Origin of the sequence: Gaoshiqia sediminis, from assembly GCF_025907915.1 — a bacterium.
In the GTDB taxonomy this organism is placed as follows: domain Bacteria; phylum Bacteroidota; class Bacteroidia; order Bacteroidales; family Prolixibacteraceae; genus Gaoshiqia; species Gaoshiqia sediminis.
The window spans coordinates 1-57,671 of sequence record NZ_JAPAAF010000023.1 but is presented as its reverse complement, the minus strand read 5'-3'; the positions used below and the strand labels follow the sequence as shown (position 1 = coordinate 57,671).

Genomic DNA, 57,671 nt, shown 5'->3' with positions numbered 1-57,671 from the left:
TGAAGAGGTCCCATCGGCAATCGTCTCGATGAAGGCAACCTTCGGCAACAGCAAACTGTCGGGCGATAAACCTTTCAGCTGTCGGGCCAGTTCTCCGGCTCGGGAGTAACTTCCCTGTTGGTATTGATAAAATGCTTGCTGGTATAGGTTGTTCAGGCTATCGCTGCGCGCTTCAAGCTCAATAAAGTAATTGGGATTGATCAGGTATTGGGCGTACTTGCTATCGGGATAATTTCCGATAATCAGGTTCCGGTAATAATTTGATTTGGTCATATCGCCGGTTTGTTTATACAAATCCCACAGCTCAAACCAGGTGGTTAGCTGATAAACGTTGTTGTCGTAACGTGTCAGCAGTTCTTCGTAGTGCTGAATGGCCAGCGGGTAATTGTCGTAGTCGGTTTTAAAAATACGGCCGGCATTAAACAGGGCATCCCTTATTTTCAGGTGCGAGGAGGCCAGCGCTTCTTCGGTGAGGGGAACATCCTGCAAATAATATTCGCGACTCAGGCGGTCATTAATCCTCGGCACCTCGGGCTTTTCAGGTTTTTCCGTTCCTTCTTCGGCTTCCTCTTCCTCCTCCATGGCGAGTTGTGCAGCCGAGCTTTTGTTTTTCCGACGCCAGTTATCTTCCAGCTTGCGGTTGCCCCAGGTTTGTGCAAATTCGACCTTTCCGTAGGCCATAGTGGATGGGTTATAAAAATACCAGCCCGAGCCGCGCTGCTGCTGGCCAGATCCCGTCCGCGCCTGGTTCATCCGGAAAAAGCTGCGGTCCATTTGTTCGTCCAGCTCAGCCTGCTTTTTCCGCAGTTCTTCATCGCGCGCCTGCTGAATCCACCCAGCAATCAAGTTGTTGCGCTCCCCATCCGACAAAGCGGCTATCCGTTGCAAGCTGTCTTCCCGCTCAATGGTGTAAAGGTTATCCGTCAAGCGGGTCAGGCTTTTGTATCTGTCAGCTATGAAGTTGTAGTTGGGATAATTATTGTCGATCACCACCATCGCGCTATCGTAATAACTTTGGGAGAGCCGGTAGTTTTGTTCCTGAAAATAGATATCCGCCAAGGTAAGGCACGATAAGGCCCGCTGAAACAGGTTTATGCTGCTGGCTGCCGCCGACTTTACGTACTGGTCAACCGCCGACTGCTGCTGTCCTTCCTTGGCGTAAATATTTCCCAAAGCAAAATAAATCTGGTCGCGGAACTCGGTATTTTTCTCGTCGCGCAGCATTTTTCGAAGTTCCTTTTTCAGCTTTTCAACATCGCTCTCGCCTGTAAACACCCCGGCAGCATTGATGCGGGCGTTGAAGGCCATGATGTAGGAAGGGTTCATGCGGGACACCTCGCGGAAGGTTTCCGAAGCCAGCGCGTGTTGTTCGGTTTCCTTGTAAAGTTGGGCCAAAATGTATTTGTACCGCGCCCGCTCGTGCTTGCGCCTGGTATTGTTGACGGCAGTCTTTAGCTGCGGAATGGCTTCATTGTATTCGTGACGGCGCATGTGGAAATCGGCCACAGCCAGCGAAAACGCGCCAGTAAGTCGCTTGGGAAAAGCCACCGAGGCATCCATATTCTGAATGTATTCGAGGGCTTCATTGTAGCGTTCCAGCTCCGTCAGGCAACGCACCATCCATACATAGGCATCATATTTGGTTTCCTCGTTGCTGAATTTGCGGATGACGTACGAAAAGTTCTCCATGGCAGGAATAAACTTCTTCTGGTAGAAAAAAGCCTGCCCCATCAACAGGTAGCTGTCGTCCACCCAATTGTTGTACTCTTCTTTCGAAGCCAGTTTTTTGTACGACAACGAACGGATCCTACGCCGTTTTGGCTTTTTGGTGATCGAATGCATGTTGATCAGTTTGGAGGCTTTCAAGATGGCATTTTCCATCTCCGACTGGGCAACACGGTCGGTACCGCCCTGGCTCGATTTATAAATGGGAAGTATCCTCGAGTAGTCGTCCTCCACCGATGTATTGATCCGTTCCACACCGGCATTCAGGCTTTCTTTGCCGTTGAAATAAACATTGTAATGCGACGACAGGTTGTGGTAAGCCCGTGTAACGAAGGTATTCTTCTCGGTAGAACATCCCCCAAAGAACCCAATCACCAGAAAAAGTAAAAAAATATAGCCTGATTTCTTTTTCAACCTTGCATTTTTTCTCGTTAGGATAACTAAAGAATCCCTTTATTATTGCTTTGTACAGACAAAATCCCGGAAGTAATTAACCGCGGGAAGTTTCCCGGTTTTGCCAGGTTACTGCCAACAGGTTTCCGAGCTTGCCAACAGGTTTACAATATTACAAAAATCAGTGTAAACTACGCGTCTGTGACGATAAGTTGTCCGATCAAGACATAGGATAAAACGAAAAGCCAATTCAAACACCTGGCATATTCTGTTTTGTAAGAATAGAAAATCAAGTGAATCGCTATTGCTTAGGAAGATGTACCCGAAAGATGGATCCTTTTCCGGGCTCGGAGTCTATCGTTAATTTACCCCTGTGTATGGCGATAAACTCGCGGCAAATTTTTAGTCCGATGCCTGTTCCGCTTTCGCGCATGGTGCCGGGTTTCGATATTTGAAACTCCTCCGAAAACAGTGTATCCAAAACCTCCCGGCTCATACCGGTTCCCGAGTCTGCCACTTCAATGGTCACTTCGGCTGAACACTCGGCCGAGCGTACCATTACCACATCACCCGGGTTACTATATTTCACGGCATTCGAAATCAGGTTGCGCAACACAATTTCAATCAGTTTCACATCGCCAAAAGCCTTCATGGCCTTCAACTCTGTTTCCAGTCCCACATTTTTAATGGCTAGCTGGGCATCCAGGTTCGACCTGATTTGACCCAGTAAACCGGGCAACTCAAATACAGCCGGCTTAAAGCGGACTTCCGAGCGGCGAAAATCGGAAAAATTCAACAGATTTTCGAGCAGCGCATATGTGTTGCTGGTCAGCGCCTCCAGCTGGTCGATGAATGCCTTGCGCTCCTGCTCCGGCAACATGTCGGCGCGAAGCAGTTCGAGGTATTGGATGATAGCCACAAACGGATTACGCAGGTCGTGCGAAATAATCGACAACAACCGGTCTTTGCCGGCGCTGGCAACTTCCAGCTTACGGGTGAGCCGGGCATGGCTCCGAAATTTCAGGAACAATAACACCAACACCCCGAGAAACAGCAGCGACAGGATCAAGGCGTAAACCGATTGTCTCTTTTTGAGGATGTACTTATCACTAATGTCAACCAAGCTGGCTGCAAGCTCCTGCCTCTTGTTGATTTCGCTGAGGGTCTGGTATTGATTGACCAGAAACACGGAATCATAAGCAGCCACAAATGATTCAATCAGGCTGTCAGGCAGAGGCTCATTGGCCAACGCAGCGTAAAACTGCAACCTCGTCTTCTGCACTTCCAGTATTTGAGACGAAAGCTCCAGTTTACCGGCCAGTTTAAGGGCAGCATCCAGCTCAGCCTCTCCCGCCTTTTTCTGATTCATATGGGCATAGGTAATGGCCCGGCCCAGGTGTACCCCGATTTTTCCGTAGTCATAGTTACGCTCATTGAACAAAACCATAGCCTGATTGTAATGATCCAGTGCCTCCATACATTTTCGTTGTCTGCAAAGAATATTTCCAATTTCAGTGAGCGTAGTGGCCTCGAACGACTTGTTACCGACCCGTTTGTTTAGCGCCAGATCTTGCCGATAATAGTCAAGCGCCTTTTCGTAGTTGCCTGTCAACTTGTACACACGGGCCATTCCCATATTACAGGTTGAAACAATATTTTGTGAGCGATGATGTACATAAAGGTCAAGCGCCTGCTGGTAATAGTTCAGAGCCGCCGAAAAGTCTTTTTGTTGCAGATGTACCTGCCCCAGGTTAATGTAAGCATAAGCCATTCCCTCGGGTTGTTTCAGCTGAGTGAAGTAGTGCAGCGAGCTATCGGCAAAGGTATGTGCCAACGGGACGTTTCCGCTTTGGCTATATACATCGCCCAGATTGTTATAAGCATAACCCATTTGCACCGAGTCGCGGATTTCCATGGCAATCTTCAGTGAACGGTTAAAATAAGCAAGTGCCTGATGTATGTCCGAATGATAAAACAATAACGATGCCCCCAGCATGTTGGCTGCCTTGGCCTCCTCGCCGCGAAACTTGAGGCTGTCGGCCACCCGGATAGCCAGTTCGCCGCAAGCCACAGACAAATGGCGGTCCGACTCGCGCAATTGCCAGCTGATATCAATCAGATAATTGACTTTTTCCCGATTCCCCATATGCTGCAAACGGGCAGGAATGCTGTCGGGAAGCTGAACGCCCCCCATTCCGGCAAGCGGCAACAGGAACAGGCTAAGCCGAAAAGCCAGCCGAATAATGGTAGTTTCAATCTGATGCACGTGTAAATCCCTTAAACTCGTGCTAAAAGTTACGAATTATTTCTTCGCTGCCGGCTGCGGCAAGCATTTTACGGCAATATTTTTCAAAAATGTTGAACGAATGACCGCAATGACGATCATGAAGATGCCTTACCGGGATAAACGCAGCGTCCGCATTCTGCCGCTCGATTCTCTTTCACGTAACAGCCATTCAACGGAATCGGCTTACTAGTCAAAAGTTCTTCTTCAAGAAATCAAAGGCATTTCCCTTCATAAAACGTTCAACTATTTCATCGGCCTTGAGCCGGTTATATTCGTATAATTTGTTCGCTTGTTCGGACACTAAAAAATTGTAGGCATGTTTTTCGAGATAACTGTCAAACAACGGCATATCCTCAGCTGTCCAGTAACCATTCAGCGGGTTGATCATTCCGTCGTAGTCGGACCCGATACACTGAATTCCCCAGGCGAACTGATTGTTCCTGTTTAGCACGTCTGCAATATGCGCAATCTGGTTCCAGATGAGTTTCGATTTGTAGAACAGCATTTTACGCCGGTTCAAAAATGGCCCGCTTTTTTTAAGCTCCAGTTCACTGGCCATGCGACGTTCGTCAAACTGAATGCCAAACAAGCCACCCGACCGAGCCACCCTGACAATCTCATCATCAAAAAAGTTGATGTCATTTGGCTGAAACTTACCGTAATTGAACAAGTCATCCTCCACTTTCTCCTTGTGCGATCTTAGTCCGTTTACAGCGCCATGGCTCACCAGCAAGGGGATAACCTCGCCGGGATATTCCTCTTCCAGAAACTGGTAATACTCTTCGCGCGCCTTCACACTCATGTGCTTCAGGTCAATCAGAATCCGCCGGCCATCGGAATTGTCGAGTAATTTGCGAACAACCTTCCAACCCAGCTCCCGAAACCCCTCGTTCATTCCATCGGACTGATCGCATAGCTTACGCACGATTCCATGCAGGCTTTGTGCATGGCCTAACAGTTCGTTGTTGAAATGATGAGTCAGACCGATGAAAAACAAGCGCTTATCCCAGTGTTTCACTTTATCAACATTGGCCAGCACTTCATCTGGATCAGCTGTCTTTCCCATCATCTGCAAACCACAATTAAAAACATGTGCCCCTTCAATGGATAAAACCACATGAATGGTAGTAGTTTCAACATCCGGATTCTCCTCTATTTCCTGAAAACCGGAAATTAAACGATATTGGTACCACCTGCCGTCAATCCTGACCCGATGCCCGTCCAATTGATTGTAGAAATTATATTCCAATTCCAGGTCGCTGAAGTAGTTGTCCATCTTCTGAACATGGTCGATGCGTTTTTTGCCCATGCCAATTACTAAATTGTTAACCAAATCGCCCGGTAGCCCGGTACCTATTTTGGTCATTACAAATCCCTTTTCGAGACCACATAGCGACACAAAAACCACTTGAGCCCCACCTTTGGCCAACGAAGTAAAATCGGCCTGCCTGAATTTGGTGAGGGTGGTAGTAATGTTGGCCAATTTATCCAGAACCGAAGGCGAGTCGGCGTACCACAGGCTGTTCTGGTGCTTTCTGTTTGGATCGTTCACTCCCGGCTTCCGGTTGAAGCTTTTCCCCAACGGCTTAATAGCCGGATGAATGTGTAAATCGATAAATCGCGAATCCATGTTGCATCAAATTTTAAAAGTTAATCAAAATTGAACACTTTTTGGCGTCAACCGATTCCGGTATTCCGGTTGACAATCCACGAAAAATGATTGGCTGATTCTTGGTTCGGAGAATTTGTGGCGCTGGATGTTTTAAGGCAATACAATTTAAGAATAAAATATCCGAATAGCAAAAAATGTTTTCAGTGCGTGGAACTTGTTTCATTAAGCAACTACTCATATTTATGCCTTATTTCGTGAAAACGATGCAGCCCGGGCCGATGTCGGTATAATTTCCGAGTAAACAAAGGATGAGTGGCTTTCGCACGAGGGGTTTCTAGTTTCCAGCCGATTTAATACCTTTATCGGGTTCATCAACAAAAACAGAAAATGGTCCGTACGCTAGCTAAAATCAGCCTGGTACTCCTGCTAATTGTCGCTCTGCCCATGAGCTTCTACCTGATGCGCGAATATTCGGCGCTTACCAAGAACGAGCAGATGGTAGAACGGGTGTTTTCCACGCAGCTGGAGTCGATCCTGTTTTCGGTGAACCAGTACTCGGAAAACGTGTTGGGACAATGGAGCCAAACCCTGGACCATCCCCTGCCGCCTGATGATGAAATGATGCACTCATTGGTAGAAAATCTTCTCCAAAACAACCCGGCTATCCTGGGCATTCGCTTTTTTGAACCCGACAGTCAACTGGTGCTGGCTGAATTTCATCGCGAAAACCACGGCGGCAGTTTTGGGGATTTCCCCGAAGCCAAACAAATTGCTGCCATGCGCGATTTCCTGGCAAACAACTACCAACGGTTGAATGCCTCACACTCCGGAGAACTGGTGCAATATTGCTTTCTGCCCAAAAACAAAAGCGGACGGGAAGCTTGCCAGTTACTGGTTGAGCCGGGCACATTTATCGCCCAAAACCTAAGGGCACAAGTGCAACAAATCTCACAGGAGATCTTTTACATCCAGATCAGGAACAAACAAACCGGACAGCTGATGATGCACACCGGCGAAGCAGGCGAACCGACCGACTCACTGCAAACTGCCGGCATGTGGTATCTGCCAGACTACGAGTTGGGCATCCGGTTGAAAACAAAAACAATTTACGAACTCGCCACTGAGCGGACCCGCCGCGATAACTACCTGATACTGGGAATGAGCCTGCTGGTGGTACTGGGTTTTTTGTTTGTGCTGGTGAACATCCGCAAAGAAATCAAATTGGCCGCACTCAAGTCGGAGTTTGTTTCCAATGTGTCGCACGAGATCCGCACGCCACTGGCACTTATCAGCATGTATGCCGAAACCTTGCTGCTCAAACGGGTGAAAACCGAACAGAAAAAGGAAGAGTACCTGCTCACCATTCAGCAGGAGAGTATCCGGCTCACCGACATTGTTAACCGCATCCTAAACTTTTCGCGCCTGGAGAAAAACCGCCTTGCTTACACGTTTGAAACTGTTGACCTGAATAAACTAGTACCTCATATCCTGACATCGTTACAGGCCCACCTGCATAGCGGACAGGTGGATTGCCGTTTCAGCAGCCATACGGAACCAGCCACCGTACTCGCCGATACCGAGGCCGTGAAAGACATGTTGGTAAACCTGATTGACAACGCCATCAAATACGGGGCCGACCATGATAAGAAAATAGAGGTGAGGCTGCTTCGGAAAAGCAAACAAATTTGGGTGGAAGTAGAAGACAACGGGATTGGCATTTCGGCCAAAAACCAGAGATATGTTTTCGATCAGTTTTACCGGGTAACCGAAGGCGATTTGGCACACAAGGCCAAAGGCTCGGGGTTGGGACTCAATCTGGTGAAACGAATGATGAAAGCGCACGGTGGCAGCGTGGCAGTGCGCAGTAAACCGGGTGAAGGAAGTACGTTTATTCTGAAATTTCCTATGAAAAAATAACAATCATGTCAAGAATTCTAATCGTCGAAGATGAACAGGCCATGCTGACCGGACTGCGCGATAACCTCGAATTTGAAGGTTACGAAGTAGATACAGCCGACCGGGGCGATGATGGCTTGAAAAAGCTGCAAACCGGCACCTACGATTTGGTGTTGCTGGACGTTATGCTTCCAGGCCTATCAGGCTTTGATGTGTGCCGAAAAAGCCGGGCACTGGGCATCGACACGCCCATCATCCTGCTGACCGCCCGCGGCGAAGAACTGGACAAAGTGCTGGGACTGGAATTGGGCGCCGATGATTACATCACCAAACCGTTCAGCCTTCGAGAATTGCTGGCCCGCATCAAAGTGATTTTGCGCCGAACCGGAAGTGCCGGGAATAATCTGCACCAGAACAGCCTGGTCACGATTGGTAATTTACGGGTATCGTTTGATGCTTACGAAGCGTACCTGGATGATACTCCGGTGAAAATGTCACACAAAGAATTTGAAATACTGCATTACCTGCACCGCCATGCCGGCAAAATTGTCACCCGCGACGATTTGCTCGACCATGTCTGGGGCATGGATTATCAACCCACTGCCCGCACGGTGGATAATTTCATCGTCCGCCTTCGAAACAAGGTGGACACACCCGACAGCCAGCATATTATCACCGTTCACGGCATGGGGTACAAACTGGTATTGTGATTGAAAAAAATCCGTTTATGATATCCGTACGTACTTTTATTGCAGGACAAAACTGATAGGCACGCTAAACGAAACCCGCACGTTTTCGCCGCCCTGCCGACCGGGTTTCCAGCGCGGCAGACTATTGACCACCCGCAAGGCTTCCTTATCCAGGGCAGGGTCAACACTGCGGATAACACGGGCATCGGTTACCTGCCCATCCTTTCCCACCACGAAGCTGACATACACCTTTCCCTGCACGCCGTTTTCCTGGGCAATGACCGGATATTTGATGGCATTGGCGATAAATCTCCGAAGAGCCAATTCCCCTCCCGGAAATTCGGGCATTTCTTCCACAATGAAAAAGACAGGCGATTCATCCTTTTCCGCTTCTTTCTCCCGCTGCACCGCAACCATCATCGGGGCAATGTCGATAGAAGTTTGCTGATCGGCCTCGGTCGCTTCAATCACCAGCTCTTCTTCAATTTCAACTTCATTGGAAACAATATTCAGCACCTCCACCACTTTGGGCGGCGGTGGCGGTTCAGGCGGACGTACTTGTTCCTGCCGGGTTATCGGGATAATTTCGGTTTCTATTTCCTGGGTGACCACCTGACCTAAGTGGCTGGTTTCTTTTACGGATGATTTCCACTCGAAGGCAATAAAACATATCCCCAATGCCACAATCAATCCCACCTCAACAAAAATATTGTGATAATTGTCCAGATCGACATTCGGATATTTCTTGGTTTCCATATTTCTTTTTTTACAATGCTTATTTGCTGGTACTTCTGGTACATATCATTGTTTGTTTGAAGGAGCAAAAGCCGGGCCTTTGCAACAAGTCTATGATCCTATTCCCCTTTGATGGGGTGATGAACACGGTTCATGAGCTGGGTTTGGGGCCTGTTCAATTTCAGGCTGTTTGTTTTACATGTATTTATACGGTTTCGGGAAGGAGCTGGTTTCCGAATTACGTAACATGCAGTATGTTAATGATCGTGTTTTTGGGCAGATGCAGGTCCGGCTTGTGCCCGATAGCAAGAGAAATTATTTTCGGTCGCGGATTAATGATCAACGATCGATGATCGAGTACCTCCAACTGGTTTGGAAATATCTTTACTATTTTCAATAAATGCGCAATTTACAGCAACCGATCGGTGAGGGTACAGCTCCTGCGGAAACGTTTCACCAGACCCTGCGGACTGGTTAGTTCGATGTAAATCACATAAATTCCGGGGCGGGCAACCGTGTTGTCATCCTGCTTTCCTGTCCAGGTCCACTCCCCGCTCTGCCCGGCAGTTTCCTGGTGGATCAGCTTTCGGACAAACCGGCCCCGTGAGTCGAAAACGGTAACATTGGCCACATAATCCGCCCGCGAAAACGAATACCCAATGCTCAGAAAATCATTATAGCCATCGTAGTTTGGAGAAAAAACATCAGTATGGACCGTCAGCTCTTCCTGCGAAGGCAATTCGGAATGGGTTATCGAATTGGGGCAGCCCGGAGTGGCAAATCCGGCAGACGCGGCACATGAGGCCCAGTTGTCGGCTTCGGTACCATCCCTGTCAAATGAGGTGCATTCCAGAGACACGCCTTCTTCATCCGCTAAAAAAGGATGGTGCATGGAAGTGAAATAGTACATCTCATCAATGATCTCCAGCGAATCATCCAACAAAAGCAGTGTGCCTTCGCTGTCGGGAAGAGCCGGCAGCTGATCCACGAGCCAGAAATTTTCGGTACACGACGCCGGGTAAGCGGCCCGTATGTTGGCCGTATCTTCGCTGAGCAACAAGTAAGCCCCCGGCTGGAGATAGCTCTCGGATGACGAAACAGGCGACACAGATATCAAATTGCCCTCCGGGTCACGGCCAGCCATGTAAAGATGATCCAAGCGAATCGTTTTTGTGGATGAATTGTACAGCTCAACAAAATCACTGCCATAAGGTTTTGGATTGAACAGAACTTCGCTGATGAGGACTTCGCCGTGCAACGCCAGGGTTTCCGGATCCAGGGGCGGCTCTTCGGCCTGCACCAATACATTATCGAAGATGACTTTATCGGAGGCATAACTGCTGTTCATCCGCACAACGATACGCAACGAATCGCCGGCCAAACCGGTCTGGCTGACAGTAGCTTCTCCCCAGTTGCCGGCATTCAGCCCGTTGGTCTCAAAAAGTTGCTCCGGACGGTTATCCAGTTGGTAATACACACTCAAAAATTTATTGGCGGCGTTATTACCGCTTCCGGTTTCCCAGGCCGTCAGTTCGCAGCTCACATTCAGCAGGGTTTTTATTTTTATCCATCGTGACATCCAGACGGCCTCGCCATCACAATCCAAGACCTCAAAGCGTCCGCCTGAAGTGGTAACTGTTTTTACGTAATCATTTGCGGCTGTGAACTGGCACTGGTCGGTATTTAATGTCCATTGATCGATGCCATCGAGGTCTGAATGCACCGTCACACCATCGGCGTCTCCCCATACACCTTTATCGGGAACTACAAATCTTTCTTCCCAAACAGAACCAGCATAACTTTCAATTGTTAAGAAATTTACAAGCAGAAAGACAAATAACCAATTATTCGTGTTCATTCGGTGAAAAATTAAAAGTAAACAACTAATTTTGGGGCTATTAGGCTACGTGCTGAAGAACGTGATCATTAAAAAGTAAATTAACAAAATTTTTTTAAATTATGAAAGTTGCAGTTGTTGGTGCAAGTGGTGCTGTAGGCCAGGAATTTTTAAACGTGTTGGCTGAACGGAATTTCCCGCTGGATGAGTTAGTTTTGTTTGGATCGGCCAGAAGTGCCGGAACCGAGTATGAATTTAAAGGGAAGAAGCTAACTGTAAAGGAGTTGAAACACAACGATGACTTTAAAGATATCGACATTGCTTTGACCTCCGCCGGGGCTTCCATTTCCAAGGAATTTGCATCAACCATCACCAAATACGGTGCGATCATGATCGACAATTCAAGCGCTTTCCGTTATGATGATGATGTGCCATTGGTGGTGCCCGAAGTCAACCCGGAAGATTCGAAAATACGTCCCCGCAACATTATTGCCAACCCAAACTGTTCTACCATCCAAATGGTTGTGGCCCTGAAACCGATCAACGATCTTTCAACAATCAAAAAAATTCAGGTTGCTACCTATCAGGCAGCCAGTGGCGCCGGTGCACAGGGAATTGCCGAACTGGAAGAACAAACCAAGCAATTGGCCGGAGGCGAAGAACCAACTGTAAGCAAATTCCAATACCAGTTGGCGATGAACATCATCCCGCACATCGATGTGTTCCTGGAAAACGGGTACACCAAGGAAGAAATGAAAATGAACTGGGAGACCAAAAAAATTATGCATACCGACGCCGAGGTGAGCGCTACCTGCGTTCGTGTGCCGGTGGCCCGCTCCCACTCCGAAGCCATTTGGATTGAAACCGAGGATGAACTGAGTCTGGACCAGGTGCGCAATGCTTTCGAAAATTTTGAAGGCTTGACTGTGATCGACAATCCGCAGAACAAGGAATACCCCATGCCTTTGTTCGTTGCCGGACAGGACGACGTGTACGTGGGCCGTTTGCGTAAAGACCTGACCAACCCGAAAGGCCTTACTTTCTGGTGTGTCGGCGACCAAATCAAAAAAGGCGCTGCCCTGAACGCTGTTCAAATTGCCGAGTGGTTGATTAAAAACGGTGAAGTGAAATAAATGCACGGACTTGTTCCGATGGAAGATAAATAAAGAAAGCCGGGCAGTTGTCCGGCTTCTTTTATTTAGAAATGGGTTATCGGGAAGAAACTAACCATAGTGTTTATTCACCGGAAAAGACAATCGTAACCCTCATTTTTCAATTATTGTATGAATGAGGGCTTTTTTAGGGTGAATACCGCTTCCCAGCTCACGAACGATATGTTTTTGGCCGATCGACCGTTTTTTTGTAAAAGTAGCTCAAGCCCACTTGTCGAGGGCCGAGTTTAAAAACCGGTTAGCCTTGTGCAGTTGAGTAAACGCGCTGGTAGCAAAGTCGATAAAACCTTCACCTACTACTTGCTGATCGGTAACAGGCACTCCAAAAGCGTACGATTTATAGCGCAGCAGGTCAATCGCCTCAAAATCCTTGTCAAAGCCTTTCGGCTCCGTTTTCAACTTTTCGCCTTCAATCGACTTGAAATAACGGTTGAATTCCGGATCATCCAGAATCTCCTGAAAATCCCCGGGATGATCGTGGATTTCCCAACGAACGGCTTTTAGCTGATCAGCAGGCGGGCACCAAATGCCACCGCCCAAAAACGAATTTCCCGGCTCGATATGAATGTAGTACCCTGCCCGTGAGCTTTTCCGGCCACCCGCGGCGATAAAGCTGCCCATGTGTGTTTTGTAGGGCGTTTTATCAGGTGAAAAACGTATGTCCCGGTAAATGCGGAACAAGCAATCATTGGGACTGAGAGGCGGAACTTCAGGATCGAACTTTCGGATTGCCTGAATCATGATTTCGGTGAAAAACAACACCTTGGTTTTGCTGTCTTCATAGCGACTCCGGTTGGCATCGAACCATTCCTTCTGGTTGTTCCGCCCCAGATCGCTTAAAAAGTCAAGTACTGATTTCATGAATTGCGATTTTATGGATTTTGTCGTATTAATGCAACTGGCATTGAACGCCAGCCCAAGTTACTGAAAAGAACAGGTCGTTGGGCCGGAATCAAAATGGAATGTTATTTTTGTTGGTAACATTTTTAGCATGGAAAAGTTTGCATTAATCGTAGCCGGGGGTAGTGGTTCGCGCATGGGGGCCGAAATCCCGAAACAGTTTCTGGAACTCGCGGGGAAACCGGTCCTGATGCGGACGATGGAACGTTTCGCGGCATACGATCCGTCCATACGGTTGGCGCTGGTATTGCCGGCAGACCAGACGACACGGTGGAACGAACTGTGCCATACCCATCAGTTTACCTTAAAACACAAGGTGGCCATAGGCGGAGAAAGTCGATTCCAGTCGGTGAAAAACGGTCTGGCCCTGCTGCCCGCCGATGGACTGGTTTTTATACACGATGGCGTGAGGCCGCTTGTGACGGTCCAAACGTTGCGTAACTGCGAAGAAACTGCTATAAAATCCGGAAATGCGCTTCCGGTAATACCGGTAGTGGAATCGCTCCGCCAATTGGCGGGAGACAGCAGCCATCATGTGGACCGAAGTCAATTCCGGCTGGTGCAAACCCCGCAAACATTCCGGCTCGACCTCATCAAGAAAGCCTATCTTCAACCCGAAAGCCCGCGTTTTACCGACGATGCATCGGTTTGCGAAGCGTTGGGCGAAAAAATAAACCTGGTGCCCGGAAACCCGGAAAACATTAAAATTACCCACCCCGCCGACCTCAAACTGGCCAAATACCTTTGGCCCGGCCTCGATTAAAAAACCCTGGCCGGTAAGCCTGCCAAACTTGCCGTCTGTAAAAGCTTCATTCCACGATTTATTTCGTCATTCGCCGATTCCGGTGCTGTGGAAACATCTTCCCTGGATTAGTTTTGTCCCGCCCAAAACAAAGTAGCAGTTCGATATGTTAATTCCTTATAAACTCAGGAAACTTTAAGAATATTTAAAGTTTCCACATCAAATTAAGCGCTATATTTGAGGGCATCATGGAGAACAAGAAGAAACAGATTGTTGAAGAAGCGGGCCAATTGTTTATGCGTCACGGGATCCGGAGTGTGACCATGGACGATGTAGCACAGGAGTTGGGGATATCAAAAAAGACGCTCTATCAACACTTTAAAGACAAGGAAGAACTTGTTGAACAGGTGGTAGATGTTTTTTTTCTGCGAAACCCAAACTATCGGATTTCAAAAGAACCGGGAATGAATGCCATTGACCGGGTGCTCCGGATCCGGGAGTATATGGCCAAGATGTTTAAACTGCTTCAGAACAACATGGAGTTCGATTTACGAAAATTTTACCCGCGCGTGTACCGGAAGGTGCTTGATTTTAAACGGATAAAAATTTACGACGACAACTTTTCGGTACTGGAGCAGGGAAAAGAAGAAGGCCTCTTTCGCGAAGATTTGGACAGCGATATGCTTTCGCGCCTGGCGGTTGGCCGGTTCTTACTTATCCTGAACCCCGATAACGGGTTGTTTACCGAAGCGGAAACCCGCGACATCCGGGTGTTTGACCAACTTGTAGATTATCATTTTCACGGCATATGCACCGAAAAAGGATTACAGTACTATAAACAGCAATTAAACAATGTTCAGCATGAAGACTAAGTTCAAACAGCTATTTACCTTACTCTTGTTCCTGGTGATAGCCGGGACGGCTGGGGCCCAGGGGGTGCTGTCGTTTTCGTTGGCCGAGGCGCAAAGCTTCGCGCTGAAGAATTCGTATGTCATCCGCAACAGCGGCCTCGATGTGGAAGCTGCCCGAAAGAAAGTATGGGAAACTATCGCGACTGGCTTGCCGCAAGTTTCGGGGACAGCTAACTATTCCAATTTTTTGAACCTGCCTGTTTCGCTCATTCCCGGAGAATTTTTCGGAGGCGAGGCGGGAACTTACCTCCCGGTAAAATTCGGACAGGATTTCAATTCGGATTTCGGGTTCACCGTGAACCAGCAAATTTTTGACGGATCGTACCTGGTGGGCGTCAGTTCAGCAAAAATCTACCTGCAACTTTCCACCCAAGCGAAAGAGAAAACGGAAATTGAAATCCGCCATGCGGTTGCCCAGGCATATTACATGGCACTTGTTGCCGAAGAAAACCTGGCCGTGATGAAGGAAAACCTGAGCAACACACAAAAACTGGAAAGCGACACCAAAGCCATGTACGCAAACGGTTTTGTGGAAGAGCAGGATGTGGACCAGATGCGCCTGTTGGTGCAGCGGGCCGAAAACGAAATCCTAAAGGCCGAGCGCGAATTACGCGTGGCCAGCATGGTGCTGAAATACACGCTTGGCGTGGAAATGGAAGCTCCCATTAAACTGACGGATACACTGGATGGCTTTGTCAGCCCGCTGCTGGCCGATGAAAGCAACGGGCCGGGATTCGATCATGCCTCGCATATTGATTTTCGACTGCTCGACACGCAGAGGCAAGCCAACCAAAAGTTGCTCCTGCTCGAAAAATCGGCCTATTTGCCGCGAATCGATGCGTTTTATAATTGGAGCAAAACTGCTTATGGCAACAATGCTAACCTGTTCAATAGCAGTGTACCCTGGTTTAAGTCGTCCATGTGGGGGGTGAATGTGACCATGCCCATCTTCTCGTCGGGCGAAAAAATGGCCAAAGTTCGACAGGCCGAGTTGGAATACGACAAGGTTCTGAACGACCAAAAGCAAGCTGTTCTGCTATTGCAAAAAGATTACCTCACCGCTGTGGCCGATGTAGAAAGTTCGATGGACCAGTTGAAAAACGATGTGGACAACAAGATGCTGGCCCGGCGAATTTACGAGCGCACCCGGGTGAAGTACAACAACGGGATGGTGAGCAGCACGGAACTATCGCAAACCGAAAGCCAGTACATTCAAGCCCAGGGCGCCTGGGTGGCATCGGTAATGCAACTGTTGACCTCAAAAATTAATTTGGATAAAGCAATCGGAAAATAAGAAAACACATGAAAACAATGATGATACCTATGAAAAGAGCCCGCCAACTGGTTGTATTGGTAATGGCTTTTGTGCTGGCCTCCTGCGCCGGAACACCCGACAACAGCGTGGAAGCCAAACGCAAACAACTCACTGACTACAAAAAACAGCGTCTGGATCTGGAAACTAAAATCGCCGAATTGGAGAAGGAACTGGACGCCAACAGCGAGGTAAAATATGTGAATGTGAAAGCCCTCGCCCTGGAACCACGCTTGTTTGAACATTTTGTTGAGGTGACCGGAAAGGTTGAGGCTGACCAGGAAGTGAACGTCAGTCCCGAAGGATCGGGAAAAATCATCGACATCCTGGTGCGCGAAGGACAACACGTTCAAAAAGGAACGGTACTGGCCAACCTGAATACGGATATGCTGGACCAAAGTATCGCCGAGGCAAAAATCGGTCTGGAACTGGCGCAAACCACCTTCGACCGCCAGAAGAATCTCTGGGATCAAAAAATTGGTTCTGAGCTTCAATTCCTACAAGCAAAATCAAATAAAGAATCGATGGAACGCCGTTTGGAAAGCCTGCAGGCCCAAAAGGAAATGGCCGTGATCAAATCGCCGGTCGATGGGGTTGTGGATGTCATCTTTCAGAAAAAAGGAGAAATTGCCAGCCCGCAATTTCCTTTTGCGAAAGTGGTCAACATCAGCCGGATAAAAATTTATGGTGATGTGGCCGAATCGTACCTGACCAAGGTAAAAACAGACAACCCGGTGAGCATCAGCTTTCCGGCGATTTCGAGAAATACGGAAGCACGGATTACCCAGATTGGAAACTATATCGATCCCAACAACCGCACGTTCCGCATCCGGCTCGATCTGAGCAACCCCGACGGCATGATCAAACCCAATATGATTGCCATCCTGAAAATACGCGATTATGTGTCCGAATCTGCCTTCGTGGTTCCCTCGCTGCTGATCAAGAGCGATTTCCGCGGGAAATATACCTATGTGGTTGACGAGTCCGACCCGATCAAGCGGGCACGCAAAGTGTATGTAACCACCGGCGTTTCGGCCAACAACCTCACTGAGGTAACCGAAGGGCTGGGAGCGAATATGAAAGTTATTTCCGAAGGTTTTGATCAGGTGATCGACGGATCGGCCGTGCATATTTGATCAGCCTATTTTTAATCTTTTCAGCCAGAAAACAAGACCATCATGGACAAACTAAAATTACACGATAACGCCGACCACATTCACCGGAAATTCAAGCCAACTTACATGGCCATCAAGAATAAAACCACGGTTTACATCTTGTCGGTCCTGCTGGTTTTTTTCGGGATGTTTTCGTATAAAAGCATGCCCCGTGAGTTGTTCCCCGAAATTGTGGTGCCATACATTTTCATTCAAACGATTTACCCGGGCAACTCGCCCGTGGACATCGAGAACTTCATTACCCGCCCCATTGAAAAGGAACTGAAAGGCATGCAGGGGGTGAAGAAAGTATCCTCGGCATCGTACCAGGACGTGAGCATCATCATTGTTGAATTCAATACCGATGTAGAAATCAAAACGGCTTTGCAGGACACCAAAGACCGGGTGGACAAGGCCAAAACCGAACTGCCCGATGATTTGGATTCGGACCCCTTGGTACAGGACCTTGATTTCGCCGAATTTCCCATCATGAACGTCAACCTGTCGGGTGATTTCAGTATGCGCGAGCTGAAAAAGTTTGCCGAGAACCTTCAGGATGAATTTGAAGGACTGAACGAGGTATCGGAAGCAAAGATACGCGGGATTGATGAACGGGAAATCCAGATCAATGTTGATCCGTACAAGCTCGACGCCAGCGAATTGGCCTTTGAGGATATTGTACTGGCCATTCAACTGGAAAACCTGACCATGGGCGCCGGAGAATTCACCTCCGACGAAATCCGGCGGGTAATCCGCACCGAAGCGGATTACACCAACATGGACCAAATCCGCAACACCATTATCAAGGTGAACAACAGTAAACCGGTTTACATTCGCGACATTGCCGAAGTGGTTGACGATTACAAGGAAAAATCGACCATCTCTCGCCTGGACGAGAAGCCGGTCGTTACCTTGTCGGTTACCAAAAAGAGCGGCCAGAACATTTTGGCGGCCACCGATAAAATACGCGACGTAATTGCCTCGCAGCAGGAAAGCGGGTATTTGCCCAAAAACCTGGACGTGCGCATCACCGACGACAACTCGTTTTACATCCGCAACCAAATTGCCAACCTCGAAAACAGCATCATCCTGGGAATGATCCTGGTGATTTTCGTCCTCTTTCTGTTCCTCGGGTTCCGCAATGCGCTGTTCTCCGGGCTGTCCATCCCCATGTCCATGTTCCTGTCGTTCGTGATCCTGCAGCAAATGGGCATCTCGATGAACAACATGGTGCTGTTCAGTCTGATCCTGGCCCTGGGGATGCTGGTGGACAACTCTATCGTGGTGGTCGAAAATGTCTATCGGCTCCATTCCAAAGGTTATTCCCTGCTTCATGCCACCCAGCGCGGCGTGAGCGAGATTGCCTTCCCGATTATTTCGTCCACCCTCACCACGCTGGCGGCCTTCTTTCCGCTTATCCTGTGGGAAGGCATCATGGGCGAGTTCATGAAAATATTGCCCGAAACACTGATCATTGTGCTCGCTTCTTCGTTGTTTGTGGCACTGGTGCTGACCCCACCATTCATTGCCACCTTCATGAAGATTGAAGATATTGCCCGAAAGGCAAACAAAAAGAAGGTACTGAGAAACGCCGGTATCCTAGCCGCGGTTTCGCTGCCGTTTTACGTGCTGGGTGTTTACTGGCTGGCCAATATCCTGATGGCAATCGCCTTGCTCATATTGCTCAATCTGGTTGCTTTGCGGCAACTGGCCCGCTGGTTTCAGAATAAATTCCTGGTTTGGGTAGAAGGCCTCTACGAAAAGCAATTACGGCAGGCGCTAACCGGAAAAATGCCCTTGGTATATTTCTTCGGAACCATCCTTTTGCTCATTGGTTCGTTAACTTACTTTGGACTGAGCCAGCCCAAAGTGATCTTCTTCCCCCAAACCGACCCGCAAACAGTTTATGTAACGATGGAGTTGCCCCTGGGTACGTCCATTGAGCGCACCGATCAGGTTTCGCTGGAAGTGGAGACCATCGTTAAAAAGACACTGGAGCCTTACGACCACATTGTCAAATCTGTAACCACCAACGTGGGCAACGGGAAAGGTGGCCTGTTTGAAAATTCGGCCAGTCCAAACAAGTCGCTCACGTCCATCTCGTTCGAGGAATATAAACTGCGCGGCGGCATCAGCACGTCCGACATCATGAAAGAACTGGCCGATAACCTGAACGGGTTTGTTGGCGCCAAAATCTATGTCGAGAAAGAAGACGATGGTCCACCGGTTGGGGCGCCCATCAATATTGAGGTGGCTGGCGATGAGTTTGACCAGTTGCTGAAAATTACCGATGATGTGATCAAACGGATTGACGACGACCGGATTGCCGGAATTGAAGGGCTGAAAATGGACATTGACATCAACCAGCCCGAAATGCTGGTGAAGATCGACCGCGAGAAAGCCCGCTTATACCAGCTTTCGACAACCGCGATAGCCCTGGGCCTGCGCAATGCGCTGTACGGTGCCGATGCCGGAGATTATAAAGAAGGCGAAGACGAATACGATATTTATGTACGGCTGGATGAAAAATACCGGAACGATGTGTCAACACTCATGAACCAGCGCCTGTTGGTGGAAGGCAACAAGATACCGATTTCGGCAGTGGCCAGCTTCGAGTATTCAACTACCTACGACAAAATCAACCGGATCGACAATAAGCGGGTGATCACTATTTCGTCGAACGTGATCGAGGGCTTCAATGCCAACGAAATCAATGCACGTGTCCGCCAGGTGCTGGCCGATTATGAGATACCGCTTGGCTATACGATTTCCTTTACCGGCGAACAGCAGGAACAGGCCGAAAGCAGCAGCTTCCTGATGTTTGCCCTGCTGGTGGCCCTGGCCTTGATTACCCTGATCCTGGTTACCCAGTTCAACTCGTTCATCCGCCCGCTCATCATCATGACGACGGTCTTGTTCAGCACGATTGGCGTGTTCCTTGGGCTGGCCATCTTCAACATGGAATTTGTGGTCATCATGACCGGGATCGGCATCATTTCGCTGGCCGGTATTGTGGTCAACAACGGCATTGTACTGGTTGACTACATCGACCTGCTGCGCGACCGCAAACGTGAGGAAATGGGCTTATCGGAAAAAGCGTTTCTGCATGTGGATGACGAAATCGCCTGCTTGGTAAATGCCGGAAAAACCCGTTTGCGCCCGGTATTGCTGACGGCAATTACCACGGTATTGGGGCTCATTCCGCTGGCCATCGGGCTAAACTTCGATTTCTTCGCCTTGTTTACCCGCTTCAACCCGGAGATTTCGATGGGCGGTGAAACGGTTGCTTTCTGGGGCCCCATGTCGTGGACGGTAATTTTCGGGTTAACCTTTGCCACCTTCCTCACCCTGGTAATTTCGCCGGTGATGTACATGCTGACCATCCGGATCAACTACCGCACCAAGAAAGTGTTGGGCGTTTTGCCCGAAGACAGTTTGCGCGAAGCTCCCGTAACCGTAACCACCGAACAGTTTTAATTCAGATACAGAAACAATTATTAGTAAGAGGCTTGTCCCGCGGGACAGGCCTTTTTTCGTGCGCTAAAATTCGTCTTCCAGCAGCTTGCAGGCCGTTTCGATAAAACGCGGACAAAGCCGGTTAAACACATCGCGCGCTCGGGCCAGTTGCTGCCCTTCCGGGGTCGAGATGTTAACCCCCAACAGTTCGCGGCACAGCAAACTTCCGTGTATTTCAGCAAAGCGGCTGTTGAACCCCCGGATGTGGGCTTTGGTAGCAGCTTTGGCTTCGGGATCGGGAACGGCATGGCCATGTTTCATCCCGATAACGAGATAAGCGCCTGTAACGGCCCCGCAGGTTTCGGCACAGGCCATGCCGCCGCCAAAACCGCTGGCCAGCTTGAGAGCGGTAGTGCGATCGATATGAAAATCTTCAGCAAAAGTGGAGAAAACCGACTGGCTGCAATTAAAATTTTTGAAGCAGGCTAAAGCTCTTTCTGATTTATCCATGATTTTTTTTGATTTAAGTTAGTGCATTCCGAGGCAATTTAAACATGACTTCATCCAACTTATTCGGTGTGGAATAAGAAATATTCGGCGTTGCCGAAAGATTATTCCCAATTGCACCATAGATATTCACCATTGCCCCGAGATAATTCCATCGAGAATATCGATGATTCACTGGCGCAGAACAAATATGCTACGTTGCCGCTGCTTCATACTATCACGCAGATGAATGATGTCTTCGTGCCGGGAAATAATTCCGTAACGAATCAAACAAATTCGGTGGTGAATAAAAGCAATTCGCAAGGCAAAAATCCTGTTTGGAACCTTTTTCTGCCTATTTTAGTGAATCACTAATTTACCACGAAACAAAAATCAAAAACGATGAAAAACTTACTGCTTATTGCCATCATCCTGTTTACCTTCAGCGCCTGTCAGTACGACAAACCAATCCCGTCCCAACTCAAAGAAACGACTCCAAAAGAAGCCGGGTTCTCAGCGTCGCGCCTGGCGCTGGCCGACAGCCTGATCAACGAGTACATGCAAAAAGATTGGCTGCCGGGCGGAGTTTTCCTGGTAGCCCGGCATGGTGAGATTGTGTATTATAAAAACTTCGGCCACCGCTCAACCGCCAAAGATGCACCCTACCAAAAAGACGATATTTTCCGGATCGCCTCCATGACCAAGGCCATCACCACGGTTGCCATCATGCAAATGTACGAACAAGGGAAACTGCGCTTGGATGATCCGGTTTACCAATATATTCCGGCATTTAAAAACCAGGTGGTACTGGATACCTTCAACCCGGAAGATTCAACTTATACCACTGTCCCGGTCGAGCGCCCCATCAGCATCCGTCATTTGCTGACACACACATCGGGAATTACCTACGGCGATTTCAACCCCGGGAAACTGCAAGCGGTCTTTTCAAAATTCAACATGCTGGGCGTCGGCTTGTCGCACCAATCGTGGACAACCGAAGAATTCATCAATCGGCTGGCCGAAGTGCCCTTAGCTTTTCAACCCGGCGAACGATACAGCTATGGCTTAAATATGGATGTGCTGGGCCGCGTAATTGAAGTGGTTTCGGGCAAAACACTGGCCGGGTATTTCAAGGAAAGAATTTTTGACCCGCTTGGCATGACCGACACCTATTTCTACCTCCCCGAAGACAAACAGGACCGTCTGGTGCCGGTTTACGCGCAAAATGAAAACGAGCTATCGATGGCCTCCGGCGCCGGATTGGTAGCGATGATTGACTACCCGAAAAACAACGATATCGGGCACTATGCCGGTGGCGGCGGCCTGTCGTCAACCGCAATGGATTATGCCCGCTTTATCCAGGCTTTGGTAAATAAAGGAAGCTACAACAACTACCAGCTGTTAGGCAGGAAAACCATCGAGGTGATGACGGCCGATCAACTAATCAGCCTCAACCAAAAAGGCACCGGCTTCAGCAACATTCCGGGCAACACCTTTTGCCTGGGCTTCGGCTTGCTGACCGATGATGCTGCCGGGTTGAACTCCAAATCACCCGGAACGTACGAATGGGGCGGTTACTTCAGCACCAAATTTTTCATCGACCCGAAAGAAGAATTGATTTTTGTGGGGATGACTCAAATCCTGCCTTTCCAGCACGGCGAGTTTTACGATAAGCTGACGGCAATCATTTACGGGGCCATTGAAAATTAATCCCTGTTTGCTTTACTGACCAGGTGATTTGGATTCACCCGGTCAGTTTCCAGAAAATTTTAAACAAAAAAAGTCCGGGCCTTCACCCGGACTTTCTATTTTGGTCGTTACTTGTTTCGTCGAATTATCCGCGAACTGCCGCGATACCCGGAAGGATTTTGCCTTCCAACGTTTCCAGCATGGCGCCGCCAGCGGTAGAAATGTAAGAAACCTGATCGGCAATGCCGAATTTGTTAACAGCGGCAACCGAGTCACCACCACCAACCAGGGTGAAAGCACCATTTTTAGTTGCTTCAACAACCGCGTCGCCAATCGCTTTGGTTCCGGCAGCAAAGGCATCCATTTCGAAAACACCGGCAGGACCGTTCCAAAGAACTGTTTTTGAAGTGCTGATCACTTCTTTGAATTTGGCGATCGTTTTAGGACCAACATCCAAGCCTAACCAGCCATCTTTGATGTTTTTTGTCAGGCAAACTTCCGTGTTGGCGTCGTTGGCAAATTTATCAGCAGCAACGCAGTCTTCAGCAATCACCAGGTTCACACCTTTAGCTTTGGCCTGTTCAATGATGCTTTTAGCCATCTCCAGGTAATCGTCTTCGCAAAGTGATGCGCCAATGTTGCCGCCCATCGCTTTCACGAAGGTGAAGATCATACCGCCACCGATAATCAAGTTGTCCACTTTGTTCAACATGTTTTCGATGATGGTGATTTTAGTCGAAACTTTTGCGCCGCCCATGATGGCCGTCATCGGACGTTCCGGGTTGGCAACCACTTTGTCCAGGCTGGCTACTTCGCTGTCAACCAGGTAACCGAACAATTTGTCGTTCGGGAAAAATTTAGCGATCACTGCAGTTGAAGCGTGAGCGCGGTGAGCTGTACCGAAGGCGTCGTTCACCCAGCAGTCGCCCAGCTCGGCCAGTTGCCCGGCGAAAGCTTCGTCACCTTTTTCTTCTTCTTTGTGAAAGCGCAGGTTTTCCAGCAACAACACTTCACCTGGTTTCAGGGCATCGGCCATGGCTTTTACCTCAGCGCCAACACAATCCGGGCCCAGTTTCACGTCAACACCCAACAGGTCGGCCAGGTGTTTGTGCAAGTGTTTCATGGAATATTTATCTTCCGGACCGGCTTTTGGGCGGCCAAAGTGCGACATGATAATGGGAGAACCACCTGCTTCGATCACTTTTTTAATGGTAGGTACCGCAGCAGTCATACGGGTATCGTCAGTAATCTCGAAATTTTCATTCAAAGGAACGTTAAAATCAACGCGGATCAGCGCCTTCTTCCCTTTGAAATCATACGTTTCAATTGTCTGCATAATAGATTATTTTTAGTTTCTTTTTGTACGTGTTCAAAGATATGAAAAAGATAACTTTTAACTTTAAGTCCCCATTTTTTATGGTCATTTTTTAATGAAGAGGTAAAGAATGTTTCCGGGCAAAGGTTAATTTAGCCAGGCCAGAAGATTGGCGCCGGATTTATTATTTTTGTTCCCATATAATTTCAGCTTATGTTTTTTCGCGATGTTACCGGGCAGCAAGCCATCAAAGACCGACTGATTCAATCCGTAAAAGACGAACGGGTGAGCCATGCCCAATTATATGCCGGGCAGGAAGGCTGTGGCAACCTGGCGCTGGCGCTGGCCTATGCCCAGTATGTTTCGTGCCAGAACAAGCAAGACGGCGATTCGTGCGGCGAATGTGTTTCGTGCAAAAAGTACCAAAAGCTCATTCATCCCGACCTGCATTTTGTTTTTCCGGTGGTAAAAACACCCAAGCTGAAAGAGCCCGTGAGCGACAATTTTCTGGATGAATGGCGAAAGATGGTCCTCCAAAGCCCGTATTTCAACCTGGATGACTGGTTCAACTTTATCGGCACCGAAAACGCTCAGGGCATGATTTACTCGCACCAGAGCGAAGAGATTATCCGCAAGCTGAGCCTGAAATCCTACGAATCGGAATACAAGGTGATGATCATCTGGATGCCGGAAAAAATGCATGTGGCCTGTTCCAACAAACTGCTGAAAATGATTGAGGAACCGCCAGTGAAAACCCTGTTTTTACTGGTTACCGAAAGTGAAGAAGAAATTATTGCCACAATCCGCTCGCGATGCCAGCTCATTAAAGTGCCCGCCATTCAACCCGAAGCTATGAAAACGGCCCTGCTCCAACTGCCACAGGCCAACGGCACCGATTTAGACCAGGTGGTGCATTTAAGCCGCGGAAACTACCGTCGGGCGTTGCAATTGCTCCAGCCCGACGAACAGGACCGTTACAACCTGGAACGTTTTAAGGAGCTGATGCGCTTTGCCTACGGGCGCAAATTCCTGGACTTGTTTGCCTGGGTTGGAACTGTTTCGGAAATCGGGCGCGAACGGCAGAAGGTATTCCTCCAATACGCGCTGGGACTGGTACGCGAAAACTTCATGCACAACCTCAAAAATCCCGGCCTCGTATTTATGGATCAGGAAGAGATGGAATTTTCGTCGCGCTTTTCGCCATTCATCAACGAGCGCAACGTGGTTTCGCTAACCGAAGAGCTCGAAAAGGCCTACGTACATATTGCTATGAATGGCCATGCCCGCATCATTTTTACCGACTTGTCGCTGCGTGTGGTCAAGTTAATCCGCAAATAAACAGGAATTTAACCGTTAACCGGAAGGCAAAAGTAAAAGCAACTGCCTTTGTTTTCTTCCGAGTCGAACCAAACTCGTCCATGCAGCAGGGTCAGTATCCCTTTAATGATGCTCAAACCAAGGCCGGTACCCTGCTTGGGGATTTTGGATTCGATTTGCAAAAAACGGTTGAAAATGGTTTCCTGAAACCGAGGGGGAATGCCAATGCCCGTGTCGCTCACGTAAAACGTAATTTTAGACTTGGTAATCTGGTGTACCCCAAAATCGACCCGGCCTTCGTAAGTATTTTTTATCGCATTCGTAATCAGGTTATCAAACACCTGTTTCAACCTTACCGGATCGGTATAAATTTGTTCCATCAGCTCCAGGTTTTTCATATCGAGCCCAAACGCGAGATTGGGTTTCTGCGCCAACAGTTTGCTTTGCAGGTGGTGCTCATAGATACTTTCCAGCAAGGGCCGGAGCTCAACATGGCTTTTTTGGAGCTTCAGCTGGTTCGACTCGATTTTGGCCACATCAATAATATCATCGATCAGCCGCAACAGATGTTCACCGGACAGCTGGATGAAGGAAATGTATTTTTTCCGCTTATCTTCGGTCACCTCATCCTCGGCCAGCAGGCTCGAAAAGCCAATTATGCTGTTCATCGGGGTGCGGATTTCATGCGACATGTTGGCCAGGAAAGCCGACTTCAGCGCATCGCTTTCCTCCGCTTTCATTTTAGCCTTTTCCAGTTCCTTGTTTTTGCGGATAATCTGGTCTTCCAGCATTTTATGCCGGGTGAGGTCGTTAAAAATCAACACCAGCTTATTGACCACCCGGCTCCACATAATTTGTATGAATTTGGTTGAGCCATCCTTACAGGTTATAGCCACCTCGGCGCCGGGATAATCTGGATTGTGACGGTCGTTTTTAATTTTTTCGAGCCATTCTTTCTTTAAGCTCTCCCGGTAAATTTTGTTCGGATAAGCCAGGGGCCACCAATGGTCCAGTGTTGGGATATCTTTCAGTGTGTAGCCAAACGTGTTTATAAATTCGCCATTCAGGTACTCGATTTTTCCGTCGAGACTATTGATGGCAATGGGCACCGGCGAACGGTCAATGAGGTTTAACATGCCCTGGCGGCTCTCGGTCAACTCGCGCGACACCTCCGTATGACGTGTAATGTCGGTGAGTGAACCAACAATGGCTGTTGTTTTCCCGTTCTCTACAACAGGTGTTTCACGAACCTCAACGCGTACCTTTGAGCCATTCCGGTGGATCAGTTCCAGCTCATAAGGCTCCTGTGCCACACCGGTTTCAATCGCCTTGTTACAGAGTTCAAAACCAATCCGGTTGATCGGATGATCCGTCAACTGTTCCATCCAACGCATCGGTGCCTCCTGCGGCTCATAGCCCAAGATGCGTTTAATCTGTGGGCTTACATAAGTGAGTACATGATCGGGTGTATGCGAATAGAAGGCGTTAGTACTGTGTTCAATGATGTTTCGCAGCCTTTGCTCGTTTTCTTTGATGAGTTCGCGGGTTTTGCGTTGCTCGGTCACATCCAGGATAGAGCAGATCATGCCATCGTAAAGATCGTTTTTTACCATCGGAATGAGCCATCCTGCGTGTACCGCATCTCTTCCGGCCAGGTTTTTAAGTTTCACTTCGTAGGGCAAGGTCTGCAGGCTGCTCTTTGCTTGCAGAAATGGTTCCCGGAACTCACGGGTGGTTTCGGGCCGAAAACCAGTGAGTACATTTTTCCGCAGGATGTGTTCCTTGGGGGCGCCTGTAATTTCGGTCAACCCCCGGTTGGCAAAAAAAATGATATCGTCCTTGTCGGCCACCCAAATCCCTTCATGCACCGTTTCCAGTACCTTTTCATAAAACTCCTTTTGCAACTGAAGTTGATCTTCTTCCCGTTTCTTATCCGTAATATCGCAGAAAGTGAGGGCGATCTGCCCCTGCTGGATTTGATAACCCGTTAGATTGAAATACTTGCCTGCTGCCTGAACCTGCAACTCCTGCTCTGCCGCAAGCCCTGTTCCGGTTACCTGGTTGAACAGGGCAGAAAACCGGTCGGACAATTCCGGCCATAAATCCGTCATCCGCTTTCCGGACAATTGATCTGGATGTAAGTTGATCAGCCGTTGAAAAGATTCATTGGCGAAAATAATCTCCCCATCCGCATGACCGTTGGCTTTATCCCAAACTAATTTTAGCCAAACAAAACCGAACGGCATGTTCAGAAAAGCGGCCTGAAACTGTTGTCGGTTTTGGGAAAGCTCTTGTTGCAGCCGGTCTATTTCGGCCTCCAGGGAAGATCTGTTTTCTAAATGTTGGTCTGTCGTATCCATGTTATTCCCGAATCGTATTCAATTTAAGGAATTTAAACTAAAAAAGGAATAGCGCATCCTTTTTTGAAATGAAAACAAGGCCATGAAAGCCGATTGTCCCAAAGGCGCACAGCAATCATCCATGTTTAATAAAAGTCCAACATCCGCGAATACAGCTTTGTTTATCAGCTTTATTCATTATTTTTGCAGGTATTTAGCTTCGGCTTTTTACTGCAATCAAAGTGATTCAGTAATAATCAATTAACTATGGATGACAATTTAACAATCGACCGGGGATGTTGTCAGAAACTTTCGGGGAGCTGTTCAAAACTGGAAGTATATGACTGGCTGCACGATGTGGTGAATATGACCAACCCGGAAAACATCATCGAGGTTCGGTTTAAAAATACGCGCAAAGATTATTTTCGGAATGTTAACAACCTGAAACTGAAGGCCGGCGACATTGTGGCGGTTGAAGCCAATCCAGGACACGACATCGGCATTGTCAGCCTGGTGGGCGAACTGGTGAAACACCAGATGAAAAAGCACAAGGTGACGCTGGTGAATGGCGAAATCCGAAAAGTTTACCGCAAAGCCAAGCAGGCCGATATTGAAAAATGGCGCGAAGCAATGGCCCAGGAACACGCCACCATGATCAAATCGAGGCAAATTGCTTCGGACCTTCGGCTGGATATGAAAATTGGCGACGTGGAATACCAGGGCGACAAAACCAAAGCCATCTTTTACTACATCGCTGAAGGCCGTGTCGATTTCAGGCAGCTGATTAAAGTGCTGGCCGAAACGTTCCGCATCCGTATCGAGATGAAGCAAATTGGCGCCCGCCAGGAAGCCGGACGCATCGGCGGGATTGGCCCATGCGGGCGTGAGCTTTGTTGTGCCACCTGGATCAGCAGTTTTGTATCTGTCACCACCAATGCAGCCCGCTACCAGGAAATATCCCTAAATCCACAAAAACTGGCCGGCCAATGCGGGAAACTGAAATGTTGCCTCAACTTCGAAGTCGATGCGTACATTGATGCCCAACGGGACTTTCCGCCCAACAATATCCCGCTGCATACCGAGCAGGGAAAATACAATTTCTTTAAGACCGACATCTTCAACCGGATTATGTACTACATCGAGGATGCACCGAATTCGTCGGGCCCCATCGCGGTACCCGTTGACCGGGTGAAAGAAATCATCCTTCTGAACAAGCGCGGGAAGAAGGTAGATAAATTACTGGCGCACATCGAAACAAAAGCGGCTGGCAAACCCAAGGAATACGAAGATGTTTTGTCGCAGGACAGCCTCACCCGTTTTGACCAACCCAAACACCGATCACGAAAGAAGAAGCGCCCGGCAAACAAAAATACCGGAAACCGGAATCCAAACAGGGGCAGAAAATGAAAAAACTGATTTTTCTGCTGGGATGGATTATCGCCTTGTCCGCCTGCGATCAGGGGCGTGTCTTTGAGGACTACCGGACATTTGATACGGACGGATGGCACAAAGACTCGACTGTGGTTTTCACCCTGGAGCCTACCGACACCCTCGGTGGGCACAATGTACTGATAAACATCCGTAACATGGGAAACTACCCCAACAGCAACATTTGGCTTTTTATCGATGTCCGGTCACCCGATGGCTCCCTGCTCAAAGATACTGTTGAATTCACCCTGGCCGATCCAACCGGAAAGTGGAAAGGCAGCGGCATTGGCGATCTGTTTGATAACCAATTCCTGTACAAACAAAATGTCTTCTTCCCCTCCGCTGGCGAATATCAATTCCGGATCAGGCATGGGATGCGGGCTAAAAATCTAAAAGGGATCCAGGACATCGGCATCCGCGTTGAGAAAAAAAACTAAGCCAACGCACCGTTCTATGGTTCGCCAGGCAATTTTTTTCTCAGCAGAACGACAATTAAAATAAAACAGCAAAATTTCAAATTACCTAACCGAAAGTGGGAAAGAATAAATTGAAAAAGTTTGCCGAAATGGCAACTTTCGAAAACGTGGTTCAGGCGCCGTTTTATGATCCGGATCAGCCCGACCATGAATTGAAAGGAAAATGGAACGCCGTGTTCTTTAAAACCAATCAACCCCTGGTGCTCGAACTGGGTTGCGGGAAAGGCGAATATGCCGTTTCGTTGGCCAGGTTTATTCCCGAAAAGAATTTTATCGGAGTCGATATAAAAGGAGCCCGAATGTGGAAAGGGGCCAAAGATGCCTTGCAGCGGGGCATCCGAAACGTAGGTTTTCTGCGGACCAGTATCGAAATCATTGACCGCTTTTTTGCTCCCGGCGAGGTGGAACAAATCTGGCTGACCTTCCCCGACCCGCAGATGAAAAGCAACCGGCGCCGACTTACAGCCACCAATTTCATGGAAAAGTACCGCCGTATTTTGGCGCCCGGAGGCACCATTCACCTGAAGACCGACAGTAATTTTCAGTATCAATACACCCTCGAAATGGTGAAGGAAAACGGCCTGAAAATTATGGCCCAAACCGACGACTTGTACCAGTCGGATCTGTTGGATGAGGTGCTTTCCATTCAAACCTTTTACGAAAAACAATGGCGCGAACGGGGTATCCCCATCAAATACCTGGCTTTTCAGCTCAGCCACGATGAACCGCTGCGCGAGCCAACTGTTGAAATTGAGAAAGATCCGTACCGCAGTTTTGGACGGTCGGCCCGCGAATAAGGGAAGTATCGAGTTTCAGATTCCAAGTTCCAAGTTTTCGCTACTCAATACTCATTACTCAAATGAACGACTTCTTCGACATGGTTTACCAGGTTGTTCGGCTCATCCCGCAGGGGCGGGTAACCAGCTACGGCGCCATCGCCCGTTTACTGGGAACCGGCCAGTCGGCACGCATGGTGGGCTGGGCCATGAACAAATCGCACACTCAGCCGGTTTACGTTCCGGCCCACCGGGTGGTCAACTCCCAGGGACTGCTTACCGGGAAGCATCATTTCGGAAACCCGATGGCCATGCAGGAATTACTCGAAAGCGAAGGAATCCGGATTGAAAACGACCAGGTCACCGGATTTAAAAACGTGTTCTGGGACCCGCAAAAAGAATTGAAAACAGAAGATTAAAATCAACATATTATGGCAGATATACCACGCAAACTAATTGTACCGAAAAATGTAACCGACGCACTCCGCCAGGTAACTTACCCCGGCTCAACCGAAGATGTTGTGTCGATGGACATGGTACAGGAAATCCGCATTGCCGGAAAAAAAGTGAGCTTTTCGCTCGTGTTTCAGCGCTCGGACGATCCCAACATGGGCGCGGTCATTCACGCCTGCGAGGAAGCTATCCTCAGCGAGCTGGGGCCCGAAGTTGAAATACGGGGCAACATTACCGCCAAAGCCATTCACCAGATGGAACGGCCGGTGTTGCCCAACGTAAAGAACATTATCGCTGTGGCATCAGGCAAGGGCGGTGTCGGCAAATCAACCGTATCAGTCAACCTGGCAGTGGCCCTGGCCAAAACGGGCGCCAAAGTGGGACTGATCGATGCCGACATTTACGGGCCATCCATCCCAAAAATGTTTGGCGCGGAAAGCATCCGCCCTGTCGGCGATAAAATTGAAGGGCGCGAAGTGATTCAGCCGGTCGTACAATTTGGGGTGAAAATCCTTTCCATTGGCTTCTTCGTGAATGTAGAAGATGCCTTGGTTTGGCGTGGTCCAATGGCATCGAACGCACTCAAACAGCTGATTATGGATGGCCACTGGGGCGAGCTGGACTATCTGCTGATCGACCTGCCCCCGGGCACCAGCGACATTCATCTCACGCTAGTACAAACCGTCCCGGTTACCGGCGCCATTATCGTAACCACTCCACAGGATGTGGCCCTGGCCGACGTCATCAAAGGGGTAAACATGTTCCGCGGAAAAACGGTGGACGTGCCGGTACTTGGGTTGGTGGAAAACATGGCCTGGTTCACCCCGGAAGAATTGCCCGATAATAAATATTACATTTTTGGAAAGGAAGGCGGTAAAAATCTGGCCGAAAAGCTGGGGCTGCCCCTGCTGGGCCAAATCCCGATCGTTCAGGGAATCCGCGAAGGTGGCGACGAAGGCAAACCTGTGGCTGACGACCCTACTTCGCCCATGGGACAGGCTTTCCAGGAGTTGGCCGCCAATACCATCCGTGAGGTTGAGCGCCGCAATGCCGAACTCGATCCAACCAAAAAAGTGAAAGTAAGCCGGAAATAAGCTTCTTCACCACAGATTGAAAAAGCCGGAGGAACTTAATTTCCATGCTTATGAAAAAAAGTAGCCCGGCTTAAAGAGTAAACCGAAAGGACATCTTCATCAGATAGAAATGAATACAAAAATTTCTTGCTGATGCGGGATGTCCTTCCGGTCCTGGAAAACTTAATCGATCAACTGATCGTTTACCACAACGTTTTTCAGGTTCAGCCCATCAAAAAGGTCCTTCTTCAGTTCACCGTTTTGGGCAGTGATCGTCACATTCTCGAAGGTGAAATTCTTCAGCAAATCATATTCCGACACGTCAATATCGGCAAAAATGTTGCATGTCAGGTCGATGTTGCGGAAAGTAACCTGATCGGACATCGACATGGGCGGAGTTTCGCGGCCCTGCAAATCGAAAAACTGACGCCATGGTTTGGCAAACAGTAAACGCTGTGCCTGCCCGGTCACGTTTTCAACCAGGATGTATTCGTACAACTGCGGAGTGTCCGGACGATTTTTCAGCCACAACACGCGCGAGGGGCCATTCACCGTGCTGTTTCGCAGGATGATGTTCCGGTTGTGGATGGCCTCGCTTCCGCAGGTAACTGCCGAGTGACAAAAACCAAATTCACAATTTTGGATGATGATATTCTTGTTGGAGCCGTTGGTTGGGTCGGTATCAGCCCAGGGGCCTTTTCCGCCTTTCAGGGCAATGGCGTCGTCGTTCACTTCCATATAGCAGCCGTTCACCAGCACATCGGTACATACATCAATGTCAATGGCATCAGTGCTGGGCGCCTTAACCGGTGCGGCGGGCGAGAAGATGTGCAGATCGAGTAGTTTTACCTGATTGCAGCGGTACAGGTGGGTTGTCCAGAAACCCGAGTTATGCAGGCTCACATCCTGCAACTGCACGTTGTTACTGTTCTGGATGAAAACCAGTCGTGGACGGGATACTTCCAGGTTGGTGCATTGGGGGTTTTCTTTACGGCGTTGCCAAAAAGCCTCCCAGTATTTCAGTCCGTTGCCGTCGATGGTCCCTTTTCCGGTGATGGTGAAACCATCCACGCCGTATGCATTAACCACGGCCGGGAAATAATCGATGCTGCGACCTTCCATCCGAGACGGTCCAAAGGGGAAATTGGCGATATCATCAGACCCCAGCAAAGTGCCGCCTTCACGAACATGCAGGTGGGTACCCGGTTTAAAAAACAGCGCTCCGGTGAGGAAACGTCCTTCCGGCACGATAATCACTCCTCCGCCTTGTTCGGCAACCCGGTCAATAGCTTGCTGAATGACTTCGGTGTTTAGCGTTAAGCCATCGCCAACTGCGCCAAATTCGGTAATCACGGCTTGAATGCTCAGTGTATCGGGATTAATTTTTGCAGTATCGCTAAACCAAGCTGGGATTTCAGTGCCATCAGGAAAGTATTCTACCACTTTTTTTTGGGCTGGTTTGCATGAAAATAATTGAAGCAGGATGGCGCTGGCCACCAAAACAAAAAATGTGTTTTTCATAGTCTTATCGGTCTATTGTAATCTCAGAAATTCTTAAGCCATTGTTCGAAACAGCAGCTTACAAAGCTCGGGATATTTCGCTTTTTTCAACCGGTAATTTTGTACGCGATCCCTGCGATAAATTGGTTTTTTTACCCGAAAGCAGTATCATTTTTCTTCGGTCAATTAAAAATTATATCAGCGGTTTGCGCAACCTGACCGGGGATTGAACGTCTGTTAACTTTCACGGGGAAAAAAAATTTCAACCAACCAGTTATTTGCAAAACATTTGGACGGATGACGAAGTAAATACAGTTGGCTGAACGAGTTTTTTCTTACAGGAAAGAATCCATTTTTTGATATCGTATGACCATGATCAGGAAATATTTTTCGGGACACGACGACCCCGGCGGCATTCGGGAGTTGTTCACTCTGGCTTTGCCAATGATCATTTCAACGGCTTGCGACGGGCTGATGACCTTTACCGACCGTTTGTTTTTGGCCAAAGTGGGCTCGGAGCAGATGAATGCTGCCATGAGCGGCGGGGTTACTTTACAGGTGCTTATTTTCTTTTTTGTGGGACTCACCGGCTATTCTACAGCGCTGGTTGCCCAGTTTTTCGGGGCGGGCGAAAAGCACAATGCGCCAAAAGCTGCCTTTCAGGCCATTCTTGTCACCCTGGCTGCCTGGCCTGTTATCATTTTACTGAAACCGTTGACATTCCTGTTTTTTGAGGTGATGAACATTCCGGAATCTCAGATCGGATATCAGGTCCAGTATCTCAATATTCTCGTTTGGGGAAGCCTTTTCGGCATGATGCGCTATACGCTGGGCTGCTATTTCACGGGCATCGGCAAAACCAGGATTGTGATGACGGCTACCATCGTCGCTTTGGTTGTTAACGTGCTGCTCGACTATGTCTTGATCTTCGGAAAACTCGGGCTGCCGCAGATGGGGATCCGCGGAGCTGCAATTGCTACCATTTCGGGGGCGTTCAGCGCCATGGCCATTCTCATTGCTGTTTACCTTGGCAAAACTAACCGGCGACAGTTCGCCGTCACGCGATCGTTTCGGTTCGAGCAATGGATCATGAAAAAATTGTTCTATTTCGGCACTCCGGCAGGCTTGGAAATGTTCCTGAATTTTCTGGCTTTCTCCATCATGATTTCCCTGTTCCACTCGCAGGGCGATGCCGTGGCCACTGCTTCCACCATCATGTTCAACTGGGATTTGATCTCTTTCATTCCACTCATTGGGATGGAAATTGCTGTGACCAGCCTGGTAGGCCGATACATGGGCGCCGGGCAGCCGGAAGTAGCCCAACATGCCGCTATATCGGCCATCAAAACCGGTATTTTCTATTCTGCTGTCATTTTGGTACTGTTTCTTTTTGTGCCCGAATCGTTGGTGCGGGTGTTCAGTCCGCAAGCGCCGGACCCGGTTTTCGAAGAAGCTGTTTCCATCGCGGTTTCGATGATCCGCATTGCCGCTCTTTATGTCCTGGCCGAAGCTGTGATGCTGGCCCTGATTGGCGCCTTGCGCGGGGCAGGCGATACGCATTTTACGATGGTTGCTTCGGTTACGGTTCACTGGATTACGCTGCCCATTCTTTATTTTGCATTGAATGTGTTTGGTTTCTCCGTACCATTTAGCTGGTTTTTGCTGGTTCTTTTTTTCCTGGTATTTTGTTGGGTGTTGGTCATCCGGTTCCGAAGCGGAAAATGGAAAAAGATCCGTATGCTTCATCCCGAAGTAACTTAATCCGGGTACAAGAATGTCCGTATCGGTAGATTTTGTTATTCTCGATTTTACCGACAGTCAACGATGATTTCTTTTTTCATAAATTGACGTATTATTCGTTTCTCTAATAAATGGTTCTTAACTGGCAAAAATTCCGAAATGAAAACACTTCGCATTCATTATTTTCAACATGTTCCTTTTGAAGGCCTGGGCTGTATCGGAGATTGGGTGAACAGGCAGGGGCATCAACTCGGTTGTACCCGTTTTTACGAAGGAGGGCTGCTTCCTCAGTTGGATGAGTTGGATTGGCTGATTGTGATGGGCGGCCCGATGGGTATTTACGACGAAGCCATTTATCCGTGGCTGTCCGGTGAAAAGGAATTCATCCGCCAGGCCATTGCAGCCAACAAAGTGGTGCTGGGCATTTGTCTGGGGGCGCAACTCATTGCAGATGCGTTGGATGCAAAAGTCGGGCCTGGAAATAACAAGGAAATCGGCTGGTTTCCGGTACGAAAAACAGCCGATGGGAACAAATCGGAATTATTGCACAACATGCCCGACCAGCTGCTTGCTTTCCATTGGCACGGCGACCAGTTCGATATTCCGGCCAATGGCCTGCGGTTGGCCGAGAGCGACGCCTGCCCCAACCAAATCCTGCAATACGGTGACCGGGTAATCGGCCTTCAGTTTCACTTCGAAGCCACCGAACAAACCATTCGCGCCATGCTGCATCATGTGGGTAGTGAGCTGAACGAATCCGGCCCTTTCATTCAACAGGAAGCGGATATTTTGAATGGTCTGAAGAACAGTAAATCCGGCAACCGGGTGATGTTTGGCTTGCTCGACCGCTTGAGTGAATTATAAATCAGAATCATTTCCTTCACCCTTGAGCAGAAAATTCGCAAACAACTGCTGACCGCAAGGTTTTCATGCTAATTTTAATCTTCGCTTGCCATTTAAAACAGTATTTTACTAAATTTGGGGTCAACTACTTAAACCAAACCAATTAAACTGACCATTATGCCGAACCGTGTTCGCAACTATTTCCAAAAGAGGATCTGGCTACTTCTAATTATCGGCTTTTCTTTTGGAATTATTGCCCTGATTGGGTTCAACCGATCAGTTGAATATACTTCCACAAACGATTTTTGCGCTTCCTGCCATGTCCACCCGCATGTATTCGATTCGTGGCAACTTTCCACCCACTACGACAATGCCTCGGGCATGCAGGTAAAATGTGTGGATTGCCACCTGCCACCCAAAGGAGAAGGTTACCTGAAAGAAAAAGTACGCCTGGGGGCCAAGGATATTTACGGCTTTTGGTTTAAAGACCACGAAAGCTTTAACTGGGAAGCCAAATCGACGGTAGAGCAGGCGCAACATTTTACGTACAAAGCTTCGTGCACGCATTGCCATGCCAATATATTTCCCCTTCAGCTTACCAAAGAAGGACAGGATGCCCACCTGTACTACACCCAACACGAGCACGAGCTGCATTGTATCAACTGTCACCTGGATGCGGGACATTACAACCCCAACGCCAAGCACGAAAGCAATGTGGGTTTTGGGAAGGGCGTGGAGGTTAACCGCGAAGTTTACACAGAACCCGCTGCCGTAAACAACCACGAATCTTTTTCGGAGAAAATACCCGGTACAACGGTTTCATTCAGCATGATTGCCATTCCCGGCGGAAGTTTCACCCTGGGCAGTCCGTCAGGTGAACCTTACCGGAAAGAAGACGAAGGCCCGCAACGGCAAGTGGAAATCAGTCCGTTTTTCATGGGCGAAGTGGAAGTGAGTTGGGACGAATACCTGGCATTTTACGCCCAAACCGGCGCCGAAGGACGAAGCACCGACACCGAAGGATCGCGCACTGAACTGGAGGTGGACGCCATTACCGGACCAACACCGCCTTACGGCCAGCCCGATCAAAACTGGGGGCTGGGACAACGTCCGGCTATCACCATGAGCCATGAGGCAGCCGAAACCTATTGCCGCTGGTTATCGAAAGTGACCGGCAAAACCTATCGTCTGCCAACCGAAGCCGAGTGGGAATACGCCTGCCGGGCCGGAACACAAACACCCTACTTCTTTGAAGGAAACCCAAAAGACTTTTCAACCGATAAGCTCTGGAACAAACTGTTTGGCGCCGATACCACCAACATCAATTCTTATGTGGTGTACGAGAAAAACAGCCTTGCCCGTACACAGTTGCCCTCGGCTGTGCGCCCCAATCCGTACGGCCTGAAAAATATGTTGGGCAACGTGGCTGAATTCTGCCAGGATTGGTACGCCCCGGATGCTTATCAGCAATTGACTGACGGCGTCCGCGACCCGAAAGGCCCGGCCAGCGGCAGCGAACATGTGGTACGCGGCGGCTCGTTTAAAAGCGGACCGGCCGAATTGCGCAGCGCTTCACGCGACTTCACCCGGACAACCGATTGGCTGAAAACCGACCCGCAAATGCCCAAAAGCAAATGGTGGTATTCCGATGTCAACACGGTTGGTTTCCGCGTAGTGTGCGAATTTGATGAACTTACAGGTAATAACTAATCTAAATCCATAAAAACATGAAAGAACAATCGAACCTGTCACGTAGAAGATTTTTGACCAATGCCGCCGCTGCCGGAGCTATCGGAATGATTGGCGCCAATGTGTTGGTTTCCTGTGCCGAAAAACAAAAAACCGTTGAATTGAACCTGCCCCCATTGCTGGACCAGGCGCCGGACGGAAAACCGCTGAAAGCCGGTGTGATTGGCTGTGGCGGGCGCGGTTCGGGCGCGGCCCTCGACTTCCTGAAAGCCGGCCCAAACCTTTCTATCCATGCGTTGGGCGATGTTTTCCGGGACCGTATTGACGACTGCCGCAATAAACTGAAAAATGAGGCTAACCAGGAAGTTGCCGATGAAAACATCTTCGTGGGTTTCGACGCCTTCCAAAAAGTGATCGATTCAGGCGTGGATGTGGTGATCCTGGCCACCCCACCCCATTTTCGTCCCGAACATTTCGAAGCTGCCGTGCAGGCCCGCAAACACGTGTTCATGGAAAAACCCGTAGCCGTTGACCCGGTAGGCATCCGTCAGGTGCTGGCCACTTCTAAAAAGGCCGACTCACTTGGGCTGAAAATCGTCACCGGTACCCAACGCCGTCACCAACGCGATTACATTGAAGTCTATAAACAAATTGCCAACGGCGCTATTGGCGATATCGTCGGCGCCAACTGCTACTGGAACCAGTCGAAACTGTGGCACCGCAACCCCAATGCCGACTGGAGCGAAATGGAATACATGATCCGCGACTGGGTTAACTGGCTTTGGCTGTCGGGTGATCACATCGTGGAGCAACACATCCACAATATCGATGTCATTCACTGGTTTACGGGCAAATACCCCACCCGCGCGGTTGGCTTTGGCTCGCGCCAGCGTCGCGTAACCGGCGACCAGTTCGACAATTTCAGCGTTGATTTTGTATTCGACAATGGCATGCACAATCACAGCATGTGCCGCCAGATTAACGGCTGTGCCAATAATGTTTCCGAGTTTGTGATGGGCACCAAGGGTTCGTCCAACTGCCAGAATACCATCTGGGATGCTGCGGGCGCCGAACTGTTCAAGTACCCGTACCCGCTGGATGCCAGCGGCCAGCCCGAACGGAACGTGACCATCAGCCCGTATGTGCAGGAACACATCGACCTGGTAACCTGCATCCGCCAAAACATCCCGGTAAACGAAGCCGAATCCACCGCCATGACCAACCTGGTGGCCATCATGGGACGCGTGTCGGCCTACACCGGCAAGGAAGTCACCCTGGATGAAATCATGAACTCCGATCTGAAATTGGGGCCATCTACCTATGTGATGGGCGATGTGGGCATCGTTGGCGTATCTCAGGTGCCGGTTGCCGGCGAAGCTGCCGATCCGAACGCTTAAACGTAAATTAACTGCTTCAACAGGAAAGTCTGCTCCACCCGGGGCGGACTTTTCTTTTTAGGCGAACGGAGGGCTTCATTCCAAGGGAACCCTCAGCTGTCAGCGATACATCATTTTCTCTTTAATCGATCGGTATCTCTGCTGGTATTGAATAGATGCACCTGAAATATATGCCTGTCCTGTATCTCGTAGAAGAGAATGGTCTGTTTGCTTAACACGGCCTTCCGTAGTGCCGTTTTATAATTGGAAACAGGAAAAAGCTTTGGATTTTTTTGGATAAAATCCAGTTGCTTTGAAAGAAGTGCTTTAAAGCGATCAATCTCTTTTTTACTCCATTCTTTTTCGAGGTAGCTAAGTATGGCTTCCAAATCAGCAATGGCATTCTGTGTCCAAAGGATCTTGTAATCAGAGGCCATACTTCTTTTTAATGTCTTCGTGTGCAGTTAATCTTCCCTCTTCAATATCTTTCAATCCTTGCTGGATGCTGTATTTCTGCTGCTCATCCAAATCATGCCACCAATCTTTCCCTAAAGTTGACGAATCCTTGACAATTTTCAGATAATCAATCGTATCCTTATCTTCCAATTTGGTCAGCCATTCTATTAATTCCAGTTTAAGTGCTTCGTGCCCCATATCCTTTTTTTACAAATTTAAGAAATCCGTTGTACTTTGAAGTGCAGGCTTCATTCTACGTGAAACCTTCAATAATAAATTTGCGGTATCCACGAAAAGATACTATTCTTCGCAAAAGCTTATCATAAATGACTTATCAATATGAAGTTTTTTCCTAATTTCACGCTTGTATAATTATTCACCTTCTGAGGAAAAGAACCGGATTGAAGACAAGATATCTAATGATAATTCACACGAATGCCTGTTAAAAACCTCGAATATTATTGTTTGAAATTCCTCAAGCTCCGTCGGGATTATAAAAATGGCGGTGCACCACACAAACCTGTTCTGTTGATTAGTCTGATTCAGGCTTATCAATCAAAATTATTTACCACGCGTAAAGTTAGTATCTTGCCTGAATTTGTTGGGCTTTACAAATCCAACTGGAAAACGTTGGTAAAAACGAATCATCAATGTCTTTTTACACTGCCTTTTTATCACATGAGTTCAGAGCCATTCTGGAATTTGGTTCCCAATATAGGTTGCGAGATCTGGGTAAAATCAAAAGGATCAATGAGAAGTTTTTCAAATTTGATGACGGCTGTTAAATATGCAGAAATAGATGGAGAGCTCAAAAATATATTCCTAAACAAAGAAGAATCGGATATTCTTATTCAGTATTTATTGGACACATATTTTCCGGAAACAAAAGTTGATTTCAAAGCTAATTTTGATAATAACTACCTGAGTGAAATTGAAAATGAGATTGTTAGTGATTCTTCGGAAATCTATCAGGAAAGGCTTGCTCAGCTTAGAAGAGAACTGGACAACGACGGTTTTCAGGAAGAAGTATTTATCCGGAGTAATATTTTTAAGAAGGAAGTACCCAAAATTTACAATTACACATGTTGTATTTCGGAAATGAGAATTGACGCCCTGGACAATATCTCAATGATTGATGCTTGCCACATCATTCCATTCTCAGAAAGCTACAATGACACGATTTCAAATGGTATCGCTTTGTGTCCTAATTTACACCGGGCATTTGATCGCGGGCTGATATCAATAGATGGCAATTACAGAGTCATTATGAAAACCAATTTCTCGGAACCTTTCCCTTCAACCTATAATATCAGACAGTTTGAAGGGAAAAAGATATTACTGCCTGATCATGTGAGGTGTTATCCCTCAATGGAATCTTTAACCTACCATCTTCGTAAATTTGGCTTTTAAATGCCTTTGTTGAGAAATTGAATTGCTTATAAAACCTGCTGTGATTTTAATCAGAACCACGTTAGGTTTTTCACACCCCTAACCAGAACAGCTTGTTCCGCGGTAAAAATCCCCGAAATGCCCGTCCATTTTGCAGCCCGCTCTGCTGTAGCTAAAAAATTTCTATATTTGTACTCTTTTTTAAAAATCAGGTCAAAACTGGAATCCGATGAGCGATAAATTCCGCGAATACAAGCAATTAGATCTTTCCCAAATCAACAAAGATGTGCTGAAACGCTGGGAAGAAGATGATACCTTTCACAAAAGTATTTCAACCCGGGAAGGAAACCCGACCTTCGTTTTTTACGAAGGGCCGCCTTCGGCCAACGGGATGCCGGGCATCCACCACGTGATGGCCCGCGCTATTAAGGACACGTTTTGCCGCTACAAAACCATGAAAGGTTTTCGCGTTCACCGCAAGGCCGGGTGGGACACGCACGGCTTGCCGGTTGAGCTGAGCGTGGAAAAGTCACTGGGAATCACCAAAGAAGATATTGGCTCCAAAATTACCGTCGAAGAATATAATGCCGCCTGTCGCCGCGAGGTGATGAAATACACCAAAGAATGGGAAGAACTGACCCGCCGCATGGGATACTGGGTGAACATGGACGATCCGTACATCACGTATGATAATCGGTACATCGAGTCGGTGTGGTGGTTGCTGAAACAGCTGTTTGACAAAGGCTTGCTGTACAAAGGCTACACCATTCAGCCGTATTCGCCTGCTGCCGGCACGGGACTGAGCTCGCACGAGCTGAACCAGCCGGGATGCTACCGCGAGGTAAAGGACACCACGGCCGTGGCCCAGTTTGCCGTCGTCCGCGACGAAAAGTCGGAGTTCCTGTACGAAGGCGTGGACAGCCCGCTGTATTTCCTGGCCTGGACCACCACTCCCTGGACTTTGCCGTCGAACACGGCACTTTGCGTTGGCCCCCGGATCACCTATGTGAAGGTGAAATCCTTTAACCCCTACACCGGCGAACCGATGACCGTGATCCTGGCCAAAGACCTGATGAGCGTTCATTTCAACCTGAACAATGCCGACCTTTCGTTGGACGAGTACCAGCCCGGCGATAAGAAAATCCCCTACCAGGTGTTGGCTGAATATACCGGTGAAGAATTGGCCGGGGTCAACTACGAGCAACTCATCAACTGGGTGAAGCCAAATGGCGATGCATTCCGCGTCATCACCGGCGACTTTGTAACCACCGAGGATGGTACCGGTATCGTGCACATCGCGCCAACCTTTGGCGCCGACGACGACCGCGTGGCCAAACAAAACGGCATTGCCCCGCTGTTGGTAACCGACAAGGAAGGCAAGCTGCAGCCGCTGGTTGACCGCAAAGGGCGCTTTTATCGGTTGGAAGACCTGGACCCGGCGTTTGTGGCTTCCAATGTGAATACCGATACCTACCGCGAATTCAGCGGACGTTATGTGAAAAACGAATACGACGAGCTGCTGGATGCATCCTATTCGACAGTGGATGTGGACATTGCGGTGATGCTGAAAAAAGAGAACAAGGCCTTCAAGGTTGAAAAGCACGAACACAGCTATCCGCACTGCTGGCGTACCGACAAACCGGTGCTTTACTATCCACTCGACAGCTGGTTCATCCGCACAACAGCCGTAAAAGATAAGCTGATTGCCCTGAACAATACCATCAACTGGAAACCGCAATCCACCGGAACCGGTCGCTTTGGCAACTGGCTCGAAAACCTGGTTGACTGGAACCTGAGCCGTTCACGCTTTTGGGGAACGCCGCTGCCGATCTGGCGTACCGAAGATGGCTCACAGACCAAATGCTTTGGCTCCGTTGAAGACTTGTATGCCGAAATTGAGAAGGCCGTAGCTGCCGGGGTGATGAGCAAAAATCCGTACGAAGGGTTTGTTCCGGGAGAATATGATAAAACGAATTACGAAAAAATAGATCTGCATCGTCCGTATGTGGACGACATTGTGCTGGTGGCCGACAACGGCGAAAAAATGTTCCGCGAGCCCGACCTGATTGATGTTTGGTTCGACTCGGGTGCCATGCCCTATGCGCAGAACCATTATCCGTTCGAGAACAAAGAGCGGTATCAACCAGCCGAAGGACGTGGTGTATTCCCGGCCGACTTTATCGCGGAAGGTGTGGACCAAACGCGTGGCTGGTTCTTCACCCTGCATGCCATTGCAACGATGATCGACGAATCGGTTGCTTTCCGAAACATTATCTCCAACGGTTTGGTGCTAGACAAAAACGGCAACAAAATGTCGAAGCGTCTGGGCAATGCCGTCGATCCGTTCGAAACCATCGAGCAATATGGTTCCGACCCGCTGCGCTGGTACATGCTCACCAACTCGCAACCTTGGGACAACCTGAAATTCGATGTGGCCGGCGTGGACGAAGTGCGCCGCAAATTCTTCGGAACGCTTTACAATACTTACAACTTCTTCGCGCTGTATGCCAATATCGACGGCTTCCGGTTTAAGGAAGCTGAAATCCCGGTGAGCGAACGCCCGGAACTGGATCGTTGGATCATCTCCCTGCTGAATTCGCTCATCAAGGAGGTGGGCGAAAGCCTCGAAACCTACGAGCCGACCCGCGCCGGACGTGCCATTTCCGAATTTGTAAACGAAAACCTGAGTAACTGGTTTGTTCGCCTGAGCAGGAAACGTTACTGGGGCGGCGAATACGATACCGACAAAATTTCGGCTTACCAAACGCTTTATACTTCTTTGGTAACCGTGGCCAAATTGTCGGCCCCGCTGGCGCCGTTTTATGCCGATTTGCTCTACACCGATCTGAATAAACTCACCGGAAAAGAAGCCGACCAAAGTGTACATTTGGCTGAATTCCCGATTGCTGACCAGTCACTGATAGACAAAGGCCTGGAGCAGAAAATGGACATTGCCCAGCGAGCTTCCTCGATGATCCTGGGCCTGCGCCGGAAGGAAAAGCTAAAAGTGCGCCAGCCGCTGGCAAAAATCATGGTCCCGGTACTGAACCCCCGTTTCCGCGAGCAGTTCGAGGCTGTTGAGAACATTATTCTTTCCGAAGTAAACGTGAAAGAGGTAGAATACCTGACCGACACGGCCGGCATCATCAAAAAGAAAATCAAGCCCAACTTTAAAACATTGGGCCCGAAATACGGCAAAATCATGAAGCAGATTGCCGCTTCGGTTTCCCAATTTAGCCAGACCGATATCTCAGAGTTGGAAAAAAGCGGTGGCTACACGCTGAATATCGACGATCAAACGGTGGCATTAACCACTGACGACGTGGAAATCACAACCGAAGACATTCCCGGATGGCTGGTTGCTACCGAAGGCGAAATGACCATTGCCCTGGACATTCATGTAACCGAAGAACTAAAACAGGAAGGCATTGCCCGCGAGTTCATCAATAAAATACAGAATATCCGCAAGGAAAGTAACTTTGAAGTCACCGATCGCGTTTCGTTGAAAATCGTGAAGCATGACTTTTACAATGAGGCCGTTACCCATTTCCGGGATTACATCAGCAGCCAAACGCTCGCGTATGATTTGATATTGGTTGACCGATTGGAAGACGGCCTGGGCACTGTGGTAGAAATTGACCAGGACATTGAAGCCTGCATTCTTGTTGAAAAGATGGGATAACTAAGCCGAAGGGTATGTTTAAAGAACTGTTCAAATTCAAATTTATTTTTATAATTTAGGAACCGAATGAAGCAAGCATTCTGAACCGCAATAACGAACTAAAATTTTTGGTTATGACAGAAAAAACCAGATATTCGGATGCTGAGTTGGCGGAGTTCAAGGCACTCATCCTGGAAAAGCTTGAAAAGGCGCAGAAAGACTATGAGATGTACAAGAATTCCATTACACACAGCGATGGGAATGATACCCAAGACACCTCGCCAACCTTTAAAGTGTTGGAGGAAGGTGCCGCAACGCTTTCAAAGGAAGAGGCCGGAAAACTGGCACAACGCCAGTTAAAATTTATCCAGCATTTGCAAGCTGCCTTGGTTCGTATCGAAAACAAAACCTACGGAATCTGTCGCGAAACCGGCAAATTGATTTCGAAAGAGCGTTTACGTGCGGTACCCCACGCCACCTTGAGCATCGATGCCAAGATGAATCAAAAGTAGAAGGACGAACGGATAAAAAATGATGATTGGAAGCGCGTTCTTCCAATCATTTTTTTATGAACAGATTTTAACCATGTCAAAACGGACCAAATCATTCATCCTGATTTTTCTGATCCTGTTAGCCGATCAGTTGCTAAAATTATGGATAAAAACCAATATGCACCTGGGTGAGGAATTTTCGGTAATAGGCAACTGGTTTTTAATCCATTTTGTTGAAAACAACGGAATGGCTTTCGGGATTGAGTTTGCCGGCGAATACGGCAAAATGTTCCTCAGCGTATTTCGGATCATTGCCGTTACCGGCATCGGCTGGTATTTACTGAAACTGTCGAAGCGCGAAGATATCCCCATGGGATTCGTAGCCTGCGTGGCGCTGATATTTGCCGGCGCCATGGGAAACATTATTGACAGCGCATTTTACGGACTGATTTTCAACGAGAGTTACGGCGAAATAGCACAACTCTTCCCTGATGGCGGAGGCTATGCAACTTTTTTACATGGCAAGGTGGTGGACATGTTTTATTTTCCGCTGATTTCGGGCCGTTATCCAGATTGGTTGCCGATCTGGGGGGGGCGCGATTTCCTGTTTTTCCGCCCCGTGTTCAATATTGCCGACTCGGCTATCACGATTGGTATTTTTAGCATCGTCATTTTCTATTGGCGCTTGTTTAACCGCCTGGACCAGCACGAAAATAAAAACGAAACAGAAGAAAATACTACTGCCGGATAAGCCTGAAATTCGCAGCACTCCTGAAATTTAACTTTTTGCTTGTGAAATTTCAGCTAATGTTGTAAACTTGCAATCCGAAAAACGGATAGTACGAAAAAGCAACCGCCGGTATTCAACATTTGGAGATTTCGCAAAATCAGAATACGGCAAAAAATATTTCAGGGCCTATAGCTCAGTTGGTTAGAGCACCTGACTCATAATCAGGGAGTCACTGGTTCAAGCCCAGTTGGGCCCACTTAATAATCAGAGAGTTACAGCAAATAAGTTGTAGCTCTCTTTTTTATTTGCACACAATTTGCACACAAAATTTTTAGGTGGAAGTGAGCAGTAAGATTGCATGGGGCACCTTAATTGAACGCTTAGGCACCCAACGAAGTGAAGACGATGAAAACGGACAAAAGGAAGCAGGATAAATAATGAATGGAAAAATTGAAAGTATTGATGTAGTATTCCAAAAAGTTTTAACCGAAACTTACGCAGGTTAAGTCTTTTTGAAATTGGCTCTGCGGTAGGGAATGAATCAACTTTTACATTCAATTCTGAAATGAATAGCTTATGCGGTAGTCTTTCGGTTGTTTCATCCCCAGGGCTTAAATTTCTAAATGGTCAGTTTATCTGCAGCCAAGTTCAGGAGTTGGTAAGAGGGGTAAATTGCTTCAATAGCTTTGGCACACTTTCCAAAAAATTATTCTAATAGTACCAACTCATTTCAAAAATTTCAAGGGTACGTGCATCCCACAAACGAGTAAGTAGGACGTATCATGTACCAGCCTCCTTCGTTATGCTTCGAATTAGTTCGTTCGCAATATTCGAACTTTCGAGCCGCATGATACTTTCTTCGGCGCTGCCAAAACTTAGCAGGTTTATGCTCCCGTACCACACAATTTTTTCGTCCATAACTGCAAATTTCTGATGGATATTTGATTTAAAGACAACGACTATTCCGGAACTTTTTAAAAAATTCAGTGCCGTCTTCCAGGCAATCAAATCTTTGTCTTTGAAATCCTCAGCAGGCCGGGTCAGTACAACCACTTTTACACCCTTTGCCAGTGCGATTTTAAGATTTTGCATCATCTGTAAGGTGCGCCGGATTGTCACAAACGGGCTTACGATCAGTATCTCTTTGGACGCATTGACGATATCATTAGAATATACCGGTAAAAAATTGGACTTATCAAAAATGATATCCGTGGATTCTGCTGCAAGATTTTCGCCTTTGGCCTTATAGCCAATAGACGCATATCCGGCAAGCCGTTTATTGTACATCCTTTCAAGCATTCGCACCCGAACATCTACGTAGTCATAAATCAGCACTTCCTTTTTCGTTTCAAACAATCGGTGAAGTCTCCCTGCATATTGTTGTAAAGTTCCTTTCCATGAAATGGGCATAGCCAGAAACAGGGTGTCAAGCCTTGGTTCATCAAAGCCTTCGCCAATATAGCGCCCCGTTGCAACTAAAGTCAGTGGTTTGTCTTCGGGGGTTTCTGAAATCCGGGCCATCGTTTCTCTGGTTTCCTTTGTCCCCATACCGCCCATGAGTGAGATTACATCCGGAATCCTCTGACTGAGTTCGTTGGCAATCGACTCAACGTGAGTTGTTCTTTCTGTCAGGACCAGGCAATTTCTGCCATTTTGGTGACATTGAATGACATCATCTACGATTAACTGATTTCTCATCTCATCTTCGATAATCCCGGCATACAGTTCATGAATTAGGATATCTTTCTCTTGCTTATCCAACGGTGTATTGAAAGAAGTGAATCTGGGTATGATAAAATGGTCGAAAGGCCTTTTCTCCGCTTGCTTTTTTGCGTCGTCCCGATAACGAATCGGTCCACACTGCATAAAAATAATTGGATGATGTCCATCCTTTCTGACCGGGGTAGCTGTTAACCCGTAAACATATTTGGCGCCCACATTTTTCAATATCATTTCAAAACTGAACGCAGAAACATGATGACACTCGTCAACGATCACCATGCCGTAATCTTTCACACAATCCTTTACCTCTCCTAGCCTGTTCAGGGATTGCATGACCGCAATATCAATGATGCCGTTCAATGCTTGCTTTCCTGCTCCCATCTGTCCGATAATGCTTTTATTTCTTCCTTTTTTTCCGGTTCCGTGATTAATTGGGATCGGCTCATTGATTATCAGAAAGGCTGAAAGCTTTTCTCTCCATTGGGATACAAGATTGACCTTATCAACGAAAATCAGCGTATTGACCTTTCTTTCGGCGATCAATTTTATTGCTGCAACTGTTTTCCCGAAAGCCGTTGTTCCGCACAGTATGCCATCATCATATTCCAACAATTTCTCAACAGCCAGCGGTTGTTCATCCCGCAGGCTCCCGTTAAACGCAACGTCGATCTTTCTGCCATGATTCGTTTTATCGGTCCACAAAACTTTCGTTTTCATTTCCTCAAACAGCATCTTTATGTCCGTTTCACATCCTCTTGGCAAGCACAGGTATTCAGCTGTTTCATCCGAGCAAGATATAATCCTTGGTTTATCAAAGGTCGGCAAGCGCATAGCCTGGGCTTTGTAGAATTCAGGATTCTTGAAAGCAGCCAGACGTTTCAGGTGATTTAATGCTTTTTGCGAAAAATCTGCCTTTGGGATAAACAACATATTGGCTTTTACGACTTCGGTTTTTCCAGGAAAATCATTTTTACTGATCTCGGTCGTTTTTATGGTTTCCCAGGGTTTGGACGCTTCTTCATCGTCTGTTTTCAAGGTCCCAAGCTCATTTCCCGGGCACAACTTTGATATCAATTCTTCCAGATTCTTTTCGGAAAGCCTTGAAAGGGATGCCAGGAAAGCCCACTGATCTTCAATCGGGTGAAAATGCTCATCAATGAAGACACTGTTGTTATCTTTTCTTGCTTCCTTTTGCAAGGGCAAAGCAATCAAATTACCGAAACCACCTTTTGGCATGTTGTCCTGGTTTGGGAAAAAACGGTCATAAGATTTAAATGTGATCTCGTGCCGCTGGCTCATGGCATGAGTTAGCAATGCACTTCCAAATTTCCTGGCCAAAGAAGCCGGTACAGGGTATTCAAAGAAAAACCATGCATGGGCCCCATTCCCTGATCGCGACCTTTCAATTCCAACAGGAATTTCGAATAACGAGCATACTTCGCTGAGAGTCGTTACGTCTTTTTGCCATCCTTCATCGTCAAAATCAATTGCCAAAAACCAGCAGGTTTCATTTGAAAGCAAAGGATAAATTCCGGCAACCAGGTTATTTCTGCCACGCAAATGCGCATCAACGGCCATTTCACTCAAAGGGAGAAAATCTTTATGTTTGCAAGCCGAGCATTTTATTTTAGGCTTCTGACAAATACCCGGTTTCCATTCGTTTCCGCAGGCAGGCGAATACCCGGCAATCCCTTTTGCTTTATTTTCCCATCTTCTGGCATACACATCATCCCTTCCCCTGAACAACGACATAAAGAGCTGAATCTTTTCGCTGGAACCAGACCCTTTATTTATAGCTTCAGCAGATGTTGAAGAATTAATTTTCACTTGCTGATCAAATAATTCCAGCTCCGGTGCAGGGAGATATCCTGAAACTGTGTTGCCTGAATCTTGTGATTCTTCCCAACCTATAGTCAGACCGGGCTGAGCTTTCAGCCTTTTTATTTCTTCTTTTAAGCGATTGTTTTCAAGAAGTAACTGCTGGTATTTGTTTTGCAACGCTTTATAATCCATATCCGATGGGAATCATTCATCTTTCGGCATTATAAACCCTATGAGATTGGCAGTTTAAATTTCATCGTCACTTCCCCTGTTTCCTTGTTCACTTGGATGGTTTGGTTTTCCATGCCCATTTCTTTTCCAGTGGCCATTTTAAACAGGCCTGACAAGAACTGCATCCCGCTGTTCATTACGGTTTCTAATTCTTTGGACTGAATACTATAAGTTGATCCATTGTTGCCAGCAGAGACTTCGGGCAATTCTTCCTGTTGTTCGGTATCATCGCCTGAAAAATCGATTTCATTTGCCGCAAGTTTTTCAGTTTCAGGAATGGATTCCTCCTGAAACAATTCAGCGCCCAAATCTTCATCCGGTCTTTTTCGTTCGGTTTCACTGACAAACTCTTCCAACTGCTGGATAAACTGGGAGCGGCCTTTCGTACTGAAATCGACGAAGTTGGTGCGGGCATCGCTGCCGAGTACCCCGTCGAACAGGCTTTGTTTTACAAGCAATCCTGAGGCAATTTGTTGTTCAATTGAATTGCGGGAAATAAAATTAAAGACTGTGAGTTTGTTACTTTTCTGTCCAATCCTGTCAATGCGCCCAATGCGCTGGTTCTTTTTGGCCGGGTTCCAGGGAAGCTCGAAGTTGATCAGTGTGTCGGCGATTTGCAGGTTGAGCCCTGACCCGCCTGCTTCGGTGGACAAAAACACTTTGTACTGCGGGTTCGACTCAAATTTCCGGATCAGTTCTCCACGTGATGGGACAGGGATGGACCCGTTCAGTTCCACGAACCCGATGTTGTTATCGCGCAACAGCTTTCCAATCAGTTTATGCACCTTCACCCATTCCGAAAAGATAATGATCTTCATGTTCTTGTTTGGAACGTCAAGCTCGCCAAGCAAAATATGCCTGAGTTCTTCCAGCTTGGGCGATTCGTTGGTTTTTTCGTCAATCAGGTATGAAGAGTCACAAACCATCCGCATATTGGTCAGTAGTAGTTGCATCCGCTTTAGATCGTACGGGGTGAGGAACTTCTTTCGAATGATCTGTGCCAGCCCTTTGGCATAGGAAGCGTGATAGTCAGCCTGTAAAGGCGACAATTCTACCGGGACATTGATCTGGCGGAGGTTGGGCAACTGGTCAATTACCTTTCTTTTTTCGCGTCTGATCAGAACTTCTTCCAGCCGCTTGTTTAGTTTTTGCAGGTTGTAATAGCCGTTTATCTTGTTGTGCTTATCGGGATCAAACAGGCAGTGCTGGTACGAAAATTCCCACAACGGTCCGAAAAACTCAGGGTCGAGGATGCCCATAATAGAAAAGATGTCGATCAGCTTGTTTTCGATAGGAGTGCCGGTAATGGCCAGTTTATGCTTGGCTTCGATGCGCTTCAGAGAAGAAGCCGTTTGCGTTTCATAGTTTTTTGCCCGTTGCGCCTCGTCTAGTACCAGAAAATCGATGCCTGCATTGTTGATGGCAACCTGGTCGCGCAGCACGGTTTCATAATTGATTATGAAGAAGAAATACCGTCCGTCTTTGTATTGCTGCTCCCGCTCGTCTGGTGTTCCCGAAACAACCAGGGCTTTTTCGTCCGAAAATTTTTCCACTTCTTTTTTCCATTGTTCTTTCAGCGAAGCCGGGCAAACCACCAGTGTTTTGGTAAACCCGAAGATTTCCTTTTTCAGGATAGCAGTCCCTATTGCCTGGATCGTTTTTCCAAGCCCCATTTCGTCGGCAATAATGGCTGTTTTCCTGAATAGTGCGAACCGGATGCCTTCTTTTTGATAATCATATAAATCCGCTTTTATTTTACTGAAATCAGGGGCGATGGTTTCCTGAAGGTCTTCAAGCGCTTTCTTCTCAAAAGCAGCCTCAATCTTTTCTGACACTTCCGGGCGGATACAAATGCGTGGGCTTTGCGCCGCTTCATCCATAAAATTCAGCAAACCGGTAATTTTATCGTCTTCAATAAAACTGTTTTTTTTAAAGTAGCGGGAGATCAGGAGGTGTTCTTCAACGGGCAACTTTCCAGGGTAATACCAGCTTATTTTGTAATGATTCAAGGGGTCGCAATAAATTTCGATGAATGGGAAGGTCTTGTCTAATTTATCGAAAAGCTCTTTATTTTCTTTTAATGCATCAAAGGCAAACATGATGTGCTTAGAAGTCCCCAATTTGTTCAGGCGCGAATCCATGCTATTGCTGTATCCGGTTTCGCTTTCAAAATCACGTAAAAAAATTTTATACCCGATTCCCTTTTCGTTGGTCAAAAGGTGGTCGCCGTAAATATTATCTGCCCACTGAATGCGGTACGCAGCTTTTTCGGCTTTCTGCTGCCGTTCTTTCAGCACCCGTTTGATCATTCCTTCACGGGTGTATTTTTTATGCTCCAGCCGTTCTTTGGCATCCAGCAGGTGCATCTCACTTTCAACCTGTAACAGGCAGGCATACGAGCTTTTGTCCCATCCGGCCCCATTGTTACCAATTTTGGGAACAATTATTCCTGATTCTTCTATGTCCAAGGTAATTTCATCCACTTTATTTTTTGATTCCTGACTCACAATTAGCTCGTAACGCGAAGCCGACTGCGACAAAACCTGGCACTGTCCATTGTTAAAAATGATTTCGCCCAAAGCCAGTTCTTGCTTGTTAAGCAGATTGGCCAATTTCAGTTTTTGTTGAAAGATGATTTTATGAATTTCCATATGGACTTTTTAAACAAATTGAAGATTTCTATTTTCCCAAAGATAATTCTAAATTGAATTAGACGGGAAGAAGATAAGTGATTTAAACCTTAAATGCACCAGCCATCAGTATTTGTTCGCTGCGAGGGATACCTATTTGATTAGCTATTCTTTGCCAACCGGATACAGATGATTTTACCTCATCAAGAATGGTGTCCATTTCTTTTTCGCTTAGCCGGAAAAAAAGACCTACGCTTTTGGCAAGCTCAATATCAAGCAAATTGTTATCCATGTCGATATTCAAGGCAAGTCCGTCTTTGTCAATTGACGGGTTAACATCATACGCCGGGGACAAACGCCAGCCTTCATTGGTAAGAATAAAACCATGATTCCGAAGGTGATCATCCGTATTGGATATCAATATATTGAAAATGATTCTTCTCCAAAGCTGCTTCAAATCTTCATCCACATGCGTTCCTGAGAATTGGATAAACTCTACAATATCCAGATATGAAGGAGTTTCGTCCCGGATGAGCTCTTCGTTTCTGCCGGTCATGGTCATGGCTGATGCGAAATGGATCCGCTCCTGCATATCCCTGTCAAATCGTTTCGTAAAAAACGTATCATATTTCCCGGCAATACGCTCGAGCCTTGATTCCGCCATATCGATACCGGCGTTAATCGCAAGCAGGTAGGCGAGGTATTCCCATGCACCTTTATTGATCGTATCATTCTTCGAAGGAAATTTGGCAATCCACGGATGACCATCCATGTCGAGAATATTAGCTTTCGGCCTGGCCCCGCCAAGGGAAGAACCGGGAGCCATCAGCATAGCAAGCCATTTTTTAATTTCGATGGTGTCTGAATCAGACTCTACCAGTTCGGCACTATACTGCAATTCCCTGACACTTGTCCAGGGAGGCGTTGGCGATATCGGATCATTGTCCAGGAATTCTCCGTCTGGTTCTCTTTTAAATCGCAATGCTCCCATTCGGCACAAATCATGTACACCCAGCAAAAAATCGATATCATATAATACCGGAACAGGCCTGTCTTCTTCCTTGGCGTAGATTGCTGCGCGTCTTTTCATCAGCGTTCGGCCCCATGTATCAGGCATCGAATCCAAAAATACGCCAAAGTTCTCCTTTCCGTTCGGGTATTGCTGTCCGCTGTACCACGCAATGTCGGGATCGAGCAGCATTTGCTCCCTGGAGTTAAGCCAGTCAGCATTATACGAAAAGCTGAACGCTTTCCGGCCTTTTGCCTGCTGTGCCGATAATATTCCAATACATTTGGGAGATTTCATGCCTTTCCAATCCGCATATACCCATATATCTGTTTTGTCTGCCATGATCTATTTCCCGATTAGTTTTAAATCCTGCAATTTCCGGCCAAACTCATCATCGGCTGCCAACTTCAGGAAGTCGTCCTGGAGGCCCAGTACCCGGAGAACATTAAAATATGCACCCAGTGCAACACTGGGGTTCCCCTTTTCAATGTGATAGAGCGTGGAACGGTTAATACCGGCCCGCTCTGCAACCTGTATGGTGCTTAGATTCCGTCTTTTCCTGGCCAGCTTAATATTCTCACCCAATTGTTCCAATATCTTTTGAAACTTCGGAAGCAAAGTTTGTTTTTTTGTTTTCATATTTGTTGCTTATTATCGACAATGATAATTAAAATGTGCTAAATAAACAACAGCTCTAACTGATTGTCCTACTTTTCCTTCTCTTCTAAAAGGTCGTTGCCTTTTCCTCATCTTTGTTTCTTTCATGTTCTTCAACTTTCTTCCTAATTTCTCTAATCAACTCTTTATCCTTGTTGTAGTGAAACATATCTTCCAAATTGGAAAGCTCCTCAGCGTTAATCCCACCAATCATTTTGATATAACGGTACTTGAGATCATTATCGCTCACGCGCGTTTGTTTATTTCTTTGATAAATATTCCCGATCAGCGAAACAGTAAACAAGAGGAAAAGGAAGACGAAAGCGATGATCACATTTCTTGATTTTAGTTTAAGCTGGCGCTTGTGGCGGGCGATTCGCTCGTTTTCCTGGTCTTTTAAAGTTGAAAGAATGCTTTCAAACCCTAAACGAATTTGATCTTCTGACTCTTGAATCGATGTTGAGATCCCATTGAGCTTTTGATTCAGGACCGATAGATTACGCGATGTTTGCAGGAAAGCCTTTTCAATGGCAATCTTTATGCTTGTAAGGTCTGCTTTGGTGGCAGCATCTTCCAGCTTTTGGTGCTGATCGTTGATTTTCCGGTCAATGGTTTTCAGTAGGGTGTTGACCTCTTCGAATAGGACCGCTACAACATTTACATTCTTTCTCATTTTTACCTCCTTATCCCTCTTTTTCTTTTGAGTTTTGGCACAGCATCTTGTTTTGTCCGGTTTTCGTTTTCAGCAGGGTGTTTCCCCATCTGATGGAATAAGCTTTTGAGAATATTTCCTGCGACCAGGTGATCCGGAATGTGATAACAGACTTTCGTTTTTTGGTAAACTTGCTCAGAAATATTCCGTTTGAGCTGAAAAGTGATTTTTGAAAAACTGAATTGTCGATCAACTTTCGATCCATTGAATGAATAGCCGTTTTTATCGAAAACAACTCCCTGTATTTCGTTAGTTTTCCCTTTGAATTTGAACGTCACGCCAATGCCCTGTTCTTTTAGCCCTGCAATAATTTGATCCCAGTTGTGGCATGTTGGAAGGATTGCTTTCAGCGATTCGTAGATTTCATATTTGGTTTTATCCGGCTCCCGCAGGCGATACGCTTTTACTTTCTCTTTTCCCCGGGCAAAATATAAACCATGCTTTTGGGTCAGTTCTTTACAGATTTTTCCGCTCCGGTATCGGTCGTTTCGGTCAGAGATTGTTTTCCCATCATTATCCACCCGGTTAAAAACCAGGTGCACGTGCGGATGCTCCTTGTCAAAGTGACGGCAAAGAATGTACTGCGTATTGGAAATTCCCATCAAGTTCATGTATTCCTGTGAGATTTTCACCATCAGGCTGTTGTTCAGTTTTCCCAGATCCTGCGCAGAAAAATCAAGCGAAATATGACCAACCGGTTTTTTTATCCGGGCGTTCATTTCAGATTGAAAAACAAAACTGTCAATGATCGAACCGGCGTTTTTAAGGCGCACTCCCTGGCTGTCCAAAATCTCCGCGCCTTTGGATTGATCCAGGACGTAGTTCACAACGCCCCGGAATCCCTGTCCTTTAACAATCTTAGCCATCATGACGGATTTGATTCAATAGGTTGTCAATCTTGCCGGCCAGGTACAGATACTCAAGCCGGGTGTCGGAATATCCCGCAGCGTTTGCTTTGCGGGCAACCTGGTTTAAGTTGTTGGCCATTCCCGATAGTTTCCGGATGTGACCATGCAATTCAGGGGAAAGCCGCTGTTTCACGTAACCTCTTCTGATGAGCTGACGGATGCATTCGCTGAAACCAACATCAGCCTCCCTGGCTTTTGCCTTGAGCGTGTAATAGTCGATCGTTCCCATTTTTACGTTAATGTGATAGGCCATTTTTTCACCCAATCGTTTGACCGGTCGGCCATTTTTGTTTTTCATTTTGCTATCTGATTTTTGTTCGAGACCAGCGGGATAACACAAGGGTTTTGGTATTACCAAAACATAAACTTGCTACCCCTGAAAAAAGAACCTTTTCTTACAGCCTAAACCCCCTGCCTTTTTTCATTTGCCGGACTTGGTTTTTACCGCATAAATAATCATTGATGTCTTTGTATGCAGCATACCTTACTGACCTGTCATCGACAGAAAAGCATGATGATTTGATTACCTGAATCGCTTTTCGTCCGCTTTCATCGTTGTCCAGATAAGCAAAGATATTTCTGTGCCCTGCCAGAAAAGCCAGTGACTTCTGAACATTCGCCACTGAGTTAAGCACTGTAACATCGTACTGCGTCTTTTCGATTTTTTGTAGCGTTAAATAGGAAAGAAAGTCCCAAAAGCCTTCAAATACCAAACAGTTGTCATGGCCATTCTTCACAGTCGTAATATCTTTTGGCGGAATGCAGCCTTTAAAATTTGAGGGACTGGACAGTTCGTATCCACCCTTGTCGTTTCCAAAACCGATCGAGAAATAGACGTTGTCCTTGACCTGGTAGTGAACTTCCCTGCAATACAGGTTTGCCAGGGACAAGTCAATTTTTCGTGTGCTTATCCAGGCTGCTAGTTTGGGATGGGAAATGGTGCAAATGTTTCGAATGGTCATTGCCGGATTCCTGTTTTTTGGTGTAGCAGGTATAGAATCCCGGTGAAAAGAAAAAGAATTCAGGCCGACACCCTCAATGTCCTTCTCCAGTTTGGCTGCAGCCTCATGAAAAGCGCAGTTCTCCAGTTTCATCACCAGATCGATGATTGAACCGCCTTCCCGGGTGCCGAAGTCATACCAAAGGTTTTGGCGGTAATCCACCTTGAAGCTTGTATTGTGGTCGTCACGGAACGGACTAAAATACATTCCGTAGTAAGCAAACTCTTTTTTGGGAAGAACCCCCATATTCTGAAGATAACCCTTGATACTTATTTGTTTTATTTCAGAGAGTGCCATGCGTGTCAAATTTTTGTTGTTTTGTTGTGGATGACGGTTAACCTGCATTATTTCAGTGTAATATAGACTCAACAAAAGCACAACAAATGATAGCGGTGTTGTAGCCCGGCCACAACAAGCAGGATTTTGTTGTGTATTTGTTGTGTGATTGTTGAGGTGTGCATCTGTCCTAATTTCAATTGTTTAATAGCTAAACTCAACATTACAACAGGGTTTTGTTCAGATCGGTGATTGCAACTTCCATATAGCGTCCTTTTCTTTTCACCGGAACAAGTTCCCCATCGGTACCGATATGGTAAAAATTATATTCGCCGTTTTTCTCAGACGTGAGTCCCCAATTGTCTTTGAGTATGTTCCGGATCACAGTAATGTCGGCCCGGAACCCGCATTCCCGCAATACTTCCAGCAGGTCCTTCGGGCAACAGCGCATTTTGTCCTTTTGCAGTCCCTCCATCACATCACGGCAATAAGTCGCCATTTCCATTTCAAGCTTATTTGTATTGTATTTTTTGATTTTATGCAGTGCAGGAGTTTCGAGAACAGATGGATTGAACCACATTCGGGATTCATTTTTTGCAGCGAGTTTTCTGTGAAGAAGAAAATGCAGGAAATGAGGAATCTCTTTGGCCATTAAT

Annotated in this window: 44 protein-coding genes and 1 tRNA gene (1 of these 45 running past the window's edge); 24 read left to right on the top strand and 21 right to left on the bottom strand. The window is 47.4% G+C overall.

Going from position 1 to position 57,671, the window contains the following annotated elements; all coding sequences use genetic code 11:
• The 3 genes from porW to N2K84_RS14075 all read right to left on the bottom strand — a co-directional run.
• Window positions 1-2,139: the 5' portion of a type IX secretion system periplasmic lipoprotein PorW/SprE gene (gene porW / locus N2K84_RS14085; protein ID WP_282592461.1), read on the bottom strand. The gene continues 1,545 nt to the left of window position 1, outside the view; 2,139 of the gene's 3,684 nt are visible here — the first part of the coding sequence; it begins with the start codon at window positions 2,137-2,139; the stop codon falls past the left edge of the window.
• Window positions 2,140-2,419: 280 nt separating this feature from the next.
• Window positions 2,420-4,384, bottom strand: a complete 1,965-nt coding sequence (locus N2K84_RS14080) for a tetratricopeptide repeat-containing sensor histidine kinase (RefSeq protein ID WP_282592460.1) — start codon at window positions 4,382-4,384, stop codon at window positions 2,420-2,422.
• 211 nt (window positions 4,385-4,595) lie between these two features.
• Window positions 4,596-6,035, bottom strand: coding sequence for an amidohydrolase family protein (locus N2K84_RS14075; protein ID WP_282592459.1), 1,440 nt, complete (start codon window positions 6,033-6,035; stop codon window positions 4,596-4,598).
• Between the two features lie 369 nt (window positions 6,036-6,404).
• Here N2K84_RS14075 and N2K84_RS14070 point away from each other — a divergent pair, with 369 nt between their 5' ends.
• A complete protein-coding gene (locus N2K84_RS14070) occupies window positions 6,405-7,934 on the top strand; it encodes a sensor histidine kinase (protein WP_282592458.1) in 1,530 nt (509 codons plus the stop codon).
• Between the two features lie 5 nt (window positions 7,935-7,939).
• A complete protein-coding gene (locus tag N2K84_RS14065) occupies window positions 7,940-8,623 on the top strand; it encodes a response regulator transcription factor (RefSeq protein WP_282592457.1) in 684 nt (227 codons plus the stop codon).
• A 36-nt stretch (window positions 8,624-8,659) separates the two neighbouring features.
• Here N2K84_RS14065 and N2K84_RS14060 read toward each other — a convergent pair whose 3' ends face one another.
• Complete coding sequence (locus N2K84_RS14060) at window positions 8,660-9,358, bottom strand: energy transducer TonB (RefSeq protein ID WP_282592456.1); 699 nt, start codon at window positions 9,356-9,358, stop codon at window positions 8,660-8,662.
• 388 nt (window positions 9,359-9,746) lie between these two features.
• A complete protein-coding gene (locus tag N2K84_RS14055) occupies window positions 9,747-11,195 on the bottom strand; it encodes a T9SS type B sorting domain-containing protein (protein WP_282592455.1) in 1,449 nt (482 codons plus the stop codon).
• Between the two features lie 101 nt (window positions 11,196-11,296).
• Here N2K84_RS14055 and N2K84_RS14050 point away from each other — a divergent pair, with 101 nt between their 5' ends.
• Window positions 11,297-12,307: an aspartate-semialdehyde dehydrogenase gene (locus N2K84_RS14050; RefSeq protein WP_282592454.1), complete on the top strand. Its 1,011-nt coding sequence runs from the start codon at window positions 11,297-11,299 to the stop codon at window positions 12,305-12,307.
• 240 nt (window positions 12,308-12,547) lie between these two features.
• On the opposite strand, the gene N2K84_RS14045 is transcribed toward N2K84_RS14050, so the two are convergent.
• The gene (locus N2K84_RS14045; protein WP_282592453.1) at window positions 12,548-13,207 is read right to left on the bottom strand and encodes a DUF2461 domain-containing protein; all 660 of its coding nucleotides are present in this window, start codon (window positions 13,205-13,207) and stop codon (window positions 12,548-12,550) included.
• 130 nt (window positions 13,208-13,337) lie between these two features.
• On the opposite strand from N2K84_RS14045, the gene N2K84_RS14040 reads away from it, so the two are divergent.
• From N2K84_RS14040 to N2K84_RS14020, 5 genes are all read left to right on the top strand, one after another.
• Window positions 13,338-14,009 (top strand): 2-C-methyl-D-erythritol 4-phosphate cytidylyltransferase, encoded by a 672-nt coding sequence (locus N2K84_RS14040; RefSeq protein WP_282592452.1) that lies wholly within the window; start codon window positions 13,338-13,340, stop codon window positions 14,007-14,009.
• Between the two features lie 227 nt (window positions 14,010-14,236).
• Window positions 14,237-14,860, top strand: a complete 624-nt coding sequence (locus tag N2K84_RS14035) for a TetR/AcrR family transcriptional regulator (RefSeq protein ID WP_282592451.1) — start codon at window positions 14,237-14,239, stop codon at window positions 14,858-14,860.
• Window positions 14,850-16,193 (top strand): TolC family protein, encoded by a 1,344-nt coding sequence (locus N2K84_RS14030; RefSeq protein ID WP_282592450.1) that lies wholly within the window; start codon window positions 14,850-14,852, stop codon window positions 16,191-16,193. The genes N2K84_RS14035 and N2K84_RS14030 overlap by 11 nt, the downstream gene beginning before the upstream one ends.
• A gap of 29 nt (window positions 16,194-16,222) precedes the next feature.
• The gene (locus N2K84_RS14025) at window positions 16,223-17,347 is read left to right on the top strand and encodes an efflux RND transporter periplasmic adaptor subunit (RefSeq protein WP_282592449.1); all 1,125 of its coding nucleotides are present in this window, start codon (window positions 16,223-16,225) and stop codon (window positions 17,345-17,347) included.
• Between the two features lie 42 nt (window positions 17,348-17,389).
• Window positions 17,390-20,842, top strand: a complete 3,453-nt coding sequence (locus N2K84_RS14020; protein ID WP_282592448.1) for an efflux RND transporter permease subunit — start codon at window positions 17,390-17,392, stop codon at window positions 20,840-20,842.
• 63 nt (window positions 20,843-20,905) lie between these two features.
• Here N2K84_RS14020 and N2K84_RS14015 read toward each other — a convergent pair whose 3' ends face one another.
• Window positions 20,906-21,331 carry a C-GCAxxG-C-C family protein gene (locus N2K84_RS14015; RefSeq protein WP_282592447.1) on the bottom strand — a complete coding sequence of 142 codons (426 nt, stop codon included), beginning with the start codon at window positions 21,329-21,331 and terminating at the stop codon, window positions 20,906-20,908.
• Between the two features lie 378 nt (window positions 21,332-21,709).
• On the opposite strand from N2K84_RS14015, the gene N2K84_RS14010 reads away from it, so the two are divergent.
• A complete protein-coding gene (locus N2K84_RS14010) occupies window positions 21,710-23,017 on the top strand; it encodes a serine hydrolase domain-containing protein (protein WP_282592446.1) in 1,308 nt (435 codons plus the stop codon).
• A gap of 124 nt (window positions 23,018-23,141) precedes the next feature.
• On the opposite strand, the gene N2K84_RS14005 is transcribed toward N2K84_RS14010, so the two are convergent.
• Complete coding sequence (locus N2K84_RS14005; RefSeq protein WP_282592445.1) at window positions 23,142-24,332, bottom strand: phosphoglycerate kinase; 1,191 nt, start codon at window positions 24,330-24,332, stop codon at window positions 23,142-23,144.
• A gap of 192 nt (window positions 24,333-24,524) precedes the next feature.
• Between N2K84_RS14005 and N2K84_RS14000 the strand changes: the two genes are divergently transcribed.
• Entirely contained in the window at window positions 24,525-25,649 is a 1,125-nt protein-coding gene (locus tag N2K84_RS14000) for a DNA polymerase III subunit (RefSeq protein WP_282592444.1), read from the top strand.
• A gap of 8 nt (window positions 25,650-25,657) precedes the next feature.
• Here the strand turns inward: N2K84_RS14000 and N2K84_RS13995 are convergent, their stop codons facing one another.
• Window positions 25,658-27,988, bottom strand: a complete 2,331-nt coding sequence (locus N2K84_RS13995) for a PAS domain-containing sensor histidine kinase (protein ID WP_282592443.1) — start codon at window positions 27,986-27,988, stop codon at window positions 25,658-25,660.
• A 246-nt stretch (window positions 27,989-28,234) separates the two neighbouring features.
• Between N2K84_RS13995 and N2K84_RS13990 the strand changes: the two genes are divergently transcribed.
• The 5 genes from N2K84_RS13990 to N2K84_RS13970 all read left to right on the top strand — a co-directional run bounded on the left by N2K84_RS13990 (window position 28,235) and on the right by N2K84_RS13970 (window position 32,194).
• Window positions 28,235-29,374 carry a PSP1 domain-containing protein gene (locus tag N2K84_RS13990; RefSeq protein ID WP_282592442.1) on the top strand — a complete coding sequence of 380 codons (1,140 nt, stop codon included), beginning with the start codon at window positions 28,235-28,237 and terminating at the stop codon, window positions 29,372-29,374.
• Window positions 29,371-29,832 (top strand): gliding motility lipoprotein GldH, encoded by a 462-nt coding sequence (locus N2K84_RS13985; RefSeq protein WP_282592441.1) that lies wholly within the window; start codon window positions 29,371-29,373, stop codon window positions 29,830-29,832. The genes N2K84_RS13990 and N2K84_RS13985 overlap by 4 nt, the downstream gene beginning before the upstream one ends.
• Before the next feature lie 95 nt (window positions 29,833-29,927).
• Complete coding sequence (gene trmB / locus N2K84_RS13980) at window positions 29,928-30,668, top strand: tRNA (guanosine(46)-N7)-methyltransferase TrmB (RefSeq protein WP_282592440.1); 741 nt, start codon at window positions 29,928-29,930, stop codon at window positions 30,666-30,668.
• 62 nt (window positions 30,669-30,730) lie between these two features.
• Window positions 30,731-31,066, top strand: coding sequence for an MGMT family protein (locus N2K84_RS13975; protein ID WP_282592439.1), 336 nt, complete (start codon window positions 30,731-30,733; stop codon window positions 31,064-31,066).
• 12 nt (window positions 31,067-31,078) lie between these two features.
• Complete coding sequence (locus N2K84_RS13970) at window positions 31,079-32,194, top strand: Mrp/NBP35 family ATP-binding protein (RefSeq protein WP_282592438.1); 1,116 nt, start codon at window positions 31,079-31,081, stop codon at window positions 32,192-32,194.
• Window positions 32,195-32,356: 162 nt separating this feature from the next.
• Here N2K84_RS13970 and N2K84_RS13965 read toward each other — a convergent pair whose 3' ends face one another.
• On the bottom strand, window positions 32,357-33,694 hold the full coding sequence (locus tag N2K84_RS13965; RefSeq protein WP_282592437.1) for a rhamnogalacturonidase: 1,338 nt from the start codon (window positions 33,692-33,694) through the stop codon (window positions 32,357-32,359).
• Between the two features lie 351 nt (window positions 33,695-34,045).
• Here N2K84_RS13965 and N2K84_RS13960 point away from each other — a divergent pair, with 351 nt between their 5' ends.
• The 4 genes from N2K84_RS13960 to N2K84_RS13945 all read left to right on the top strand — a co-directional run bounded on the left by N2K84_RS13960 (window position 34,046) and on the right by N2K84_RS13945 (window position 39,342).
• A complete protein-coding gene (locus N2K84_RS13960) occupies window positions 34,046-35,434 on the top strand; it encodes an MATE family efflux transporter (protein WP_282592436.1) in 1,389 nt (462 codons plus the stop codon).
• 138 nt (window positions 35,435-35,572) lie between these two features.
• Entirely contained in the window at window positions 35,573-36,277 is a 705-nt protein-coding gene (locus tag N2K84_RS13955) for a type 1 glutamine amidotransferase (protein WP_282592435.1), read from the top strand.
• Window positions 36,278-36,433: 156 nt separating this feature from the next.
• Entirely contained in the window at window positions 36,434-37,966 is a 1,533-nt protein-coding gene (locus tag N2K84_RS13950; protein WP_282592434.1) for an SUMF1/EgtB/PvdO family nonheme iron enzyme, read from the top strand.
• 17 nt (window positions 37,967-37,983) lie between these two features.
• Window positions 37,984-39,342, top strand: a complete 1,359-nt coding sequence (locus N2K84_RS13945) for a Gfo/Idh/MocA family protein (protein ID WP_282592433.1) — start codon at window positions 37,984-37,986, stop codon at window positions 39,340-39,342.
• Window positions 39,343-39,452: 110 nt separating this feature from the next.
• On the opposite strand, the gene N2K84_RS20545 is transcribed toward N2K84_RS13945, so the two are convergent.
• Window positions 39,453-39,758 (bottom strand): type II toxin-antitoxin system RelE/ParE family toxin, encoded by a 306-nt coding sequence (locus N2K84_RS20545; RefSeq protein WP_428221992.1) that lies wholly within the window; start codon window positions 39,756-39,758, stop codon window positions 39,453-39,455.
• Window positions 39,748-39,975 (bottom strand): hypothetical protein, encoded by a 228-nt coding sequence (locus tag N2K84_RS13940; protein ID WP_282592432.1) that lies wholly within the window; start codon window positions 39,973-39,975, stop codon window positions 39,748-39,750. The genes N2K84_RS20545 and N2K84_RS13940 overlap by 11 nt, the downstream gene beginning before the upstream one ends.
• Window positions 39,976-40,212: 237 nt before the next feature.
• Between N2K84_RS13940 and N2K84_RS13935 the strand changes: the two genes are divergently transcribed.
• From N2K84_RS13935 to N2K84_RS13915, 5 genes are all read left to right on the top strand, one after another.
• Window positions 40,213-41,187: an HNH endonuclease gene (locus tag N2K84_RS13935; protein ID WP_282592431.1), complete on the top strand. Its 975-nt coding sequence runs from the start codon at window positions 40,213-40,215 to the stop codon at window positions 41,185-41,187.
• Window positions 41,188-41,395: 208 nt separating this feature from the next.
• Complete coding sequence (ileS, locus tag N2K84_RS13930) at window positions 41,396-44,848, top strand: isoleucine--tRNA ligase (RefSeq protein WP_282592430.1); 3,453 nt, start codon at window positions 41,396-41,398, stop codon at window positions 44,846-44,848.
• 113 nt (window positions 44,849-44,961) lie between these two features.
• Window positions 44,962-45,339 carry a TraR/DksA family transcriptional regulator gene (locus N2K84_RS13925; protein WP_282592429.1) on the top strand — a complete coding sequence of 126 codons (378 nt, stop codon included), beginning with the start codon at window positions 44,962-44,964 and terminating at the stop codon, window positions 45,337-45,339.
• 73 nt (window positions 45,340-45,412) lie between these two features.
• Window positions 45,413-46,069, top strand: a complete 657-nt coding sequence (locus tag N2K84_RS13920; RefSeq protein ID WP_282592428.1) for a lipoprotein signal peptidase — start codon at window positions 45,413-45,415, stop codon at window positions 46,067-46,069.
• A 161-nt stretch (window positions 46,070-46,230) separates the two neighbouring features.
• A tRNA-Ile gene (locus tag N2K84_RS13915) sits at window positions 46,231-46,304 on the top strand.
• Between the two features lie 524 nt (window positions 46,305-46,828).
• Here the strand turns inward: N2K84_RS13915 and N2K84_RS13910 are convergent.
• From N2K84_RS13910 to N2K84_RS13870, 9 genes are all read right to left on the bottom strand, one after another.
• Complete coding sequence (locus N2K84_RS13910) at window positions 46,829-49,783, bottom strand: TOTE conflict system archaeo-eukaryotic primase domain-containing protein (protein WP_282592427.1); 2,955 nt, start codon at window positions 49,781-49,783, stop codon at window positions 46,829-46,831.
• Between the two features lie 38 nt (window positions 49,784-49,821).
• Window positions 49,822-52,473 carry a DEAD/DEAH box helicase gene (locus N2K84_RS13905; RefSeq protein ID WP_282592426.1) on the bottom strand — a complete coding sequence of 884 codons (2,652 nt, stop codon included), beginning with the start codon at window positions 52,471-52,473 and terminating at the stop codon, window positions 49,822-49,824.
• A gap of 82 nt (window positions 52,474-52,555) precedes the next feature.
• The gene (locus N2K84_RS13900) at window positions 52,556-53,803 is read right to left on the bottom strand and encodes a type II toxin-antitoxin system HipA family toxin (RefSeq protein ID WP_282592425.1); all 1,248 of its coding nucleotides are present in this window, start codon (window positions 53,801-53,803) and stop codon (window positions 52,556-52,558) included.
• Window positions 53,804-53,806: 3 nt separating this feature from the next.
• Window positions 53,807-54,100: a helix-turn-helix domain-containing protein gene (locus tag N2K84_RS13895; RefSeq protein WP_282592424.1), complete on the bottom strand. Its 294-nt coding sequence runs from the start codon at window positions 54,098-54,100 to the stop codon at window positions 53,807-53,809.
• Window positions 54,101-54,185: 85 nt separating this feature from the next.
• A complete protein-coding gene (locus N2K84_RS13890; RefSeq protein ID WP_282592423.1) occupies window positions 54,186-54,791 on the bottom strand; it encodes a hypothetical protein in 606 nt (201 codons plus the stop codon).
• Window positions 54,792-54,793: 2 nt separating this feature from the next.
• The gene (locus N2K84_RS13885; RefSeq protein WP_282592422.1) at window positions 54,794-55,699 is read right to left on the bottom strand and encodes a relaxase/mobilization nuclease domain-containing protein; all 906 of its coding nucleotides are present in this window, start codon (window positions 55,697-55,699) and stop codon (window positions 54,794-54,796) included.
• Window positions 55,689-56,036: a MobC family plasmid mobilization relaxosome protein gene (locus N2K84_RS13880; RefSeq protein WP_282592421.1), complete on the bottom strand. Its 348-nt coding sequence runs from the start codon at window positions 56,034-56,036 to the stop codon at window positions 55,689-55,691. The genes N2K84_RS13885 and N2K84_RS13880 overlap by 11 nt, the downstream gene beginning before the upstream one ends.
• Window positions 56,037-56,133: 97 nt before the next feature.
• Window positions 56,134-57,036: a toprim domain-containing protein gene (locus tag N2K84_RS13875; RefSeq protein ID WP_282592420.1), complete on the bottom strand. Its 903-nt coding sequence runs from the start codon at window positions 57,034-57,036 to the stop codon at window positions 56,134-56,136.
• Between the two features lie 202 nt (window positions 57,037-57,238).
• On the bottom strand, window positions 57,239-57,671 hold a 433-nt coding region (locus tag N2K84_RS13870), incomplete at its 5' end, for a hypothetical protein (protein ID WP_428221991.1).

Coding starts and splice junctions, on each gene's coding strand:
- N2K84_RS14075 (WP_282592459.1), bottom strand. CDS start 6,035: ATGGATTCGCGATTTATCGATTTACACATTCATCCGGCTATTAAGCCG.
- N2K84_RS14070 (WP_282592458.1), top strand. CDS start 6,405: ATGGTCCGTACGCTAGCTAAAATCAGCCTGGTACTCCTGCTAATTGTC.
- N2K84_RS14065 (WP_282592457.1), top strand. CDS start 7,940: ATGTCAAGAATTCTAATCGTCGAAGATGAACAGGCCATGCTGACCGGA.
- N2K84_RS14060 (WP_282592456.1), bottom strand. CDS start 9,358: ATGGAAACCAAGAAATATCCGAATGTCGATCTGGACAATTATCACAAT.
- N2K84_RS14055 (WP_282592455.1), bottom strand. CDS start 11,195: ATGAACACGAATAATTGGTTATTTGTCTTTCTGCTTGTAAATTTCTTA.
- N2K84_RS14050 (WP_282592454.1), top strand. CDS start 11,297: ATGAAAGTTGCAGTTGTTGGTGCAAGTGGTGCTGTAGGCCAGGAATTT.
- N2K84_RS14045 (WP_282592453.1), bottom strand. CDS start 13,207: ATGAAATCAGTACTTGACTTTTTAAGCGATCTGGGGCGGAACAACCAG.
- N2K84_RS14040 (WP_282592452.1), top strand. CDS start 13,338: ATGGAAAAGTTTGCATTAATCGTAGCCGGGGGTAGTGGTTCGCGCATG.
- N2K84_RS14035 (WP_282592451.1), top strand. CDS start 14,237: ATGGAGAACAAGAAGAAACAGATTGTTGAAGAAGCGGGCCAATTGTTT.
- N2K84_RS14030 (WP_282592450.1), top strand. CDS start 14,850: ATGAAGACTAAGTTCAAACAGCTATTTACCTTACTCTTGTTCCTGGTG.
- N2K84_RS14025 (WP_282592449.1), top strand. CDS start 16,223: ATGAAAAGAGCCCGCCAACTGGTTGTATTGGTAATGGCTTTTGTGCTG.
- N2K84_RS14020 (WP_282592448.1), top strand. CDS start 17,390: ATGGACAAACTAAAATTACACGATAACGCCGACCACATTCACCGGAAA.
- N2K84_RS14015 (WP_282592447.1), bottom strand. CDS start 21,331: ATGGATAAATCAGAAAGAGCTTTAGCCTGCTTCAAAAATTTTAATTGC.
- N2K84_RS14010 (WP_282592446.1), top strand. CDS start 21,710: ATGAAAAACTTACTGCTTATTGCCATCATCCTGTTTACCTTCAGCGCC.
- N2K84_RS14005 (WP_282592445.1), bottom strand. CDS start 24,332: ATGCAGACAATTGAAACGTATGATTTCAAAGGGAAGAAGGCGCTGATC.
- N2K84_RS14000 (WP_282592444.1), top strand. CDS start 24,525: ATGTTTTTTCGCGATGTTACCGGGCAGCAAGCCATCAAAGACCGACTG.
- N2K84_RS13995 (WP_282592443.1), bottom strand. CDS start 27,988: ATGGATACGACAGACCAACATTTAGAAAACAGATCTTCCCTGGAGGCC.
- N2K84_RS13990 (WP_282592442.1), top strand. CDS start 28,235: ATGGATGACAATTTAACAATCGACCGGGGATGTTGTCAGAAACTTTCG.
- N2K84_RS13985 (WP_282592441.1), top strand. CDS start 29,371: ATGAAAAAACTGATTTTTCTGCTGGGATGGATTATCGCCTTGTCCGCC.
- N2K84_RS13975 (WP_282592439.1), top strand. CDS start 30,731: ATGAACGACTTCTTCGACATGGTTTACCAGGTTGTTCGGCTCATCCCG.
- N2K84_RS13970 (WP_282592438.1), top strand. CDS start 31,079: ATGGCAGATATACCACGCAAACTAATTGTACCGAAAAATGTAACCGAC.
- N2K84_RS13965 (WP_282592437.1), bottom strand. CDS start 33,694: ATGAAAAACACATTTTTTGTTTTGGTGGCCAGCGCCATCCTGCTTCAA.
- N2K84_RS13960 (WP_282592436.1), top strand. CDS start 34,046: ATGATCAGGAAATATTTTTCGGGACACGACGACCCCGGCGGCATTCGG.
- N2K84_RS13955 (WP_282592435.1), top strand. CDS start 35,573: ATGAAAACACTTCGCATTCATTATTTTCAACATGTTCCTTTTGAAGGC.
- N2K84_RS13950 (WP_282592434.1), top strand. CDS start 36,434: ATGCCGAACCGTGTTCGCAACTATTTCCAAAAGAGGATCTGGCTACTT.
- N2K84_RS13945 (WP_282592433.1), top strand. CDS start 37,984: ATGAAAGAACAATCGAACCTGTCACGTAGAAGATTTTTGACCAATGCC.
- N2K84_RS20545 (WP_428221992.1), bottom strand. CDS start 39,758: ATGGCCTCTGATTACAAGATCCTTTGGACACAGAATGCCATTGCTGAT.
- N2K84_RS13940 (WP_282592432.1), bottom strand. CDS start 39,975: ATGGGGCACGAAGCACTTAAACTGGAATTAATAGAATGGCTGACCAAA.
- N2K84_RS13935 (WP_282592431.1), top strand. CDS start 40,213: ATGCCTGTTAAAAACCTCGAATATTATTGTTTGAAATTCCTCAAGCTC.
- ileS (WP_282592430.1), top strand. CDS start 41,396: ATGAGCGATAAATTCCGCGAATACAAGCAATTAGATCTTTCCCAAATC.
- N2K84_RS13925 (WP_282592429.1), top strand. CDS start 44,962: ATGACAGAAAAAACCAGATATTCGGATGCTGAGTTGGCGGAGTTCAAG.
- N2K84_RS13920 (WP_282592428.1), top strand. CDS start 45,413: ATGTCAAAACGGACCAAATCATTCATCCTGATTTTTCTGATCCTGTTA.
- N2K84_RS13910 (WP_282592427.1), bottom strand. CDS start 49,783: ATGGATTATAAAGCGTTGCAAAACAAATACCAGCAGTTACTTCTTGAA.
- N2K84_RS13905 (WP_282592426.1), bottom strand. CDS start 52,473: ATGGAAATTCATAAAATCATCTTTCAACAAAAACTGAAATTGGCCAAT.
- N2K84_RS13900 (WP_282592425.1), bottom strand. CDS start 53,803: ATGGCAGACAAAACAGATATATGGGTATATGCGGATTGGAAAGGCATG.
- N2K84_RS13895 (WP_282592424.1), bottom strand. CDS start 54,100: ATGAAAACAAAAAAACAAACTTTGCTTCCGAAGTTTCAAAAGATATTG.
- N2K84_RS13890 (WP_282592423.1), bottom strand. CDS start 54,791: ATGAGAAAGAATGTAAATGTTGTAGCGGTCCTATTCGAAGAGGTCAAC.
- N2K84_RS13885 (WP_282592422.1), bottom strand. CDS start 55,699: ATGATGGCTAAGATTGTTAAAGGACAGGGATTCCGGGGCGTTGTGAAC.
- N2K84_RS13880 (WP_282592421.1), bottom strand. CDS start 56,036: ATGAAAAACAAAAATGGCCGACCGGTCAAACGATTGGGTGAAAAAATG.
- N2K84_RS13875 (WP_282592420.1), bottom strand. CDS start 57,036: ATGGCACTCTCTGAAATAAAACAAATAAGTATCAAGGGTTATCTTCAG.